General features: G+C 43.0%; 51 protein-coding genes and 2 riboswitches (2 of these 53 cut by a window edge). Of the genes, 14 read left to right on the plus strand and 37 right to left on the minus strand.

Going from position 1 to position 57,671, the window contains the following annotated elements:
• From NSU15_RS29585 to NSU15_RS29595, 3 genes are all read right to left on the minus strand, one after another.
• Positions 1-43: the 5' portion of a nucleobase:cation symporter-2 family protein gene (locus NSU15_RS29585; RefSeq protein WP_339288536.1), read on the minus strand. 1,277 nt of this gene lie to the left of the window's left edge; the window shows 43 of its 1,320 coding nt (coding positions 1-43); it begins with the start codon at positions 41-43; its stop codon lies off the left edge, out of view.
• The gene (locus tag NSU15_RS29590; RefSeq protein WP_339288537.1) at positions 37-651 is read right to left on the minus strand and encodes a xanthine phosphoribosyltransferase; all 615 of its coding nucleotides are present in this window, start codon (positions 649-651) and stop codon (positions 37-39) included. The genes NSU15_RS29585 and NSU15_RS29590 overlap by 7 nt, the downstream gene beginning before the upstream one ends.
• A gap of 171 nt (positions 652-822) precedes the next feature.
• Positions 823-926, minus strand: a riboswitch (purine riboswitch).
• Positions 927-1,042: 116 nt separating this feature from the next.
• A complete protein-coding gene (locus tag NSU15_RS29595) occupies positions 1,043-1,990 on the minus strand; it encodes a sugar-binding transcriptional regulator (RefSeq protein WP_339288538.1) in 948 nt (315 codons plus the stop codon).
• A gap of 141 nt (positions 1,991-2,131) precedes the next feature.
• Here NSU15_RS29595 and rpiA point away from each other — a divergent pair, with 141 nt between their 5' ends.
• The 4 genes from rpiA to NSU15_RS29615 all read left to right on the plus strand — a co-directional run bounded on the left by rpiA (position 2,132) and on the right by NSU15_RS29615 (position 6,149).
• Positions 2,132-2,800 carry a ribose 5-phosphate isomerase A gene (rpiA, locus tag NSU15_RS29600; protein WP_339291516.1) on the plus strand — a complete coding sequence of 223 codons (669 nt, stop codon included), beginning with the start codon at positions 2,132-2,134 and terminating at the stop codon, positions 2,798-2,800.
• A gap of 33 nt (positions 2,801-2,833) precedes the next feature.
• A complete protein-coding gene (locus tag NSU15_RS29605) occupies positions 2,834-3,802 on the plus strand; it encodes a Gfo/Idh/MocA family oxidoreductase (protein WP_339288539.1) in 969 nt (322 codons plus the stop codon).
• 237 nt (positions 3,803-4,039) lie between these two features.
• Positions 4,040-5,248 carry an MFS transporter gene (locus tag NSU15_RS29610; RefSeq protein ID WP_339288540.1) on the plus strand — a complete coding sequence of 403 codons (1,209 nt, stop codon included), beginning with the start codon at positions 4,040-4,042 and terminating at the stop codon, positions 5,246-5,248.
• A gap of 58 nt (positions 5,249-5,306) precedes the next feature.
• The gene (locus NSU15_RS29615) at positions 5,307-6,149 is read left to right on the plus strand and encodes an aldo/keto reductase (protein WP_339288542.1); all 843 of its coding nucleotides are present in this window, start codon (positions 5,307-5,309) and stop codon (positions 6,147-6,149) included.
• Positions 6,150-6,224: 75 nt separating this feature from the next.
• Here the strand turns inward: NSU15_RS29615 and NSU15_RS29620 are convergent, their stop codons facing one another.
• Positions 6,225-7,154 (minus strand): AEC family transporter, encoded by a 930-nt coding sequence (locus NSU15_RS29620; protein ID WP_339288543.1) that lies wholly within the window; start codon positions 7,152-7,154, stop codon positions 6,225-6,227.
• A 224-nt stretch (positions 7,155-7,378) separates the two neighbouring features.
• Here NSU15_RS29620 and NSU15_RS29625 point away from each other — a divergent pair.
• A protein-coding gene (locus NSU15_RS29625) for an IS3 family transposase (RefSeq protein WP_139328450.1) occupies positions 7,379-8,730 on the plus strand; the annotation gives its coding sequence in 2 pieces (ribosomal slippage) (positions 7,379-7,766 and positions 7,766-8,730; 1,353 coding nt in all).
• Positions 8,731-8,802: 72 nt separating this feature from the next.
• Here the strand turns inward: NSU15_RS29625 and greA are convergent.
• The 3 genes from greA to rlmN all read right to left on the minus strand — a co-directional run bounded on the left by greA (position 8,803) and on the right by rlmN (position 10,935).
• Positions 8,803-9,282 carry a transcription elongation factor GreA gene (gene greA / locus NSU15_RS29630; RefSeq protein ID WP_339288544.1) on the minus strand — a complete coding sequence of 160 codons (480 nt, stop codon included), beginning with the start codon at positions 9,280-9,282 and terminating at the stop codon, positions 8,803-8,805.
• 217 nt (positions 9,283-9,499) lie between these two features.
• On the minus strand, positions 9,500-9,787 hold the full coding sequence (locus NSU15_RS29635) for a DUF6509 family protein (protein ID WP_339288545.1): 288 nt from the start codon (positions 9,785-9,787) through the stop codon (positions 9,500-9,502).
• A 77-nt stretch (positions 9,788-9,864) separates the two neighbouring features.
• Positions 9,865-10,935, minus strand: coding sequence for a 23S rRNA (adenine(2503)-C(2))-methyltransferase RlmN (rlmN, locus tag NSU15_RS29640; protein ID WP_076121606.1), 1,071 nt, complete (start codon positions 10,933-10,935; stop codon positions 9,865-9,867).
• 156 nt (positions 10,936-11,091) lie between these two features.
• Between rlmN and NSU15_RS29645 the strand changes: the two genes are divergently transcribed.
• Complete coding sequence (locus tag NSU15_RS29645; protein ID WP_076121608.1) at positions 11,092-12,153, plus strand: endonuclease/exonuclease/phosphatase family protein; 1,062 nt, start codon at positions 11,092-11,094, stop codon at positions 12,151-12,153.
• 16 nt (positions 12,154-12,169) lie between these two features.
• Here the strand turns inward: NSU15_RS29645 and NSU15_RS29650 are convergent, their stop codons facing one another.
• The 4 genes from NSU15_RS29650 to NSU15_RS29665 form a co-directional block, all read right to left on the minus strand.
• On the minus strand, positions 12,170-13,462 hold the full coding sequence (locus tag NSU15_RS29650) for a polysaccharide deacetylase family protein (RefSeq protein ID WP_339288546.1): 1,293 nt from the start codon (positions 13,460-13,462) through the stop codon (positions 12,170-12,172).
• An 11-nt stretch (positions 13,463-13,473) separates the two neighbouring features.
• Positions 13,474-14,163, minus strand: a complete 690-nt coding sequence (locus NSU15_RS29655; RefSeq protein ID WP_339288547.1) for a hypothetical protein — start codon at positions 14,161-14,163, stop codon at positions 13,474-13,476.
• A 210-nt stretch (positions 14,164-14,373) separates the two neighbouring features.
• Complete coding sequence (locus tag NSU15_RS29660) at positions 14,374-14,973, minus strand: glycosyltransferase (protein WP_249923664.1); 600 nt, start codon at positions 14,971-14,973, stop codon at positions 14,374-14,376.
• Positions 14,974-15,162: 189 nt separating this feature from the next.
• A complete protein-coding gene (locus NSU15_RS29665) occupies positions 15,163-15,519 on the minus strand; it encodes a nucleotide excision repair endonuclease (protein WP_042131559.1) in 357 nt (118 codons plus the stop codon).
• 367 nt (positions 15,520-15,886) lie between these two features.
• Here NSU15_RS29665 and NSU15_RS29670 point away from each other — a divergent pair, with 367 nt between their 5' ends.
• Positions 15,887-17,377, plus strand: a complete 1,491-nt coding sequence (locus tag NSU15_RS29670) for a peptide MFS transporter (RefSeq protein WP_042131563.1) — start codon at positions 15,887-15,889, stop codon at positions 17,375-17,377.
• Between the two features lie 54 nt (positions 17,378-17,431).
• Here the strand turns inward: NSU15_RS29670 and NSU15_RS29675 are convergent, their stop codons facing one another.
• Both NSU15_RS29675 and NSU15_RS29680 read right to left on the minus strand, forming a co-directional pair.
• Entirely contained in the window at positions 17,432-18,847 is a 1,416-nt protein-coding gene (locus tag NSU15_RS29675) for a hypothetical protein (protein WP_076121614.1), read from the minus strand.
• A 157-nt stretch (positions 18,848-19,004) separates the two neighbouring features.
• Entirely contained in the window at positions 19,005-19,757 is a 753-nt protein-coding gene (locus NSU15_RS29680; RefSeq protein WP_339288549.1) for an SDR family NAD(P)-dependent oxidoreductase, read from the minus strand.
• Between the two features lie 187 nt (positions 19,758-19,944).
• Between NSU15_RS29680 and NSU15_RS29685 the strand changes: the two genes are divergently transcribed.
• The gene (locus tag NSU15_RS29685) at positions 19,945-20,586 is read left to right on the plus strand and encodes a helix-turn-helix domain-containing protein (RefSeq protein WP_339288550.1); all 642 of its coding nucleotides are present in this window, start codon (positions 19,945-19,947) and stop codon (positions 20,584-20,586) included.
• 15 nt (positions 20,587-20,601) lie between these two features.
• Here the strand turns inward: NSU15_RS29685 and NSU15_RS29690 are convergent, their stop codons facing one another.
• From NSU15_RS29690 to NSU15_RS29715, 6 genes are all read right to left on the minus strand, one after another.
• Entirely contained in the window at positions 20,602-21,138 is a 537-nt protein-coding gene (locus NSU15_RS29690) for a hypothetical protein (protein WP_339288551.1), read from the minus strand.
• A 132-nt stretch (positions 21,139-21,270) separates the two neighbouring features.
• The gene (locus tag NSU15_RS29695) at positions 21,271-21,795 is read right to left on the minus strand and encodes a hypothetical protein (RefSeq protein WP_339288553.1); all 525 of its coding nucleotides are present in this window, start codon (positions 21,793-21,795) and stop codon (positions 21,271-21,273) included.
• 11 nt (positions 21,796-21,806) lie between these two features.
• Entirely contained in the window at positions 21,807-23,945 is a 2,139-nt protein-coding gene (locus tag NSU15_RS29700) for an ABC transporter transmembrane domain-containing protein (RefSeq protein ID WP_339288554.1), read from the minus strand.
• Positions 23,946-24,038: 93 nt separating this feature from the next.
• A complete protein-coding gene (locus tag NSU15_RS29705; RefSeq protein WP_339288555.1) occupies positions 24,039-25,160 on the minus strand; it encodes a nitric oxide synthase oxygenase in 1,122 nt (373 codons plus the stop codon).
• A gap of 150 nt (positions 25,161-25,310) precedes the next feature.
• Positions 25,311-25,589 (minus strand): hypothetical protein, encoded by a 279-nt coding sequence (locus NSU15_RS29710; protein ID WP_042131567.1) that lies wholly within the window; start codon positions 25,587-25,589, stop codon positions 25,311-25,313.
• A 79-nt stretch (positions 25,590-25,668) separates the two neighbouring features.
• Complete coding sequence (locus NSU15_RS29715; RefSeq protein ID WP_339288556.1) at positions 25,669-26,490, minus strand: methyl-accepting chemotaxis protein; 822 nt, start codon at positions 26,488-26,490, stop codon at positions 25,669-25,671.
• 106 nt (positions 26,491-26,596) lie between these two features.
• On the opposite strand from NSU15_RS29715, the gene NSU15_RS29720 reads away from it, so the two are divergent.
• Together NSU15_RS29720 and NSU15_RS29725 are read left to right on the plus strand one after the other, a co-directional pair.
• Positions 26,597-27,463, plus strand: coding sequence for a metallophosphoesterase (locus NSU15_RS29720; RefSeq protein ID WP_339288557.1), 867 nt, complete (start codon positions 26,597-26,599; stop codon positions 27,461-27,463).
• Positions 27,464-27,665: 202 nt separating this feature from the next.
• Positions 27,666-28,772 (plus strand): DUF4163 domain-containing protein, encoded by a 1,107-nt coding sequence (locus tag NSU15_RS29725; RefSeq protein ID WP_042131571.1) that lies wholly within the window; start codon positions 27,666-27,668, stop codon positions 28,770-28,772.
• Positions 28,773-28,837: 65 nt separating this feature from the next.
• Here NSU15_RS29725 and hmpA read toward each other — a convergent pair whose 3' ends face one another.
• From hmpA to NSU15_RS29775, 10 genes are all read right to left on the minus strand, one after another.
• A complete protein-coding gene (gene hmpA, locus NSU15_RS29730) occupies positions 28,838-30,043 on the minus strand; it encodes an NO-inducible flavohemoprotein (RefSeq protein WP_339288558.1) in 1,206 nt (401 codons plus the stop codon).
• Positions 30,044-30,255: 212 nt separating this feature from the next.
• Entirely contained in the window at positions 30,256-31,092 is an 837-nt protein-coding gene (locus NSU15_RS29735; protein WP_076120334.1) for a YitT family protein, read from the minus strand.
• Positions 31,093-31,137: 45 nt separating this feature from the next.
• Positions 31,138-31,638: a VanZ family protein gene (locus tag NSU15_RS29740; RefSeq protein WP_170880336.1), complete on the minus strand. Its 501-nt coding sequence runs from the start codon at positions 31,636-31,638 to the stop codon at positions 31,138-31,140.
• Positions 31,639-31,655: 17 nt separating this feature from the next.
• Positions 31,656-32,513 carry a M15 family metallopeptidase gene (locus NSU15_RS29745; protein ID WP_339288559.1) on the minus strand — a complete coding sequence of 286 codons (858 nt, stop codon included), beginning with the start codon at positions 32,511-32,513 and terminating at the stop codon, positions 31,656-31,658.
• 106 nt (positions 32,514-32,619) lie between these two features.
• The gene (locus NSU15_RS29750) at positions 32,620-33,315 is read right to left on the minus strand and encodes a response regulator transcription factor (RefSeq protein WP_339288560.1); all 696 of its coding nucleotides are present in this window, start codon (positions 33,313-33,315) and stop codon (positions 32,620-32,622) included.
• Positions 33,316-33,441: 126 nt separating this feature from the next.
• Positions 33,442-34,449 (minus strand): sigma-70 family RNA polymerase sigma factor, encoded by a 1,008-nt coding sequence (locus NSU15_RS29755; RefSeq protein WP_339288561.1) that lies wholly within the window; start codon positions 34,447-34,449, stop codon positions 33,442-33,444.
• Between the two features lie 102 nt (positions 34,450-34,551).
• On the minus strand, positions 34,552-35,232 hold the full coding sequence (locus NSU15_RS29760) for a YdeI/OmpD-associated family protein (protein WP_339291519.1): 681 nt from the start codon (positions 35,230-35,232) through the stop codon (positions 34,552-34,554).
• Between the two features lie 67 nt (positions 35,233-35,299).
• Positions 35,300-36,334 (minus strand): stalk domain-containing protein, encoded by a 1,035-nt coding sequence (locus NSU15_RS29765; protein WP_042131579.1) that lies wholly within the window; start codon positions 36,332-36,334, stop codon positions 35,300-35,302.
• A gap of 154 nt (positions 36,335-36,488) precedes the next feature.
• On the minus strand, positions 36,489-36,944 hold the full coding sequence (locus NSU15_RS29770) for a RidA family protein (protein ID WP_231573978.1): 456 nt from the start codon (positions 36,942-36,944) through the stop codon (positions 36,489-36,491).
• 70 nt (positions 36,945-37,014) lie between these two features.
• Positions 37,015-38,079 (minus strand): LLM class flavin-dependent oxidoreductase, encoded by a 1,065-nt coding sequence (locus tag NSU15_RS29775; RefSeq protein WP_042131580.1) that lies wholly within the window; start codon positions 38,077-38,079, stop codon positions 37,015-37,017.
• A gap of 513 nt (positions 38,080-38,592) precedes the next feature.
• Here NSU15_RS29775 and NSU15_RS29780 point away from each other — a divergent pair.
• Positions 38,593-40,020, plus strand: a complete 1,428-nt coding sequence (locus tag NSU15_RS29780) for a bifunctional diguanylate cyclase/phosphodiesterase (RefSeq protein WP_339288563.1) — start codon at positions 38,593-38,595, stop codon at positions 40,018-40,020.
• A gap of 48 nt (positions 40,021-40,068) precedes the next feature.
• Positions 40,069-41,724 carry a diguanylate cyclase gene (locus NSU15_RS29785; protein ID WP_339288564.1) on the plus strand — a complete coding sequence of 552 codons (1,656 nt, stop codon included), beginning with the start codon at positions 40,069-40,071 and terminating at the stop codon, positions 41,722-41,724.
• 70 nt (positions 41,725-41,794) lie between these two features.
• Here the strand turns inward: NSU15_RS29785 and NSU15_RS29790 are convergent, their stop codons facing one another.
• Positions 41,795-42,136: a zinc ribbon domain-containing protein YjdM gene (locus NSU15_RS29790; protein WP_042131582.1), complete on the minus strand. Its 342-nt coding sequence runs from the start codon at positions 42,134-42,136 to the stop codon at positions 41,795-41,797.
• A gap of 232 nt (positions 42,137-42,368) precedes the next feature.
• On the opposite strand from NSU15_RS29790, the gene NSU15_RS29795 reads away from it, so the two are divergent.
• A complete protein-coding gene (locus NSU15_RS29795; RefSeq protein WP_052414773.1) occupies positions 42,369-42,707 on the plus strand; it encodes a DUF4234 domain-containing protein in 339 nt (112 codons plus the stop codon).
• Positions 42,708-42,807: 100 nt separating this feature from the next.
• On the plus strand, positions 42,808-43,098 hold the full coding sequence (locus NSU15_RS29800; RefSeq protein ID WP_231574313.1) for a DUF2752 domain-containing protein: 291 nt from the start codon (positions 42,808-42,810) through the stop codon (positions 43,096-43,098).
• A 3-nt stretch (positions 43,099-43,101) separates the two neighbouring features.
• Here NSU15_RS29800 and NSU15_RS29805 read toward each other — a convergent pair whose 3' ends face one another.
• The 7 genes from NSU15_RS29805 to NSU15_RS29835 form a co-directional block, all read right to left on the minus strand.
• Positions 43,102-43,764: a response regulator transcription factor gene (locus tag NSU15_RS29805; RefSeq protein ID WP_042131584.1), complete on the minus strand. Its 663-nt coding sequence runs from the start codon at positions 43,762-43,764 to the stop codon at positions 43,102-43,104.
• Positions 43,761-48,839 (minus strand): AAA family ATPase, encoded by a 5,079-nt coding sequence (locus NSU15_RS29810; RefSeq protein WP_339288565.1) that lies wholly within the window; start codon positions 48,837-48,839, stop codon positions 43,761-43,763. Before NSU15_RS29810 ends, NSU15_RS29805 begins: the two co-directional genes overlap by 4 nt.
• 217 nt (positions 48,840-49,056) lie before the next feature.
• Positions 49,057-49,692 (minus strand): response regulator transcription factor, encoded by a 636-nt coding sequence (locus NSU15_RS29815; protein WP_076120344.1) that lies wholly within the window; start codon positions 49,690-49,692, stop codon positions 49,057-49,059.
• Between the two features lie 55 nt (positions 49,693-49,747).
• Entirely contained in the window at positions 49,748-50,356 is a 609-nt protein-coding gene (locus NSU15_RS29820) for a LemA family protein (protein ID WP_339288566.1), read from the minus strand.
• A gap of 242 nt (positions 50,357-50,598) precedes the next feature.
• The gene (locus tag NSU15_RS29825) at positions 50,599-56,412 is read right to left on the minus strand and encodes an NPCBM/NEW2 domain-containing protein (protein WP_339288567.1); all 5,814 of its coding nucleotides are present in this window, start codon (positions 56,410-56,412) and stop codon (positions 50,599-50,601) included.
• Between the two features lie 258 nt (positions 56,413-56,670).
• Positions 56,671-56,757, minus strand: a riboswitch (cyclic di-GMP riboswitch).
• A 157-nt stretch (positions 56,758-56,914) separates the two neighbouring features.
• Positions 56,915-57,487 carry a hypothetical protein gene (locus NSU15_RS29830; RefSeq protein ID WP_339288568.1) on the minus strand — a complete coding sequence of 191 codons (573 nt, stop codon included), beginning with the start codon at positions 57,485-57,487 and terminating at the stop codon, positions 56,915-56,917.
• 109 nt (positions 57,488-57,596) lie between these two features.
• A protein-coding gene (locus tag NSU15_RS29835) for an EAL domain-containing protein (RefSeq protein WP_339288569.1) crosses the window boundary here: on the minus strand, positions 57,597-57,671 show its end. 909 nt of this gene lie beyond the right edge of the window; the window shows 75 of its 984 coding nt (coding positions 910-984); the start codon falls outside the window, past its right edge; its stop codon occupies positions 57,597-57,599.

Genomic DNA, 57,671 nt, shown 5'->3' on the forward strand with positions numbered 1-57,671 from the left:
CATGCTGAAGGCCTAACGTAAATACCTTTTGCTTGCTTAACATCCCGCACTCTCCTTGATTTTCTCTAATGAGCTTTCATTATCAATGAAGTGAATTTCACCTGGTGACATAGATGCAATACGGGCCAAGGCATGAACTTCTATGCCTCTCTTCTCCAGAAGGCTCCGACCTTCTTGGAAGCTCTTTTCAATGACACATCCGACGCCAAGGAGCTCTGCTCCTGCCTCTTTCACGATATCAACCAGTCCTACAAGTGCAGCACCAGTAGCGAGGAAATCATCCACAATAAGCACTTTGTCATCGGGTCCAAGATATTTCTGGGAGACGCTAACCAGATAATCCTCTTGGCGAGTAAAGGAATGTACAGGTGCTGAGTAGACCGCCTCTGAGAGCGTTACTGCTTTCTTTTTCTTCGCATAAATAAACGGTACACCTAATGCAATCGCAGTAGCCATGGCGAACTGAATTCCACTAGCTTCAATGGTAATCACTTTGGTAATCGGTTGATGACCGAACAATTTTTTGAACTCCTGACCGATTTGCAGCGCTAGCTCCGTATCGACCTGATGATTCAGAAATGAATCTACCTTCAGTACCGTATCTGATAAAATGAGACCCTCTTGTCTAATGCGCTCTTGAAGTACTTTCATCGTGAACTAATCTCTCCTCTTCATTAAAAAAACAAAAAAAGGACAAATCCCTTGAGTCGTTTCTCTCAAGTGAATCTGTCCTTCTGGGCTTTTGTCCCTTAGTGGTGTAACACTGCATAGTGTCCGCATCGCTCGGTCCAGACCTTTCCTCCAAAGAAGAAAGCGGAACCCTAGATGCGCTATTTCACTCATAGTCGGATAATTGCGATGGTTATCCGGTAGAAACTTATGGGCCATATCCCCAAGATTATATGAGTTTTATTAATGTTCGATATGAATACCTTGTATATCTTACACGCTCTGTCTGGTGCTTACAAGCAAAATTTTTAGTATTTTGCATACCATTTTCAGGTTATTTTCACTAAATTCAATTGTTTACATTTAGTAGTGGTTACTCCAAGATCTTCTGCGCCGTTTCCTCAGTTGTTACGAGGACATTCATGTACCCGCCGTTTAGCGCTCCTAAGATCCCCGAAACCTTCTCCAGCGATTCCGCTACACCAATCGAGTACCTCGCTCGCTTGATCTGCTCCAGCTCAATGGTCAGCGTTCGGTCCGATATTGCTGTGCGTACAGGCACTCCATTGCCATCATAAAAACGTGAGCAAATATCGCCTGCTACTTTCCCGTCCTCCAGCTCATCAATCACAGCATCGCCATAAAACCCACGCCATGCCTCTTCGCCTTTAATTTCCGGTGATCCAATGCCGAATATAGCGATATCCAGCTGATCCCATGCCTTGGCAATGGTCTGGTAATACTGCGAACGCATTAGCTGATCTCTGGTTTCCTTTTGCTCCGTGATCGCTGGCACGTCAATCATTAATGAGCGCGCACCCCACTTTAAGGCAGCTTGGTAGCAGATATTATTGACATGGTATCCGCTCTCCATCTTTCCAGATGGACCACCCACCGTAGGAACACAAGTTACAAAAGGCCTCTGTGCGACGGTCAGATTGTCTACAACAGCAGCTAAGCTGCTTCCCCAAGAGAACCCAATCGTATCTTTCGGCTGAACCACTTGCTCCAGCCATTTCGCGCAAGCTTGTCCAATAGCTTTACGTTTGACCACTCCGGACTGAGCCGGATCTACCTCTACAACAATAGCTTCCTTCAGCCCGAACCGTTCTTTCAGCTCCTGCTCCAGTGTACAATGATCTCCAATATCGTAATTGATGGTGATCGTAACGATGCCTTCTTCACGGACTCTCTTCAGCATCCTGCTAATGGTTGTGCGATATATACCAAGTTCATTCGAAATTTCATTTTGCGTTAAATTCTGCTCATAATACATTTGTGCAATCTTAATGAGCAACTTCTTGTCTTCTTTTCGATCCATGATGAACTCCTCGCTTTTTTCAAGGATTTGACGGATTCAGAACCCCTCGTTATACTGTAGACGATTATTTTGCACATTTTTTATTATATTGCACAAATGTGCTTACTATCAATTTTTTAACGGAGATGATCGGCTTTGAATATGGACTTTAGGAAGAAAAGTTGCGCCGCAGAAGCTCTGAAGTATATTAAGAACGACACAACCATTGGTCTTGGCGGGGGTAGTACGATTTCCTATTTAATCGGGAATATTAAAGAAGCAGATCTTCGGGTAAAGGTAGTTACCCCCTCCTTCACTACAGCTTCACTCTGTGTCCAGAATGGATTACAGGTCGTCCCAACTTGGTCTGTTGAGCGAATAGCTGTTGCTTTTGACGGCTGTGATGAGGTGGATGAGCAACTGCATGCGCTTAAGAGCGGCGGCGGCATTCATACGAAAGAAAAACTGATTGCCAGTATGGCCGATCAATATATATTGCTGGTAGATGAAACAAAGCTTGTGAATAAGCTAACCTACAAGCATCCCGTAGTCTTGGAAGTTCTTAAGGATGCTCTTAGTTATGTTCAACATTCTGTGAAATCGCTGGGCGGCAAGCCTGAGATCCGAACAAGCACAAGTAAAGATGGGTATACGGTCAGTGATCACGGCAATGTGCTGCTGGATGTCTTTTTTGACAAGGTAGAGGATAGCACTGCCCTTCAAACTAAACTCAAAGCCATTAACGGGGTCATTGAGACCTCCCTATTCACAAAAGAAGTTACCGCAGCACTTGTAGCTGGTTCAGATGGAATCAAAATTATCTCTAAGTAGAATCAAACAATCTAAACAGGCGAGGTGCTAACAATGAGCAATCTAAAGTGGGCAATCATCGGCCCGGGAAGTATCGCTACTGAATTTGCGGCTGCCCTTAATGACATCGGCGGGACCTTATATGCAATAGGATCACGGACCTTAGCGAAAGCCCAGGCGTTCGCGAGTCAATATGGAGCGGAAAAGGCCTATGGGAATTACAGCGAAATGCTGCAAGACCCGGAAATCGATGTCGTCTATATCTCTACACCACATAGCAATCATTACGAATACATCATGGAGAGCTTGCAGAATAACAAACATGTCCTCTGTGAAAAAGCAATCACCGTAAATAGCAGACAGCTACAGGAAATCGCCGAGCTTGCTAAGCAAAAAAGCTTAGTCGTCGCAGAAGCTATGACCATCTACCATATGCCACTGTACAAAAAGCTACGGCAGATCGTGGAGAAAGGACAGATCGGGCGCCTAAAAATGGTGCAGGTCTCCTTCGGCAGCCATAAGGAATATGATGTGAACAACCGCTTCTTCAACAAAGATCTGGCGGGTGGAGCACTGCTGGATATCGGAACGTATGCCTTATCCTTCACAAGATTTTTCCTGTCCAAACAACCACATGAAATTCTAACGACGGTGAAACGTTTTGAGACAGGCGTTGATGAACAATCCGGAATCATTCTGAACAACGATGCGGATGAAATGGCGGTCATTTCCCTTACAATGCGCTCCAAAATGCCTAAACGCGGCGTCGTTGCTGGAGAACTTGGCTTTATTACTGTTGATAATTTTCCGCGGGCCTCTAAAGCTACAATTCAATATTTAGATGGCACCTTAGAAACGATTGAAATCGGCGATTCTTCTAAAGCGCTGCAATACGAAATAGAGGATATCCAGCGCTATATCGCGGAAAAAGGCAACCAGGAAACCCTTAATCTTTCCTTAGATGTTATGGACATTATGAGTAATGTTAGGGAACAATGGGGAATCAAATACAGCTTCGAATAACATCCTGAACACAATAGATCAATCATCAAAGCGTTGGCATTCCCATGAGTTCATGGGGCCCAACGTTTTTTTTGGCGGATAATATTCTAGAAATGGCTGACAATATCCTTAGGCGATAACTAATAGGTACTTTTTAGTACCTATAGCACTTTAAAGTACGTACTATACTTAATGGATACATGGCTTCATAATTGCACTTACCGGCCGGTGAATTAACAGAGTGTAGGAGTGAAAGACATGTTGCTAGACCAAAAAAGAAGTACCCTGGCCCTCTTGGCTTTAGCCATTAGTGCCTTTGCGATCGGAACCACCGAGTTTATCAGCGTGGGGCTACTGCCACTTATCGCCGATGACCTGCATATACCGCTAACCACAGCTGGATTAACTGTTACTTTGTACGCCTTAGGGGTTACTTTTGGCGCCCCTATCTTAACATCCCTGACTACGGCAATATCGCGCAAAGCATTATTGCTGATCATCATGATTGTTTTTATCATTGGCAATAGCCTTGCCGCGGCTGCGGACGGTATTACTATTCTGCTAATAGCAAGAATAATATCCGCCCTTTCACACGGTCTGTTCATGTCGATTGCTTCGACCATTGCCGCCGACCTCGTGCCTGAGAATCGTAAAGCCAGTGCTATTGCGATTATGTTCACAGGACTAACCGTAGCTACCGTAACCGGTGTTCCACTGGGTACCTTTCTAGGGCAACAGTTAGGCTGGCGAGCGGCATTCATCGCCATTATTGTTATCGGGCTTATAGCGCTCATCAGTAATCTCATCTTGGTCCCTGCTACAGGGCTGCGCAAAGGTACCCGAACACCGCTTCGTGAACAAGTCAAGCTCGTGACGAACGGACGGCTACTGCTGGCGTTTGCAATCACCGCTTTAGGGTATGGAGGTACCTTTGTAGTCTTTACTTATTTATCTCCACTTCTTCATGAAATCAGCGGCTTCAAAGAGAGCACCGTTGCCATTATCCTTCTTGTATATGGCATAGCTATTGCCATTGGCAATGTCATTGGAGGCAAAGTAGCTAACCGTAAACCTATGAATGCCCTGTTCTACATGTTTGCTGTACAAGCTGTTGTACTGTTCGTCTTAACCTTTACTGCACCCTATAAAGTGGCTGCATTACTCACGATCTTCTTTATGGGATTGTTAGCCTTCATGAACGTACCCGGTCTACAGGTACATGTAGTTACACTTGCAGATCGATATGCTCCGAGTGCGAGAGACGTCGCTTCTGCGCTAAATATTGCTGCTTTTAACGCTGGTATCGCCATTGGCGCCTATCTTGGCGGTATTGTGACGGATCATATGGGACTGATTCATACCACTTGGGTGGGTGCTATAATGGTTCTCTTCGCAGTATTCTTAACCGCCTGGAGTCGTGCGCTGGAGAAGAAAGACGAGACTCTTCTCCAGTCCGAAGCTGCTTAATCAGCTGTGCATTTACAAACCAATCAAACTTTTAAATATCTTAGGAGGTAATTTTATTATGGCTCAACATTTACAAGATACAACTGCATTACACAACGGGGTAAACATGCCTTGGCTTGGGCTCGGTGTATTTCAAGTCGAAGAAGGCTCTGAGCTGATCCAAGCGATCAAATCTGCTATTGCACACGGCTACCGCAGCATCGACACAGCAGCCATTTATCAGAATGAGACGGGTGTAGGTCAAGCAATCAAAGAAGCTTTGCAGGACAACAACCTGTCCAGAGAAGAGCTCTTCGTAACTTCAAAGGTCTGGACTGCAGATATGGGCTACGAAGAAACCATTGCCGCCTACAAGACTAGCTTGGCTAAGCTTGGACTTGAATACCTTGATCTATATCTCATCCACTGGCCTGTAAAAGGAAAATATAAAGAGACTTGGAGAGCACTTGAAACCTTGTATAAAGAGGGACGCGTAAAAGCGATTGGGGTCAGCAATTTCCAGATCCATCATCTTGAAGATGTGATGAAGGATGCGGAAATTAAGCCGATGGTAAACCAAGTTGAACTTCATCCTTATTTAAGCCAGCAACCACTGCTTAGTTTCTGTAAGGAACAAGGAATCCAATTGGAGGCTTGGTCACCATTAATGCAAGGGCAACTGTTGGATCAGCCAGTACTGAAACAAATTGCAGCTAAATACGGCAAATCCGTAGCTCAAGTGATTATCCGTTGGGACCTGCAGCGTGGAATTATTACCATTCCGAAATCTACTAAAGAGCACCGGATCATCGAAAACGTAGATGTGTTTGATTTTCAGTTAACAGAAGAGGATATGACTCTAATTAACGACCTGAATCAAGATCAACGGGTTGGCCCTGACCCTGATAATTTCGACTTCTAAGAAATTAACCACTAGGTTAAGTAACAGTAAAAAAAGACCCTATCTTTCAGAAATGAAAGAGGGTCCTTTTTGTCTTTACGCACCTTGTACTAGCACAATAAGGATCGGCAACACAAGAAAGGAAGCAAGCGTCGTCCATAAAATACATTTGGAGACCAGCTCTGGAGAGGCGTCAAATCGCTCCGCTAATACCACCGCATTGACGGCAACTGGCATGGAGGCCAGAATCAGCAGCACAGAGAATAAAATACCATCAATATGCAGAATAGATAATCCGAGGTATGCCACTAGTGGAGCTAAAATTAATCGAATGATCATCCCTGTCCAAAAAGTAGATTGGCCCTTGCGTTCGGATGGTTTGGTTCGTACTTTGACCATCTGTGCACCCAGAATCGCCAGTACGACTGGTGAATAACCTCCGGCAACCATGGAGACCCCTGTAGCAAGCTCAGAAGGTAAATGCAGGTCAAATATTCTAAGAAAAAGTGCTAGCATAGCTGCATAGATGGCAGGAAGAGAGAACACGGACTTTACCGCATTTTTCACCGAGAACTGCGATCTAGCCGCAAAATAAACGCCCACAGTGTTCACGATAATCATCTGGCCAATCACATACACAGAAGCCTTATCGAGCCCAAGCTGTCCGAAAGCCAGCAACACCAAGGGAAGTCCATAATTCACACTATTCGTAAATGTCGAGACCAGAGTCAATCCCGATATTTCAGAGGGGCCGAGCTTCAATAACTTTCCGATGATATTTGCAATCGCCCATAAAAAGCACAGATTTAGCAGCGAAAAAGCGAGCGTCTTGTAAATATCATCCATAGAAATCTCGGCCGTAGCCAGTGTATTAAGAATAATAGCGGGCGTTAAAAAGTATAAATAGAGCGTCAATAACGGCTTGGTATCCAAATTCTTAAACCGTCCAAGCAGTGCACCGACGATCACCGGAATGGATAATGGCACGATGACTTGATACAACGTTGATAACACGCTCTGGATCATGAACAGTACTCCTCTGCTCTAAGTTACTCTAAACTATAAGCGCAACAGAGCAAGACGTCTAAGATATGAAATCAATATACACAATAGCCATTACCTATAATTAAAAAAGGTCTCAACCCCTATAATGAACTGTGACCCGTAAGATGGAAACTTTGAAAAAAGTGACCCTCTTACGGGTCATTTTGTGTTTTAATCGAAATATCGAAATAACGGAGGAAGCCTTCATGAATAACAAAACAAGAGGAAGCTCAAGGATATTCAACGAAAATGAGATCAAACAACTAGAGAACAATCCAAATGTAGAGAACGTGACGGAAAAGAGTATTACCTATTCACCAACGTTTAAGTTGGCTGCGGTTAAGGCCTATAAGGAAGGCCAAGCCCCAATGGAGATCTTCCTTAGCGCGGGATTTAACCTAGATATTATCGGTCGCAAGAAGCCTAAGCATTGCCTAACCCGTTGGCGTAATACGTATAATGCTCTGGGAGAGGCTGGACTACTAGAGGAACAACGAGGAAAAGGATCCCCGGGCAGACGACCGGCAGGGGAACTTTCTACCGAGGAAAAGTTAAAACGTGCAGAAGCACGAATCAAGCTTCTGGAGATGGAGAACGACTTCTTAAAAAAGCTGGAGGCGCTCGAAAAGCAGAAGATGCAGAGGAAACGTTGACCCCCTCCGAGCGCTACGAAATTATTAACCAAACGATACGTAAGCACGGTCTGCAGCGAATGACGCGTTATTTGTGTAAGCTAGCTTGTGTGAGCTTAAGCGGATATTACCGTTGGCAAGTCGCTGAGGAAGCAAGACAGTTGCGAGAGAAGGCAGACGAACGAGACGCTTTCCTTATCAAGAAACACTATGACGCTTTGAATGGTAAAGCTGGAGCATTGGTCGTGAAGATGTGGCTGGAACGGGAGAATGGTATCATCATGAATCATAAAAAGATTCGAAGATTAATGCGAAAATATAAGCTTGTTGCTACGATCCGGCAAGCAAATCCCTATCGCAAGATGGCAAAAGCCACACAAGAGCACCAAACGTGTCCCAACCTACTCAAGCGCCAGTTTGACCAAGGAGAGCCTGAGAAAGTTCTGCTGACGGATATTACCTATATGCATTATGGTAATGGACAATGTGCTTATTTATCCGTGGTGAAAGACGGGGCTACGAGACAAATTTTAGCTCACTACCTCTCTTCTTCATTGGCTATGCCAATTGTAGAACGAACACTGGAGAAACTACTTGAACGACTGGATGGCAATATTCATCCAGAAGCCCTTTTACATTCGGATCAAGGAATGCACTATACTCACCCTAGATTCCGCCTTCTCGTACGCGAAGCTGGGTTTACACAGTCCATGTCACGGAAAGGGAACTGCTGGGATAACGCCGCCATGGAGAGCTTTTTTGGCCATATGAAGGATGATTTGGAGTACAAGACATGTATGACTCTCTTGGAATTACGAACAAAGGTTGATGACTATATCGCCTACTATAACTCCGAGCGATATCAATGGACATTAAAAAAGATGACTCCCGATGAATTCAGGAGTCACCTATTAATTGCTTCTTAAAGGTCTTCTTTTTTCAACTTTCCACAAATACGGTCACAGTTCATAACGGGGTTGAGACCTTTTTATCATGTATTACATCATTTTGATTTCAAGCAATTCATATTTGATGATACCCATTGGTGCGTTTACGCTAACGATATCCCCGATTTTTTTACCCAACAATTCCTTGCCCAGCGGGCTTTCATAGGAAATCTTGTTGTTCAGGACATCTGCTTCAGCAGCCCCTACAATTCTATATTCAATCTTCTCGGAGTATTCGATATCATTCAGAGTAACGATACAACCCATACTAACCTTCGAAAGATCCATCTGGCTCTCATCTACGATCTTCGCTTTGGTCAGCATTTTCTCCAAAATCATAATACGAGTCTCCATGAACGATTGATCGTCCTTGGCCGAATGGTACTCACTATTTTCCTTCAAGTCTCCATAGCTAATCGCCAATTTAAGCCGAGCTGCCAACTCCTTGCGCCCTGGACCCTTCAATTCCTTCAGTTCTTCCTCTAATTGAGCTAATCCTTCTTTGGTCAAGAACACTTCTTCATTAGACATGTATACAACTCCTATTTTGGATGCTTTATAATATTTTAACCTATATTTCACATTCGTGCGACAAGCATAAACGCCTTCGGCGTCCTTGTAAGGACGGCAAGCGTTTATGCGAGAAATATAAAAATTAAAGTATAGGTGCAAAACCTATACTTTCTTATATTTAAAGAAAAATCCCTGCCACAATTGAACCTTGGGCAAGGATGTCAATGCTGCATCATTATTCTGGCAAATGCTCTTTACAGAAAAGGAGCAATGCTGCTTCCTCGTCATCTTCCATATCGAAATCAAGCAATTGGCCTGTTGTTGTTTCTTGTAGGTCATAACTTACGATGCTAACCTGATCTTCATCCACTTTAATAATCGCTCTAGCGGAAACTCCGTTTTCTACATAGAGCTCATCATCTTCTGGAACATCCAGTTGAACCACGAATTCATACCGTTTACCGGTTAGTATACCAAAAGGATCTTTAACATTCTCCACGCTGTAGCTAGTAAATGTCAACATTGCTCAATCAACCTCTTTTCCTAATACCTGCCACGTCATTGTATCACAAAAAGCTGCATGAAGGGGTCAGCCCGTCCTCAAGCCATAGCTTTAGATTTCTTGATCTGTTTGCTTCGCAATTGTCCGCATGCAGCATCAATATCTACACCATGCTCCAGCCGAGTACTTACACTCACGCCCTGCTTCTTCAAAGTATCAAAAAAGGCCCGCACGGTCTCCCGCTCGCTTCTTTGATATTGGCTGTGCTCATCGACCGGATTATAAGGAATCAAGTTCACATTGACGAGCTGACGCCGATCGCCGATTAGTTCAGTCAGCTCAAGCGCATGCTCCTTGCCGTCATTTACATCCTTCATCAGAATGTACTCCAGCGTAATTCTGCGATTTGTTTTTTCCAAATAATAATCTATGGACTCCATTAGCTTCTCTATTGGAATTGCCTTGTTAATCTTCATAATCTTCGTCCGCAGCTCATTATTAGGCGCGTGAAGTGAAACTGCCAAGTTGACTTGTGTATTCGCATCAGCAAATTCAACGATCTTGTTAGCAAGCCCACTCGTCGATACAGTAATCCCTCTTCCTGCGATGGCTAGTCCCTTGTGATCCTTGATAATCGATAAGAAATCGAGCAAGTTATTAAAGTTGTCGAACGGTTCGCCAATCCCCATGACTACAACGTGACTAACCTTTTGTTCGAGATTTGCTGCATCCAAATGCTGTTGAACCTTCATAATTTGCTCTACAATCTCACCGCTGGAAAGATCGCGACTCTTCGCTAACAATCCGCTTGCGCAAAAGCTGCAGCCGATATTACATCCAACCTGCGTAGTGACACATACGGACAAGCCGTATTTCTGTCTCATGAGCACCGTCTCGATCAGGTTGCCATCCTTCAAACGGAACAGGAACTTAATCGTCCCATCCGCAGACTCCTGCTTCACATGTTCCTCCAACGTATGGATCACATAGTGCTGCTCCAATAATTCTACACAATCTTTATTTACATCGAGCATTTCTGAGAATTCTGTAATCCGCTTACGATAAAGCCAATCCCAGACCTGCGTAGCTCGAAATTTTTTATGTCCTCGTTCTAACAGCCATGCCGCCAGTTGATCAAAAGTTAATCCATAAATGGATTCCATATTCATTCGTTATCCTCTTTTCAAAACATTAAAGTTCAGTCCATCACTACTCATTGTCTCAAATTTTTTTTATTTAAACAAGGGGAGTTATAGCGTAGCGTCGAAGTTTACACCATTAGAAGTCCGTTCTATGAAATTACATCTGAGGAGAGATCGAATCAAATGAGCTCAACCACAATAAAAATCATCGGTTTTACCCTTCTAGCTGCCGTTCTAATCTTTGGCGGTTTTTTACTGTATATTACCATTACTGATTATAAGCCAAAGGAGACTACTCCGCTAACGGTAAACCATAATCAGGAACAAATGATGAAGCAGGGAGAACCTTTTGCGATAACCACCTTTAATATTGGCTATGCTGGACTGGATAAGGATCAGGACTTCTTTATGGATGGCGGCACCAAATCACGTTCAAGCAGCGAGGAACAAACGAAGACAAATTTGGAGGCAATAGCTTCTGTAATGACCACTTCAGGCTCGGATCTATTCATGTTGCAGGAGGTAGACATCGATTCTTCTCGTAGCAACCATATCGATGAGGTCTCCTTGCTATCTAATATTTTCTCTAATTACAGCAACGTATTCGCAACGAACTACAAGGTACCTTGGGTACCGATTCCTGTTCTTGATCCGATGGGCTCAGTGAATAGCGGTTTATTAACCTTATCTAAATTCGGCAGCACAAGTAACGTTAGATATGATCTTCCGGGAAAAGAAAGCTGGCCTCGTCAACTGTTTGAACTTGACCGCGCCTTTATGGAGAGCAGATTCCCCGTCGATAACGGGAAAGAACTGATCCTAATCAATCTTCATTTATCAGCCTTTGACCAAGGCGGAACGATTCGTAAGCAGCAGCTAGAATATCTTTCTACTTATATTCAGAGAGAGAATGATAAAGGCAATTACCTCATCTTAGGCGGGGACTGGAATCATTCTTTACCGGGCACAACCCCTGATGTTTTTGAGACCACACAAGCTTGGCCAGAATGGCTGCAGCAGTTCCCTGAAGATTTCAAACCGGAGGGCTTTCAGTGGGCTGTCGATGCTAAAATCCCGTCCGTCCGGACACTGGATGTAGCTTATTCAGAAGGTGTCAATTTCCGTGCTGTCATTGATGGCTTTCTAGTCTCTCCGAATATCACAATAAGTGGCGTACAGGGCCATGATCTATCCTTTGAACACAGCGATCATAATCCTGTAACAGCCACTCTTATTCTGCAGTAAGATTACAGCAATGATGTTATTTAAAAATGACGAACTTCATGTTCTTCCCTTTTAGATATTCTATGATAGCGGGCAACGCTTCTACGGTAATCTTCTTTTCGTGAAAAAGATATACGCCACCGGACGGATCAGTATGATGAACAAATTGAAGGACGTCTTCTGGGGTTTTGCGTCTCCAATCCTCAGAATCACGATTCCATAACAATACCTTCATCTGCTGTTCTGTTACTTTGGCTGCTAACTTATCATTAATCGCACCATATGGCGGCCGAAAAACAGTAATCGACATTTGCGTGATTTGCTCCAATGCCTTATTAGTATTCGCCAAATTATTCTGATTCCGCTTATCCCCATTGTCAGTCATCTTGCTGTGATCCCACGAATGACTTCCAATTGACATCTGATGCTCACTCGCATACTTAACCGCTTCCACATTATGAGCGACCTTATTCCCTATAAAAAAAAAGGTGGCTGCCACCTCATGCTCCACTAAGATATCTACGATTTCTTTCGTATACTTTGACGGGCCGTCATCAAATGACAAAGCCACGTAACCCTTTGGCAAACTATATGCATATTTATTCCCGGTTATTTCAATCTCCTCATATTGCTTTATTTGTTCTCGAGGAGGTTCCAAAGGTTCTGGCGTAGTCTCGGAAGGTTCAGAGGTAGGCTTATCTTGCTGATTGGGGGTCGCCTCTGTCTTACCAACACCAACAGGAGGGGTGAACGGTAGAGAGACAATTTGCTCGATCTTCTCAGCCCCGGCACCTAAAGCAGGTCCTTCCAACCCTTCTGCACGGTCCATATCTTGACCACCCATTCGAAGAGACAACAATACAAATACTAAACAAGCGAACAGGATACTCTGCAGTACCAGTCTTCCAATCCGTTTTTTGCTCTTCCTTCTTCTTGGCCTACGGGCTGGAGGTATAGAGGGTTGCGTCGTTTCAACAGCAATCTCTTCATGTACATGGGGATTGTCTACTTCCTTTAATTGAAGAAGCTGTGACACATAATATTCAGAACAAGCAAAATACAGGGTTTCGCTGAAGGTCTGGTTTATAATGACCAGTGTGCTGTAATAACTATTTCGAAAGGGATCCCATTTCGGATACAATGACAATCTCATTCTTTCCCCGAAATAGGGAGCCAGCGCGTTTAATTGTTCATATGTAAATTCATCTATGGTTAGCCTGCGTCTGGCATACCCGATATCACGGGTTAAACCTATCTCGATCTGATAACCGGTCTGTTCATGCTCAAGCGACAGCAACTCAATCATTAGAACAGCGCTCGGTTCATTCATTGCCATGAATCTTATGTATCTCCGTTGTCGTCATTTCTTCCCGCCAGCGTGCTTCCATTCCCAAAAGGGACGGTCATACGATTGGTAAAATCGCTGATCATACCGGAGAGATAGGCTTTTTCTTGGCGGATCGTATCGTATTTCTGTCTTAAATGCGCGTTCTCAGTTTCAATCCGTCCGAGTTTCTCTTCCAGATCATTCATCTTTTTAAGCTTCTCCGCATGAGCTTCGTTATGTTTTTGGATCAGATTTACATACTTTTGATGCTCTAAGTCGATAGTACTCTTTAATTCTTCAATCTCTGCAGTGAGGGTAGTCTGAAGCTCCCGATAATCCTCCAGCACTTGATCGACCTTCAAATTCTTCTCAATCAATTTATGCTCAAGCTCTCGTACGTTCTTCTCTCTTTCCTCAATCACTTTATTGAGGTTCTTCATGTCCCGGTTCAAACGTTCAACATGGCTGCTGGAATGCGTTAACCGATCCTGAAGTTCATTAATATTCGTCTCGGCATGCTGTCTGGCCTGAATAATCTGCTCCACGGAGAAGATCAAATCAAGTGATTTTTTATCAAGCGGAGCTTTTCCCGTAGTAACCACTCCTGCTAAAGTCTCGCCAGTGATCTGGTCCTCTACTTCCTCACCCTGCTCTTCTGATAATTGCACCTTTTGAACCATACCCGGTTTGGACTGCTTATCCACTGAGTCTTTCTTTTTAAAAAAGGGAGAAATCATTGATCTTATCACCTCAATTATAAAAAAATGTCAAAAAATGTCGAGTGCCCACGAGTCTATTATAGTTTACTTATCTTGTCTGTAAGTGAGCCTTTATATCTAACTTTTTGAATTGGATCAAAAGACCTAAATTGTTGCCATTAACAAGAAAAAAGCACCCTTGCGGGTGCTCTGGTTTCAATTAAATTTATCAGGGAATTGTTTAACAATCCCTTCGGTTAGTATATCTCCAAACATAATCATATGCTCCAGCCCTTTATCGAAAGCAACGATTTCGGCATCCCAATCCTTTTTAACCCTAGCTGTCACATCATCTGTAATTAGCTCCAGATGCTCATGAAGCATCTCTTTCAATTGTTCATACGAATATTTGGGATTCTGTGCGCTAAGAAACTTAGCAATGTCGTCGGCGTTGTTATACCATTCTTTATTGTATTTTTCCAAATCTGCCTGATTACCTGCCAGTACAGCGGCAACTACCTTTCCGGCAATCAGGATATGCTCCCTCAATAATTGGGCTAGCTTATCTCCTACCGCCTCACCGTAATACGGCTTATACACATTCCCTATCTCCTGCTGATTCTGCAGCAGCCTTGCCAGTACCTTCTCTTTGTCCTCGGAATTTGCAAAGGCGCTAACTATGTAATTTTTCGTCCAAATCACATGGTCACTCCATAATTTCCTAAGGTTATCTTTAAGCTCTATTACGGAGGGTGTAAAGCATTGCTTATGTGAGCTCTTTTTTTCTTTGGCTGCAGCATCGGCAGTTGCGGGCATTACACTCACAACAAGGAACATACACAACAAAGTTAGCTTCGCAATCAAAAACTTAGACTTCAATATGACCTATCTCCTTTAAATATCTATTAACTATCTTGTATAGTGTGTACCGATGTTCTTATTTCATTCCTATCTTCTTTTACATAAAAAAAAGCACCGTCATTGGACGGCGCCTCTTCTTTATGTTTATCTAAACATCACTTTATCTACATTGTATTTAGACTTAAATTCATTAATGATATACGTTTCATAAATTTCTCTATGAACAGGGCTTTCGATCAAACATACATCAATTCTGGTGACCTCGTCCCGGTGCAGCTTGATATCAGATACGGTATCTTCGAAATGTTTTTTGATTCTTGGTCTTAGCTTTCTCGCTTTACCTACAAACAACAACTCATCTTGGTCATTGTAGAACATAAAGATACCGCCGTAGTCTCTTGGAATCAGGTGAAAATCAGTGAATCCGTAAATGTTGCTTAACTGCGGGTTAATTTGTTTAGTAATACTAACATCCACATTGGGCATAGTTATGTTGATCATTTTAGCTCACGTCCTCTTTCTATATAGGAGTAAATAGTATCATAAGTTAGCCTTTTATTCTATCTTTCACAATGAACCTTGCTCAAAAGGAGTAGTGGGAATTGGACCCATTAACACACTCGTATTTTACCACTGCTTGAAACCACAAGTTCTTTGGTTAAATTCAACATTTCATTCTGGATGAAAAATACAATATAAGTTAATTATAAAGTTCTGCTGGAAATATTACTAAAAAATATGACATTATTCAGAACCTTCTCATCAAAGGGTTGTGATTTTCCTCATGAGGGTATTATAAATATTAAGGTAGTGTAGTGTGGTATTAGCATCATGAAAAGAGCAATTAGCATCTAGGAGGATTTGATTCATGTCAGCAACAGACAGGCAAAAAATTGTAGATAGTGTCCCGCAAACCGGATTTTTTGGACATCCAAAGGGACTGTTCACGCTTTTCTTTACTGAATTTTGGGAACGTTTTTCTTATTATGGCATGAGAGCAATCCTTGTTTACTACATGTATTATGAAGTAAGCAAAGGCGGACTCGGATTTCCAGAGGATATGGCCCTTTCGATTATGTCTATCTACGGCTCACTCGTATATATGTCCGGAATTATAGGCGGATGGCTTGCCGATCGGATTTTCGGTACTTCGAAGGCTGTCTTTTACGGTGGCGTTCTAATTATGTTCGGGCATATTTTACTGGCGATACCGGGAAATGCCACGTTATTCTTTGCTTCGATGATTATGATCGTGCTTGGAACCGGACTTCTTAAGCCCAATGTATCAAGTATTGTAGGGGAGATCTATAGCGAACAAGATAACCGCCGCGACGCTGCTTTCAGCATTTTTTATATGGGTATTAACCTTGGCGGATTCCTCTCTCCACTGATTGTAGGCGCTGTGGGTATGAATAATTTCCATCTAGGCTTCTCGATTGCCGCAGTCGGGATGTTTATCGGGTTAGTTGTTTACGTATTGACTCGCACCAAAAACCTAGGTCTGGCGGGTACGATTGTACAAAACCCGATTCCAGCCGAACAAAAGAAAAAATTATTTACTTGGATCGGTATTGGATTAGTTGTGCTTGCTGTAGTAGTTACGGTCGGCATACTTACTGGAATACTCACCTTTGAGACATTTATTAAGATCGTAGGGGTGTTAGGGCTTCTTATTCCTACAATGTACTTCATTGTGATGTACCGTAGTCCCAAGACAACCGCTGTAGAGCGATCACGGATTCTCGCGTACATCCCTTTGTTTATCGCCTCGATTATGTTCTGGGCCATTCAGGAACAAACTTCAACAGTTCTAGCAAGCTTTGCGGATAAGCGCACCCAATTGGACTTTGCGGGTATACACATTTCTCCGGCTTGGTTCCAGTCGCTTAACCCGCTGTTTATTATCGCCCTTGCACCTGTATTTGCCTGGATTTGGTTAAAGCTCGGTAACCGTCAACCAACGATTCCTCAAAAGTTCTCGCTTGGATTATTGTTTGCCGGTCTGTCTTTCCTGGTCATTCTGGTACCTGCATATTTCGGTGGAACTAATTCACTTGTAAATCCATTATGGCTAGTGCTAAGCTATTTCATCGTCGTCATTGGGGAGCTATGCTTGTCACCCGTTGGCCTCTCGGCAACGACCAAACTGGCACCCGCTGCTTTTACTGCTCAGATGATGAGCATGTGGTTCTTGTCCAATGCTGCTGCGCAAGCTATTAATGCTCAGATTGTGAAGTTCTATACTCCGGATACCGAAATGCTGTACTTTGGAGTTATTGGTGGAGTTGCCATTGTGCTCGCGGTAATTCTCTTCCTGTTCTCTTCTAAGATTCAGAATTTCATGAAGGGGATAAGATAAACATATAAGGCTGCCGAGATATCTCGGCAGCCTTTTTTGAATCAATATCCAGGTCTACACCAGAAACATAGCAACGATCGTTGTAACTATCAGCCCAATCAGTACTGGTTTAACGTTACGTCTGGCAAGCTCAAATGGACTTACGCCACAGATGGCGGCGGCTGGAATCAATGCCCATGGGATTAACGTCCCTCCACCAACCCAAATGGCAGATACTTGACCGAGGGCAGTTAAAGTAGCTGCGTCGGAGTGTGTAGCAACAGCGAATAATTTTCCGATGGACCCCGCCAGTGAAATTCCCGAGAACCCTGAACCATCAAGACCCGTAATGGCTCCTGTTATGGTGGCAGTCACAGCACCTACAGCACCATTTAGAGGAACATTATGCGCGAGAGCAACTCCTAGATCATTTACAATCCCCTGCGATGCAGCAGGTAAAACTTTGCCGAACAATTCAGCAAAGGCCGAATCCCCCAGATAGAAGAATGCAGCAATCGGAATCACCGGACCGAATACTTTGAAACCGAATGTAAGCCCATCGATCAAATATGAGGTGACTTGCTCCAGTCCTTTATTACGATGTGCAAGCAATGTTACTACGACCAAGATGAACACAGCAGTCCCACCCACTAAGGCAGTTGCGTCTCCACCCTGTAAATCCAGTAGAAACATACCTGCTACATCAGCTAAAAATAGAAGAGGGATAACGATAGCCAGCCATTTCTTCAGTGTGGGAGAAATCACCGTCTGACCTTCTACTTTATCATTCTCCGCAGCTAGCGCACTCGCGGCATTCTTCCCGGATATCAGTCCGTCTCGCCAAGTACCGTTCTTCTGATCTCTTCGCATCATCCAATAAGCTGTTACCGTAGTGACAACACCCATCACTATGACAAGTGGGATACTTGCTTCCATGACACTACTTACCGGAAGTCCTGCCGCATCTGCCGTTAATTTGGGTGCACCTTGAATGATATAGTCTCCCGATAGCGCAATTCCGTGACCGAATAAGTTCATCGCCATCGCTGCTCCGAGTGCAGGCAGTCCTACACGAATCGCTACGGGCAGCAGCACAACCCCAATCAAAGCCACAGCTGGCGAAGGCCAGAAGAACCAAGATGTCACCATCATAATGAGGCCAATTCCCCAAAAGGCTATAAACGGTGTACGTAAAAACCGGGTAAGCGGCGCTACCATCGTCTCGTTAATTCCGGTTTGGGTTAATACTCGGCTCATGGCTACAATGATGGAAATAATCATAATCGTACCCATTAGCTCCTTGGTTGCATATACAAAAGAGTTGAATACGCCTGTGACCGAGCCACTAATCGTTTCTGTTGCGAGCCAGCCAAGTACAAAGATGCCTGCAATACAGATCATCGTTGTATCCCGCCGCCTAATCAGAAGTGCCATAATGAACACGATGAATGCCAGATATACATAATGTAGCGCTGTTAATTGGATGCCCATCTCTGAACCACACCCTTCTCCTGCTTACAAGTGCTATATGTTATGCAGGGAAGTAGGCTAATGTTCGGTAGAGATGGACGCTTAAAAAAACCGCCCTACGTGTAGAGAGAATCTACGCATGAGACGGCTTTCTTAGTATTTCTTATTTAGAAATTTATTATTTAGCCACGACTCCGCCATCAACTGGCAGCTCAACGCCTGTAATGTATGAAGCTTCATCAGAAGCCAAGAACAATACAGCTTTAGCTACTTCAGAAGCACGTCCAACGCGTGGCAATGCAGTCTGGGACATAAAGAAGCTATGCATTTTTTCGTTATTTACAAATTCAGCACTCATTGGGGTTTCGATAAATCCAGGGTGAACAGAGTTCACGCGAATGTTGTCTTTACCAAAATCTACAGCCGCTGCTTTACTCAGCATACGAACGGCACCTTTTGAAGCTGTATAAGCGCCGGCACCGCTGCTGCCAGTCAAACCTGCGATGGAGGAGATATTGACGATGGAACCACCTTTATTGTTCTTCATTTGAGGAACAACATGTTTCATGCCAAGAAATACACTGCTCACGTTAATGTTCATTACTTTGTTCCATTGATCAACAGTGGATTCAAGCAATTGAACTGGGAACGAGATCCCTGCGTTATTTACTAGGATGTCAATTTTCCCAAATTTGCTAATCACATCTTCTACAACTTTGATCCAGTCTTCTTCAGAAGCTACATTATGTGCATAAGCTGCTGCTTGTCCACCATTGGCTTCGATTTCTTTTACAACTGCTTGTACAGCAGCTTCGTTAATATCAGTTGCTACAACTGTAGCACCTTCTTTGGACAATAAAAGGGCTTCTTCACGACCCATGCCACTGCCTGCACCTGTAATTATTGCTACTTTATTAGTTAGACGATTCATAATTAAGTCTCCTCTATAATCGTATTGTGATATAATAATTCGAGTGATGATAGTCACACTATCACTGTGATATTTATCATATCATTTTTACGAAATAACTACAACCTCTCCTTGCTTAATCCAATAAACGGTGGATATAATACTAATAATTAAAAAACCTAATCAAAAATGGAAGGGTCTATCCCTCATGAATCCTAAAGCACGCTATGAAAAAGAACGATCCGACGGTAAACAGCAGCGATTATGTACAATTCTTGAATCCGCAGAACGAATATTTTCGCAAAAAGGAATCGAAAAGTCGACGATGCAAGATGTCGCAACTGAAGCGAATATCGGTATTGCGACTCTCTTTCGATATTTTCCTAGAAAAGAAAAACTCATCGTGGCTGTGGCCACCCGAATGCTCGAGCCGATGCTCGATTATTTTAAGTACGTAGCTGACTTGCCACTTAACTGTCTTGAAAAGATCGAGATGTTGTTTGATTTCTTTATTCAGGATCAAAATCATTTAAGCATTATCTTTATGGTCAATTTTGAAAGCTACGCCTCTCACTTAAATGAGCCTGTTGAGGATGTTCTTGATTTCAATGCATTGAACCGCAAGATTTGGCATGAGTACTCCAGAATCATTCAAAACGGGGTAGAAGACGGTTCTATTCGAGCTGATCTCCCCGTGAAAGAGACCTTAATCACGCTGATGAACAGCTTTGCTCTCTTTTCCAGAAAGCTGACGATGAAGAAGAACATCCTCCTGTTGGAATCGGATTTAGACTCCGACAAGCAGCTTGAGCTTCTTAAACAAATCTTTCTGGATCATTTAAAAGCCTAAAAAGCGCCAGTTTCCTTATGAGGGAAACTTGGCGCTTTTTAAGTTGAATCGTTCGCCATACCTCACCAGTTCTTCGAAAGGGAGCGTATATAAAACGAGATGATTCACGATGGACTTCGATGCACCCGGCAAAGAAGCGAATTTAGAGAATAAGCGATCCAGATCCGCTTGATCCGAAGGTGCCCAGAACTGAATCTGCAGCACATCAGGATTATTTTCTTTGATCAGGTGGTTGAGCGCCCTTAACCCCTTGATAAACAAGGTGGTTGCTCTATATTCTTGCTGGATAAAGGCCACTTCAATCTGACAAATATGCTTATCTTCATAATCAGCAGCCCCTGTTCCATAAACAAAACCAACAGCGGCAGCGATTTCATAAGAATCTTCATCAATAATGACCATAGCCTTACCCAATACAAGCGGACTACTTATAAAACTAAGCTTCATAGCAAATGAATAAGGCAGGTTTAGTTCATCATGGTGCCTAATCAGAAACGTAATATACGTTTCATAATCCATTTCAAGATTACAGGTACGAAATAGAAAGGGCATAATTACGCTCCAGCTCTTACTGCATCATTAACTGCGACGATTTTGACAATTTTACCGCCACTTTTTTCAATTCCAGTTTTTGGAGGGATCATTGTATAAACCTCCTTTCTTACAAATAATGTGATTATTTTCCTAGTATACCCTTCCAAATTGTGCTAGTAAAGCTCTAATTGATGAGATTTCGGTGCTGTAAATATTCTCTTTGCCGAGTTCTCCTTCACGCGTGTAGCTTAGCTTTGCGAATTTAGAATACAACTTTTGCAAGTAGGCATTATCGTTGAGAGCCGCGAAGCGAAACTCCTCTGTTTCTGGATGATCCTGAATAATTTGCTCAATCAAACCGTTAAAGCCTCGAATAAAGACTCGAGTGTTGCGATGAGCTCTATCGAGAATAACATTATCCACATAGGCCACATGCTTATCCTCGAAATGAAGATCAGGTGTACCCTGATAATAGGCAGCAATAGCAATAACTTGTCCGTTTATATCCATTATATTAAGAATTTGTCCCTCAGATAGGTAAGAGTAGATCAATGCAATCATATCAACTGTCGTAAATCCGGGATGCAAATCACGCCTGTTGTTCAGAATAAAAAGACTTGCCTTGGCGTAATCCGCATCATTCTCACAGCGTTTAGTAACTATAGACACTTGCATCCCTCATCCCCTCATATTCGATTTACTAGCGTCTGTCCAACCGTTTCTAGAATATGCGGGTACCTCGTGGTCAATTCCAAGAAGGCCTCTCTGCGTAAGGATAGTAAAAGCGAGGGCTCTAAGGCCTGTACACTCGCTGTTCGCAGAACGTCTGCTAATAAAGCAATTTCGCCAAAATGATCTCCATCCTCCAAAACGGCTACTCGATGATTCTCTGCACCCGAGATTTGCTTCAAGATCTCAAATCTACCACGAATGATAATATAGAACTTATCTCCATGATCTCCTTCTTGTACGATGGTATCCCCTTCTTTGCAGGTCTCACTGGAGAAAAGCTTCGCGATACTTTCCAGTTCAGAAAACTCAACTCCCGCAAAGAATGGAAACTTAGCCAAACGATTGACATCAATCGTTGCATGAAGCCCATCTGGTGATAGCCTAAACCCATGCTGCTTCTCCCACATTTCAAGATAAAGGCCCTCTCGTTGCATAAGCTCTTGGTGTGTACCTGTATCTAGGATCTTACCGTCCTTAAAGACGAAAATAACATCTGCATCAACAATCGACGATAATCTGTGGGTCACAGATATAATAGTTTTCTGCTTTCTGAGCTGCTCAATGGACTGATTGATATCCGCTTCAGTCGAAGGATCTAAGGCTGAGGTGATCTCATCGAGCAGCAGAATCTTTGGATTTCTTAATAAAGCTCGTGCTATCGAGATGCGCTGACGTTGACCTCCCGATAAGGAGGAGCCTTCGCTATGTATGAGCGTATCGTAGCCTTCCGGCCAGCTAACAATGGTCTCGTGAATTCTTGCCAACTGAGCGGCTTCAAACAACTCTTCTTCTGTAGCCTCACGATTATCCAGTAAAAGATTATCTCGTACGCTTGCCTCAAATAAATATGTATTCTGTGAAACAATACCCACTTGTTCTCTTAGAGAGGCTTCGCTTACCAGACGCAAATCGGTGTGATCAATCGTCACATAGCCACTCTTCGGATCATAAAAACGAGATAACAGCTGTAAGGCCGTACTCTTACCCGATCCACTTGGTCCTACGAAGGCGGCAAAGCTCCCAGCTGTAATACTCAAGGTTATCTCTGTTAACTGATTTGTCTCTTCGGTATACCCGAAGGTCACCTTGTTCATCTGGATCTCTTGTTCAAAGGGGCCGAGGGCTATCGGTGAAGCGGCCTCCGGAACATCCGGCTGATAATCAAACAATTCGCTAATCCGTTTGATGCTTATACTGGATTCTATAATATCCGGAATGATAAATGATAGATTCGCACCTGACTGCCCGACACTCATAAACAGAGTAAAGAAAGCAATGAAACCACCCACGCTCATCTCACCTTGAAAGATCAGATAGCCTCCAAAGCCAATCATAGTCCCGTTTAAGATCAACAAAGCTGTCAAAGGCAGTCTTTCCATTAAAGAACCCGTAACATCCACTTTTAATCCAAACGTAAATAATTGACTGATCTGCTTCTCGGCACGTTGACGAAACCGATTCTGTTGATGAAGCGCTCTTATCGTCTGATGCCCTTTCACGGCTTCATCCATTGTGTTCGCAAATTGCTCCTGTGCTTCTTTATAACGAGTATTTGCCGCTTCCGCACGCCCTTGCAAAAGTTTGGGGCCGACAAACATTAAGACTGAGCCGAGCAGCATTGCAAAAGCAAGCTTCCATTGGATGGAGAATAGTACGATTAGACCGAGCAGTGTGCTGAGACCTTCTTTGAGGCTATAGGGGACAGAGCTGTAAATGATTTTTTCAATAGAGGACATATCGGATGAGAATCGAGTGACTAGATCGCCTACCCGATAACGTTGAAAGAAAGGAAAGGTTTGTTTCTGAATATGGTTGAATAGTTGACTACGAAGTCTCTGCACCACTCGCCCACTTAGCTTGGAAAGCGCATAATCGCCTCCCAATCCTGCAGCAATACTAAGCGAGCCCCCCATCACCAAAATACCTAATATGATAAAAAAAACTTGAACATCTCTAGGTGTGAAAGCTAAGTCGACCAAATATTGTAGACTAAGCGGTGCAGCTACTGCATAGGCAACTTCAATGAATAAGCCGAGTAAAAAAACTGTAGCTAAAGTCTTGTATGAGCTGAAATACCGCCAAATTGTACGCACAAACTGCAATCCTACCCCCCGCCTTTCAGTAGGTCTAGATTACAATAGATGGTACATACTGTAAACGAATTTCGACTTAAAATTCAAATTATGCTAGTGAAAAGGACAGATAGCCACAGGTGATCGCTGATAAAGGAAACGAGGGCTGTAATCATATTCTTTCAGCTTACTGTCATGCCAAATCGGTGTGGACGACGGAGACATAGGGGGAATCAGCCATGACCAGCGTCCCGAAACCTGACGTCCATGTCCCTGCTCCTGCTCTTGAAATCTCACAAATTGATCAGCTGCTGTATGGTGATCAACGATACTGACCCCAGCTTGCTTAAAGGAATACAGTACTGCACGATTCAACTCAAGAAGCGCCCGATCCTTCCAAAGCGTAGTGTTACTGGAACGGTCCAGTCCCATCAGATCAGCTACAGCCGGCAAAGCGTTATATCGTCCAGTATCGCCCAGATTACGCGAGCCAATTTCGGTTTCCATATACCAGCCGTTAAAAGGAGCCGCGGGGTATAGAATCCCGCCAATCTCCAACTGCATGTCTGAAATGATCGGTACAGAATACCAGCGAAGCTGAAGCTCTGCAAAACGTTCAATTTCGGGATGAGTTAACGGCACCTCCTGAATGAGCTGTTGAGGAATAGGAAATACATGGGGATGCCCATTGCCTATGCTGATTACTAGCGGCAATACATCATAATTGCCCCTTGTTCCCTGCCAGCCTAGTTGTTGGCACACTTTCGTAAATTCATCCGATGCCGGATCACCAGCGCGTTCATGTTCAGCATCACCAGGATATCCCGCGTAACGAATCAATTGATGGTTCCAAATCCGGATTCTCCGATCAGGAGCTTCCCCGCTGCGGAAGACCGTGATAAGCGAACGAATACGTCCTCCATTATTCGCCTTTTCCAGATGTCGCAGCAAAGCTTCAGCAACATCCTCCTCGGTCTCTGCCAGACGTTCATCCATCAGCTCAATGGATTGCCAAAAGAGGCGGCCGATGCAGCGGCTATTATGTCGCCAAGCCATTCTTGCCCCATGAGCCAGCTCTTCCGTTGTATGTGTGTAACTCCCGGATTGATTAATTTCTTCTCGTACGGCTTGGATGCGTTGATCCATCTCAGCTTCAGTCTTATCAAGTTCAGCGTAACATTGTCGAATGAAAGCCTCCGCCTGCCGGGTTAACTCTTCAATGTCCTTACCATTCATATCGTTTATCTCCCATCCAAGCTCTTGCCAGAACCTTCAATCCAGTATACCATCCTCAATCCTAAGCTACATCCTTAAGGAGATAGTACATGAGAGTGCATGAGAACAACCCGTGAAGCTTAGTCGCTTCACGGGTTGTAGCAGGAACATCTAGCGTTCTGAAAGTTTCCCTTGCGTCTTCAATGCAGCAAGCCTGCTCTTATCCTCGGCCAGCAGTTCTTCAGCCAACTCCACACCTTGGGGGCCTAATGAGGCCTGAGCTTGTTCTACCGCCTGTTCGGTATGCGCCAAACGGTTCTCAGCCTGTGCCAAAGTCTGTTCTGTTGGATGACTAAGCGCCTGAGAGACAGAGAAATGAAGCTTGCCTAAAGCATTTTTGGCTTGAGTTACATTGTCGTTCGCTTGCAGACTGGAATCGGGTTGTTTCATAAATGAAATTCGCTCCCTTCTGAAATGCGCCTGTTCCCTTCTAGCATGGTTTAGGATAAGTAACTTTATGCATTACACCTTATTGGATAATGGATTGCATGAAAGTAGTCATTTCTTTGCTGGCCTTATTTAAGCGTTCAATCACCCCGCTGAATTCAGTGACCAGCTCTGCTTGTGCGTGTGAAGATGCGGAGATCGATTCAATTTCCAGCTCCATCTGTTTAATGGACTTTTGAACATCACTGAGTGATTTTTCAATATTATGGGTTGCTTCTTTGGTATTTACGGATAGTTTTCGTACTTCCTTAGCCACAACGCCAAAGCCCGCCCCCTGCTCTCCTACACGCGCAGCTTCAATGGCAGCATTTAGTCCTAGCAGGTTCGTCTGCTCAGAAATCTCACGAATGAAGCTGGTAACCTTATTCACTTCTTGAGACTCTGTTACCGCTCTACGTGTATTATCTAATATTTGCTGCGAGGTGGCCGATAATTCTTGAGATTGTGCGGCTACGCTCTGAACCATATCCATTAGGTGATTGCTTATCCCATTAATCTCATTTGTAAATACTTCAAGCTTATTCTCGTTCTCCAGTGTGTAGGCAATTGCGAACACGCCTACTACCTCGTTGTCTGTTCCATATATAGGCACACATGTTGAAATTACAGGAGATCCATAAATTTCTGCTGGAATCCGGTTAAAGCTAACCTCACCTTTCAATCCATTTGAAAGCGTTAGGTCTTCAGGCGGAATAGGACTTCCTTTGGCCAGTCCAAAATCAATGGCATTACTGGGAGTATAATACTGGAAGATTTCCCTGTCCGTAATACCGATCATAATATCTTGCGAGTGAATCTTTTTGAAATAAGGTGCTGCGAGGACTAAGGCATCGATAATACTCATCTGTTCATCTCCCATTAAGTAAATGTATATGTAAGTTTATCGACACAATGAGTGACATAATGAATATTGTCATATTAAAGTAACAATCCTATCGTAGGATGGATTCATGAACACTAAACCTATTAGCAGACGTCAATTTTTAAAGAAAAGTGCTCAAATCTCGCTGGGGTTACTTGGAACAGCCAGTGCATCCGGCATTTATTCACACTGGGTTGAGCCGTACTGGCTTGAAGTAAAATCTATAGATATAACAATTCCTATACTCCCTCCTACATTCGATAGATTTCGTATCGTTCATTTCAGTGATTTACATTTAGGCGTATACTCGAGGCCAGAAGCTTTAACAGAGTTAGTGCAGCAAATTCAACAGGTCAGTCCGGATCTGATTTGCTTCACTGGGGATCTGTTAGATCATTCTGTGGATTATATTTCAGAGGCTGTAGACTTCTGTTCGGAGTTGCGGGCTCCTTTTGGGCAATATGCAGTGTTAGGTAACCATGACGCTTTTGGCACTCGGAGAGCTGTAACGAAAGGGTTAGCGCAAGCTGGCTTTCATGTACTTCACAATGAACATGCTGTCTTAAAAAAAGATAGAAAAGAGCTCTATCTTGCTGGGGTGGATGATCCGTGGGTTGGCAAAGCAGATATCCAACAGGCGCTGCTCCATATCCCCGACAAGGCATGTACCCTGCTCCTTGCCCACGAGCCTGATTTCGCCGATGAATATAGTGATCTCCCCATAGACCTGCAATTGTCCGGCCATAGTCACGGAGGGCAAGTGCGCCTCCCACTCGTTGGCGCTTTGTATACCCCGCCTCACGGCAGTAAATATTCAAATGGATTATACCAGCTCCCGAACAGCCGACTTCAGGTCTACACGACACGTGGGATTGGAGTAACTCGTATGCCCATACGTTTTAATTGTCGTCCCGAGCTTACCGTAATTACTTTGAGATCACCTATTGATTCATAAATTCAATAATGGTTAAAGAAAATAGACCTGGAAGTTAAAAAATCGTTAGAATCTCTGTGATTTTTCGTATTCAATGCAACAACACTGTAACCCCAGATGTAACCAAATCTATTAGAGGCTTAAGTATAATCGTAAGAGTGATAGCGGAAAACAACACCTATCGAACTACATAAGCCCATTAATGGGAAGGAGAAATATAACCATGAATAAAACAATGAAATGGACGTCTGCTGTATTAGCTGCTGGAGTATTACTTGGAGGATCGGGACTAGTAGGAGGAACTTTTGTTAATGCCGCAGCTACCGGAGGAAATACCGTAAAACAAGCCACTCAACAGCCTTCTGTAGTGCTTAAATATAAAGGCCAAGTCTTAACACAGCAAGGGAAAATCGTAGACGGAAATACCATGATTCCTTTAACTGTATTGCGTGATGCCTTTGGTCTTGCCATTGATTATAATTCAACCACTAGAACTTACAGTGTGGGCAGCGACTCGATGAAGCTTAACCTAGAGGTTTCTGACTATGGCGTCAGCACAGATTTGAACGGATACTATATTTATAGTATGACCGGAAATCATGAAGCGAAGATGATCAATGACCGCCTATATGTCCCATTCAAGCTGTTAAATGATTATTTAGGGATTCAAGGCGTATATAATCCAGTCCAGAAATCACTAGAACTTAGCAAGCTGGTGATGAATGATATCAAGATTACCTCTGTTACCTTGGATAAGAGCAATAAAAATGCTACTATTCAGATTCAGTATCCAAAAATCAGTGGTCTAACAGATGAAGTGCAAAACACGATTAACACAGCCTTCAAAAAAGAAGCTGAACGATTCGCTTCAGAGGCTGAGAAAGAAGCCAGCCGTAGAGATGGCACGATAGAGCATAAATATGACTACTCTCAAACTTATGTAGTCACCTTTAATCGTGAAGGCGTACTTAGTATTGTAGTCGATCAATATGGATATAGCGGTGGAGCACACGGCGGTACTATTCGCGAGGGACATACCTACTCACTGAAGGATGGTAAGAAGATAGAACTTAAAGACCTGTTAAAGGCAGAACCAAACTACAAACAAAAACTAGATAAAATGTTGAAGCAAAGCACTAAGGATGTAGCTTTTCCGGAGTCAACTGGTGGTCTAACAGAGAAGCCTGCCTTCTTCGTCAGTGAAAGTGGCTTAGCTATCTTCTATCAACAATATGAAATCGCACCTTATGCAGCTGGAATCCCTACCTATACCTTTAATTTTAGTTCAATACTGCCTAAAGGCACTAATCCATTTGCTTCTTTCAAATAAATCACCACTAACGCAAAGCAAAAAGCACCTCAGCCAATCAGCTGCGGTGCTTTTTGTTATCTTTATTATTCTTCTAAACTGCCAGCTGGTCCAAAGAATTCAAAATGAATTCTCTCCTCCGGTACCTGCCATTCCTTGAGAGCCTTATAAATGGCCTTCATAAAAGGAGTCGGCCCACAGAAATAGAATTCAGCGTTCACGTCTGCTATTTCTTGAAGCCAAGAAAGATCAATATAACCAGATCTATTGCACTTGTCTCCTTCTCCTGGAGATTCATAACATACATAAGAACTTAGAGCAGGATGAGATTGCGCTAAATCTGCCACCCTATCCTTCATAGCATGCAAGCTTCCATTGATGGCTGCATGAATATAGGTTACCTCGCGTTCTGGCTGTGCAGCAATGATTGTCTCCAGCATACTTACCATTGGAGTTAGCCCCACACCCCCGCTGATTAGAACCACCGGAGTGTCACTAGTCTGATCCAGTACGAAATCGCCCGCTGGAGAGCCCACTTCTAATATAGATCCCACTTGGACGACATCATGGAGATAAGTAGATACGACGCCAGCAGGTTTATCTAGCCCTTCGCTCTCCCGTTTAACAGTGATACGGTAATACGCCTGATCCGGAGCACTGGACAAACTATAGTGGCGAACATGGGTATATTCCTCACCCTCTGGCTGAACACGAACCGTGATATACTGACCCGGGGAATAAGAGGCGATCGCCCCTCCGTCCTCAGGAGACAGGTAAAAGGAAGTAATAAGCTCACTTTCTCTAACCTTCCGAGTGACGATAAAGTTTCTGAATCCACTCCAGCCCCCCAGCGCTTCGGCAGCTTCACGATATTTTTCTGCTTCCACTCCTATGAAAGCATCTGCGATTACCCCATAAGCCTTAGCCCATGCATCTATAATTTCCGGTGTTGCCGCATCACCAAGCACTTTCCCAATCGCAGCTAACAAGGTCTCACCCACGATCGGATAATGCTCAGGCAATACACCCAGTGCTCGATGCTTCTCTGCAATCTGTTTTACCACCGGCAAGATATTTTCTAGCTGATCAATATTCATGGCCGCTGCAAGAACTGCATTAGCAAGTGCTGTCTGCTGTCTGCCTTGCCGCTGATTGGCATGATTAAATATATTCAATAGCTCTGGATGATTTTCAAATAACATGCCATAAAAGGTCGTAGTAATGGTTGTTCCATGAACCTGTAATACAGGAACTGTTGATTTTATAATAGCAATCGTTTGTTGATCTAACATATGAATACCCCTCTCTCCTGCAATACAATAAGATAATTCCTCTATAAAAAGCATATAGAAGCTGCAAATGAGCGAGTGTGCGTTGAATCACTTTAGAATTTAATAAAATGTGAACAAACAAAAAATGCAATGATATCCATCACAATCGAATGCCCAATCCAAAAAAAAGCTGCCCAAGCAGCTCACGTAGCTACCGGACAGCACTTTATCTCTTATTTTGCCAGCTCCACAAAACCTTCTCCGAACACATCTCTTACATCGTGAATGGCGATAAAAGCCTCTTTATCAATCGATCTTACGATCTTCTTAAGCATGGTCACTTCCTGCTTGCTAATGACAATATAGAGCAGCTCTTTGGGTTCTTTAGTATAATACCCTCGGCCATAAATAACTGTGACCCCTCTATCCATGATTCGATTAACTTGTTCAGCAATTTTATCCTGCTCCTTGGATACAATTGTAACGGCCTTCTTAGGATTCACTCCCTCAATAATGAAGTCCATCACCTTAGTCGCTATATAGAGCATCACGATCGTAAACATCAGACTTTGCACACCAATGATGAAATACGAAGCAAATACCACAACTAAATCGACCAAGAGAAGAGCGTAGCTAACGTTCCAATCCAAAAATTTATGCAGAATTCTGGCGATAATGGTTGACCCTGCGGTCGTCCCACCCACGCGTATGATCATTCCGATACCCACACCAGACAAGATGCCTCCAAATATTGCATTGATGATCAACTCATCGCTGGCGATATGCCAATTCTTTGTAAGAATCAAGAATAACGAATTAAAAAACACCGCAATAATTGTATATACCGTCGTCGTTTTGTCTAAAAATTTATAACCCACAATCAATAATAAAGCATTAAGAATCAAGCTAACAATACCTGGCGACCACTGATACAAATAGTATGTAATCATAGTCAATCCCGTTACCCCGCCTTCACCGAACTCGTTCGGAATCACAAACAAGTTAACGGCCAAAGAGAACAACAATGCTCCTACAATGATGGAAACAATATCCGAAATACGCTTTTTCATACCATGCCCCTTCTATCCTCTGTCTATATCTACCATCCACAAATACTAACACCGCTTCGATATAGTTGTAAACAATCCAGAAGAAACCAGCATTCTATATAAGGCGTAACCGACTACCCCACCGCAAGTGTTTAAGATCAGATCATCCACATCAAAGGTGCCGATATACAATACCAATTGTGTAACTTCAAAGCTCAGACTCAGCGCAAAAGAGAGCATGAGGACTTTTCGGAATAACTTTTCTTTTTGTGAAAATAGCATAGGGACCATGCTCCCAAACGGAATAAATGCCAGAAGATTGCCCACCAAATTAAGCGATGAAAACGGATCTGAAAATGACAGTTGCTCTATCCCTCGCGAGATCTCTTTAAAGGGTATATAGTTGCCCTGTCGATGAAAAATTCTGTCAGGATGCTCAAGCATACGCCCCGCCTGTTCCCAAAGTGATTGCAAGCTAAAAGGTGCCCCTTTAAATAAAATGATTCGGATCAAGAAATACATATAGACGATAAATATGGCTGCCAGCAATAATTTCATAGTAGACATGCTTTTAGGCTCTGTACTCATTGAACTGTAGTCACAATTACGCCATCCATATTGTCACCCGACGTTTTATATTGCCCTTTCTTTGGAATCTTAATACTTGTATATCCCGATATTGGATAATAGCTTACTGTATATGTTTTACCATCTACAACCGTTGAAATTTCACTATTCTCCTTCAAAAGATCTAAATATTGTTCCAGCACAATCCCCTTCTCATGAATGATTGCACTGTGCGGCAACCCGACATAACGGAAATGCCAAGGTTCATATTTAATCCCCGTAATCTCCGTTTTGTCTTTAGGATAGCGTAGAATAAAGCCATATTTCCAAGCATTGTTTTGCAGCCATTTGCCCTCAGGCGCTTTGCTCATTTCTGCTTGAGACGATCCGATGTCCAGCGATAAGCCTAAATTATGTTCACTATATTGTGCCGGTAAAGCATAATCTGAACCTTTTTCCTCATACAATTTCTCTTGCTCATCAAAGTCCCTGTACCCACTGCTAATCAAAAAATGATTCACGCCGTCTTTCTCCGCAGCCTTGATCATCTTATTGAATTTAAGTGCTACACTTTCAGACAAACGAATAGAGGTATCTAGTAAACCATACCCTTGAACCAGATCCTTCTGATCATATAAGGTCACAATATCAGACTTCACGCTGTCCTCATGTACCGGATATTGTTTGTTCACCAGCAATAAATCTCCTTGATATACCTGATCTTGCGTAACCACCTCTATACTATCGCTATCTCTAATCGATCCTTTCCCGATCTTATCATTCTTATCAGCCAGATTACCCGTATCCGGTAAATAACGAGCGGCCGCATAACCAAGCAACAACACAATGATCATCAAAAAGCCCCACTTTTTCATCCGTAATGTCCTCCCATTTCCTCGATAGGAATAGAATAACGAAGACACTTTAAAGAAAAAGCAGGGCAATTATAAAGTTTTTCTTAAAATATACAAATCTCACTGCCTATCCAGTAAAGGTATATCCTACGCCCCAGATTGTCTTAATAAATTTATTCTTATTCATGTCTTCTCCAAGTTTTTTGCGCAAAGTACGGATATGCACCATGACCGTGTTGCCACTCTCATAATAAGCTTCTCCCCACACCTGTTGAAAAATGCTCTCTGCGCTAAACACCTGCTTGGGATGACTGGCTAATAAATGCAGAATATCAAACTCTTTCGGAGTTAAATCTATCACCTCGCCGTAAAGGGTGACGGTATGCTCCTCCGGTGAGATCATCAAGCCACCTACTTCAAGCACCGATTTTGGAATGGCTGCGGGCTGACTGAATTGTATAGAGCGCCGAAGTTGAGAATTAACGCGGGCGACTAACTCCATTGGATTGAATGGTTTGGTCATATAATCATCTGCGCCCATGACAAGTCCCGTAATCTTATCGAGATCAGAAGTCTTCGCACTTAAAAAAATAATCGGCAGATGATACTGCTCCCGAATGTGACGGGTTACCTCATAGCCATCCAGACCTGGCATCATAATATCCAGAATTGCCAAATCTACCGTTTGAGACTCAATGGCTTGTACCGCTGCCCGCCCATCGGATACCTTAATGATATGATACCCCTCTTTTTGCAAATGTAAGGCCACCAAATCCGCAATCTCTGCCTCATCATCCGCAATTAAAATCGTGATGCGCTTCATCTATATTTCACCCCTGTAGGTTTGTGCTATATGATCTACATCCATTATACCCCAAACTTAAAAACCACTCCTAGGATGAAGTGGTTTTGATGAAATCTATGATGAATAAATAGTAATGTTGCAATATTATTTATTTTTATGATAACTCTCTAGCAGAGCCTCTAATGAAATGCCATTAACTGTGACGCCTGAAAGATTGCAATCTTTTATCTCTACATTCGAAAGATCACACTCTACAAAAGATGTGCCGTTAAGCTGGCATCGTTCAAACTTATTGCCTTTACCATACAAGTGAATATCATGGAAATAGGCTTCTCCTAATTCACTATCGCTAACCTCGATTTCCCACAATCCGACTTCATTAAACTTAACAAGATGCATATTGATATCGTTAAAAGTAGTACTGCTCATATTAATATTGTCAAACTTGGTACCCGCCATATTTACATTAGAAAAGTTCGTCTTAGGCATATCAATATCATCGAATTCACTTTGGCCCATGGCCACACGACGAAAGTTGGTTTCAGGCATTCTTTCATCCTGAAAAACTCTCTTTTTAAATTCGTCCTGCAATTTGTTTTTACTTAGATTGTTATTCACTGTACGCAACATCTCCCTTTTTAAGATCGTTCTTGATCTGCGGAGTCTACTCTCGACAGCTTCAATAGATAAATCAAGGAAATCAGCGATTTCCCTAACCTTGTAGTTGTCGATATAGAATAGAATGGTGACTATACGGTTAGCTTCGGATAAGGTGTTTAATGCCTTCCACACATCTTGCTGGAGTTCTTTTCGGAGGAGCTGATCTTCAGTAGTCTCCAGCTGAGAAACCTCGATTTGCTCCATGAATTCATATACAGCTTTCTTCTTATTCGCCCTAAACCAATCCATACATTCCCGTGAAGTAACTGCATATAACCAACTGGCGAGTTTCTCTGGCTCCTTTAAATTGGATAAATTACGATAGGTCTTAACAAAAACCTCTTGTGTAATGTCTTGCGCAGTGTGGAAATCACCCAATTTACCGTAAGCTACTCCGTATACTGCATTGGAATATTTGCCGATAAGCCCACTGAATGCATCCATATCCCCTTTACACACCTTATCTACCAGTTCTGCATCCGTACAAGTCACTATCTGCCTCCTTAACAATCAAGTTCATAACATAAGACGGAAAAGGAGTTCAAAAACCGTCTTTATGCCTGCAAATGATCTTTTTAATAAAGAAAGGTCGATTTAAGATTCAGTACTACTGGCTTGTCGATACAGCTCACGGCTCTTATAACCCGCCCGTAGAATCATCTTCATTTCCTCTTTACGCTTAGCTCTTGTTGCCTCTTGTTTGGCACTATAGACATATCGAGCCCAATCTTTACGATAGCCCGGGGTAAGCGATTGATAGATGGTAAGAAGCTCCAGTGTACCTTTCAGATCTTCTTCCACATTTGGAATAAAAGAAATATAGTCATCCACAGATTGACTTGGGGTATTGGAAAGCTGACCTTTACCCTTAACATCCTCTTTTAACCCCACAACTGTAAAGACATCGTCTAATCCAACCATGCGTGCAAATTTAATATTACTGGTCCCGATATAGCCGTTCTCATCACTGCCCAGACCCTCTAGCAAGTCGTCACGATGAATAAAGGTCGGATACACTTTGTTTCCCTTTTTAGGATATGCCACAAAGAGATAGCCATTCTTATGAAGATGCGGATGTTCTATCACACGGTTCACTAGTTCTTGTAAAGACGACATATCTAGTACAAAAGCAAATATAAGATCATATGCTTCATTTAGCGAAGTATCATAATCGGACAATTCAGCTAAATAATCAGAGCCCTCCGGTTTATTCAATATCGCTACTTGGTTGTATTTTTGTAAGTTCAGCTTTTCTACGATTGTTTTAGTCACTATGCTTCATCCCCCAAATATATTCGGACGCTTCTTCATCGTGATCATTATAGCCTAACCGCTACCTAATCTAAAACATTCTACGCGCCGTCACAAAACGCTTCTTCCACTTCTCACTCAGGGCTTCATAATGAACGCCTTTCTCTTTGGAATACGTATGCAATATCTGATTATTTCCCGCATACATGGCAACATGACCAATTTCGAGACCACGTGCACTAAAGAACAATAAATCTCCTTTACGCAGCTCGTTGATCCCAACTTCCTTCCCTTCTTTGGCTTGATTATAGGAGGTGCGCGGCAGATCCACCGACAATACATCCTCAAATAAATGCCCTACGAAAGAAGAGCAGTCGAATGTAGAAGTCTGGTTCGTTGCTGCACCAAATTCATAAGGGGTTCCCAGATACTTCTCGCCGTAAGCAAGCAGTGCGCTTCCCTGTTTCTCAGCGAGCGACTCACTAGTATAATTGCTATATTTGGGTTTAGCAGATATGTATCCCGTCTTGTTGTCTTGCGTTCGCACTTCTAACCAGAAAGCATCCACTTCCCTAATCACATGTACCTTCTCACCTGCAGACAACATTTGCTGAACACCTGATTGGTCCGATGAATTTGGCGAACTGCGCAGGTTAACCCCATAAAGAATCGTTGTATCGTAATTCATCGCTGAGTAGATGCGGACTGTCCGAGTACTAGCCTCCCATTTCACGGTGCTACCTAGAGCCTCGCTGACAAAACGCAGCGGCATCATCGTATTACCACCGACGACCTGACCCGGAACGGTTAAGCTTAAGGCTTGTCCATTTTTGTTCGCGGTTAAATCTCCTATTTGATAAGTCAGTACCAGCGTTCCCTTAGTGGCCTTCACTGTTTTGGTATCGTTGTTCCATGAGATTGTTGCTCCCTGTTCTTCAAACAGCTTGCGCATGGGAACCAGCGTTGTACCGTTTATGAGCAAGGGCTGAACCTCTAATTCAAGCTGTCGATCGTCCAGAAAAACACCCGTAACCTGATTCTGAGGCGTTACCGCCGCATGGGCTGGAGCTGTATAGAGTATAGATGTGAGTAGTACAAGTAGTGTGGCTTTCTTATGAATCTTCATGATGTCATCACCTCGTTGATTGATACGTTCATATACTATTACTAAAATTAGGATCATTAGTTTTGTTACAATTTTTGGGGTTGGCGTCTAACTACAGTTCAAACCATGTAAAAAAAGAGGACTGCGGTCACCTTTCGGTGCCACAGCCCTCTTGTTAATCCACTTCAAAAATGGAATCAATGATGATCGGAAGATTATCTCTTACAGAAACAGCGCCCAATACCGAACGTGCATGACTGCCTTTGTCTCCGAATACCTCCAGCATTAAATCAGAACAACCATTGAGTACTTTATGATGTTCTTCGAATAAGGGATCGGCATTCACAAATCCTTGAATTTTGATCACTCGCTTCACTTTATCCAAGGAGCCTAAAGCTGACTCAAGGACGGCAAGAATCTCAACCCCTGTCTGACGTGCATAATGATAGCCTTCTTCGGTAGTGAAATCTTGGCCCAGCTTCCCTTTGGGATCTCCGGCTGGTCCTTTGCCCGATACAAAACATAATCCATTAACAATGACGTAGTTAGCATACTTTGCCGCCGGTTCACTAGCACTTGGCAGGACAATACCTAATTCTTCAAGTCTGTCCGCTATGATTCGATCCGTCACTTCAGTACCCCCTCCAATTCACAACAGCTTCAATAAATTGGTAAGATCATACTAGTTAATCTAAATGGGGTCAATCCTCTTTTGCTTCAACCTCTGCTTCCCATCTCGATATCTCAGCTCGAACAATGGGTGCTACTTCAGTACCCAATAGCTCAATAGCTTTCATTACATCCTTATGAGGCATCGTACCTAGCGGTACATGCAGCATAAAGCGTGTAATCCCTACGTGTTTGCGTAGGTGAATGATTTTTTCAGCAACAGTATCTGGATCTCCCACATATAAAGCGCCTTCGAATCTGCGAGCCGCATCATAGCTCGCCCGACTATAATGACCCCAGCCGCGTTCCCGGCCAATCACGTTCATGCTGGCCTGTGTAGAAGGAAAGAACATATCGGCAGCAAGCTGATTATCTTCTGCGATAAAGCCGTGTGAGTGTGAGGCAACCGGGAGCTTCGATACATCATGTCCTGCTTGGGCTGCCGCTTTCTTATAGAGCTTCACCAGTGGAGCAAACTGCAGCGGACTGCCTCCGATAATCGCGAGCACAAGTGGTAACCCGAGCAGGCCAGCACGAATCACAGATTCTGTATTGCCTCCACTGCCAATCCATACGGGCAGAGGATTCTGAACGGGGCGCGGATAAATCCCCAGATTATTAATGGATGGACGATGATTTCCACTCCAGGTTACTTTTTCGGATGCCGTTAACTTTAACAACAGGTCCAGCTTCTCATCGAATAACTCATCGTAGTCATTTAAATCGTATCCAAAGAGCGGGAAAGATTCGATAAAGGAACCCCGGCCTGCCATGATTTCCGCTCGTCCATTTGAGATTCCATCGAGTGTTGCGAAATCCTGAAATACACGTACTGGATCAGCAGAGGACAGCACGGTTACCGCACTGGTCAACCGAATTCGTGTCGTCTGTGAGGCAGCCGCAGCCAGCAAAACTGCTGGAGAAGATGCGGCATAATCTTTTCGATGATGCTCACCCACACCAAATATATCTAAGCCCACCTTATCCGCAAGAACAATCTCCTCTACTACCTCGCGCAATCGCTCCGCATGACTTATTAATTCACCCGTTTGAACATCCGGTGTTGTTTCTACGAACGTACTGATTCCTATTTCCACTTACAAATCCCCCTTAACTATAATTTTCTCTTCGAGTTGTTTGTTTGATTATAACACAAGTTACGGTCAAGTATAGCTAGGCATTAATGCCTAGCTCCAGCTTGTCCAAAAACCTATTCTTAAAATTTGCAGAACATCACTGACAAATAGAGGATTTTGATGAAATATGTTGAAATGATCTAAAACAAGTAGCTTTCATGCTTGATATAGGAGGGACATATGCTTCAAAGAAACAAACACAAAAATTCCATAACGAAACAAACCTTCAACCCTGTTCGGGGCTCCTTAAAAATCGCCGTAATATATTTTATTGTAGGGTGCTTATGGATCCCCCTAACAGATAAGGCCGTTTCCGCTTTTACGCGAGATCCGGAGTGGATAAGACTTATTAATATAATTAAAGGCTGGTTCTTTGTCCTCATAACAGCTTTGCTTATCTTTGCATTAATTCTAGGTACTCTGAAGCGGATTAAAAGGATCGAGAAGAAACTGGATCTTGCCTATAGGGATAGGGTGAGCGCCCACGAAAATTTAGAAGCCGCCTATGAGGAAATCACAGCTACGGAAGAAGAACTCAGACAGCAATATGATCAGCTTATTGAGAATCAAGAGAAGCTAACCCTGAATGAAGAAAGAATGCATTACCTGGCGTATCATGATCTATTAACCGGCCTGCCTAATAAATTAGCTTTTTATGAGAATGGGCCTCGCATTTTGAAACTGAACAACATTGCAGCCTTAATGTTCATCGACATTGATTACTTCAAATATGTTAATGATACGATGGGCCATGAATTTGGCGATAGGCTAATTGTTAAGGTTAGTAAGAGGTTGGTGTCCCTGGTTGGGAGCAGTGGTGAAGTGTATCGTTTCGCCGGGGATGAATTTATCGTTCTTTTATATTCTATTGAGAACAGTCAGTGCATAACTAGCGTAGCCTCCCACATTATTGCCGGTTTTAAAGATGCGATTGAGATGGACGACAGTCTGTTGCATGTTAGCCTAAGCATCGGAATCAGTACTCACCCTGATCATGGCAGTAATATTATGGAGCTCCTTAAATCCGCAGACATTGCTATGTATAAAGCTAAAGACGCCGGCAAGGGCCAAATTATTGTGTTCGATCAACCGTTGAATGATACCTTCACTGAGCGAATGAACATTGAGAAGCAGTTATACAGTGCTTTAGAGAACAATGAGCTGGAAGTTTTCTATCAACCCCAGATTGATCTGACTCAGAATAGGGTGACCGGACTAGAGGCTCTTATGCGCTGGAACAATCCTATACTAGGCATGGTACCTCCAGACAAGTTTATCAAAATAGCAGAGGATTCCCATCTCATCATTCCTCTTGGAGCGTGGGTGCTCAGAACAGCCTGTACCTTTTTGAAAAACCTTCATGAACAAGGATTATCACATCTAACGATGTCTGTTAACATTTCAATGCTGCAGCTACTGCAAAGCGACTTCAATGAGCTAGTTCTTGACACCTTGCAAGCTTCCGGGCTAGAGCCTGAATACTTAGAGCTAGAGATTACAGAGAGTGTTCTGGTTGAATCCTACGAATATGTGAGCAGTAAGCTGACTGAACTCAGAGCCCACAATATCAAAATTGCATTGGACGACTTTGGTACCGGGTATTCCTCCTTAAGTTATCTTACACACATGCCGATCTCTACTTTGAAAATAGACAAGTCCTTTATTGATTCCATTCGAACAGGGACACATCAAGCCGTTCTCGTTGAACAAATTATTATGATTGGTAAACGCATGAATATGTGTGTGATTGCAGAAGGTGTGGAGCAAACCGTACAACTCGATTATCTACAAGAGCAAGGCTGCGATAAAATTCAAGGTTACTTGTTCAGTAAGCCACAGTCCGCACAGAGTGTAAAAGAGCTGCTAACCGAGTGGGAGAAGGTTTCGAGCTTAAATGAATAAAGATGAACCTATTTTTTTATATAAGAAGGTGTTACCTAATTGAATGTCATGACATGGATTGACCTATCATTATTCTTCGTTCTGTTCGCTCTATTCATCTACATATTTATTTCCGTAACAATCACTAACTTACATAAGGTGTACTTGATTTTTCATTTTACTATGATGCTATGGCCTTTCTGTCAATTTGCTCTCAAAACTACAGCGGATCCCGATGTTCAATTATTTTATGTGAAGCTCGCTTTTATTGACTCGATCCTGTTAACGATTGGATGGCTTCTTTTTACGATATTCCTCACTGGTAAATCATACCTCCTTCGAAAAAAGAAAACTCTGATCCTATACATTGTGGCAGCATTCATCTTAATAGGCGTGATCGTCAATCCGAAGCAAAGCTTTGTACTGCCTATGCATGGTGGATATGTTGAAAGATCCTATGGACCGCTTTTTTGGCTGTTTATTCTCTTTTTAATCACCACCATTATTTTTTCTCTGTATATCATCTATTCAGCGCTTATATCAAACGCCACCCAGCGGATCAAAAAACAGGTTACTCATGTACTCAAGGGTGTACTAGTGTTGACTGTATTTGTATTACTGGATGTCTTTCTTAATGTGGTGCTGTTTAAATCTCAGCCGGTGATTCCAGGGATGACCTCACTAGGGATACTAATTTCTGCTATCTTTTTCGTCATTGCCATTCATCGTGATAAAATATTTGATCTCGTAACCATCGCCCATCAGGATATCATTGACACACTCACACAAGGAATTCTTGTACTGGATGATAATGAAACTGTGGTAGAGATTAATCGATCACTTTTGCCAAAAATCAACCTACAGATTGGTGATCCCTTCGACTTATCGACGCTAACACCTATGGAGCAGACTGCCAGCGCTTTCCGATTGTTTCAACATACATATTTTAAACAGCCCATGGAGAGAACCGAAGTTGAAGTATTCTACACCTCGCTCCAAGCATACATCAATATTACAGCGGCACCCATTGTCGTAGGCGAGATCATGGTTGGACGGATTCTCACTTTTCAGGATAGAAGCGAGCTGCATCGCCTCATTGCTGAGACTAATCATCAGAACGAGATCTTGCAAGAGCGCAATCTGGCATTAATTCAAATCCAAAATGAGCTTTCTCAGACCAACCAAAAACTCAAGCAGATGGCCATAACCGACAGCTTAACAGGTTGTTATAACCGTCATTACTTAACACAGCACTTAGAGCATGAGATCATAGAAAACATGATATTGAAGCAGCCTTTTGCCATCATTCTACTGGATATCGACTTTTTCAAAACGGTGAATGACAATTACGGCCATTTAGTCGGCGATGTTGTAATTTGCAGTACGGTAGAGGTCATTAAGCAATCGCTGAGGGAGACGGATATCCTGGCACGGTATGGCGGAGAAGAGTTTATCGTTTATTTACCAAATACGAACCATACACAAGCAAACCGCTGGGCAGAGCATATTAAGTTTATGATAGAGGCCAATAAAGTACATGTGGATGAGGTAGCTCATTCTGTATCCATTACTGTAAGCATGGGGCTATTGTCTATTAATAATTTTGCGGAGCAGTATACAGAAAGCCCGACCAATCAACTAAATGATTTATTCGAATCTGTGGACAAAGCCTTATATCAAGCCAAAAATGCAGGACGAAACCAAATTGTTGAGATCATAAGATGACGCGTGTTCAAATACTGTCACAAAAAAAGAATCAGCCTACTTCTATCGAAGGTAAGCTGATTCTTTCTTTTTATATCTTTTTAACAAATTCAGATTTTAATTTCATAGCTCCAAATCCGTCAATTTTGCAATCAATATCATGATCTCCGTCCACTAAACGGATATTTTTAACTTTGGTACCAATCTTCAGAACGGATGAGCTTCCTTTTACCTTAAGGTCTTTGATTACAGTTACTGAGTCACCGTCGTTTAATACATTGCCGTTGGCATCTTTGATAACCTTTTGATCTTCACTATTCTCAGACTCTGATTCTAATGTCCACTCATGTGCACATTCCGGGCAAACTAGTAGACTTCCATCTTCATAAGTGTACTCAGAATTACATTTCGGGCAGTTTGGTAAATTAGACATCGTTTCATTTTCTCCAATCGTAGTTCAAATTCTAGCTGTCTTACGGCTAACCTATAAAAGTATATTTCATATCCAGTAAGGATTCCACTATTTCGAAACAGTAATGTAATTTTGCTCTACACTTCCTAATTCCCGCATACAATAGACTACTAAATATTATCTTGTATATATTTTCGCAATTGACTATGATAATAATGTCAAATTTTCATGTAAATACATAGGAGAGTGAACAATGATTAGTCAAAGAAGTGTCGCATTTTCCATTATATTGTCATTAATTACATGTGGAATATACGGAATATTTTGGTTTATTGCTCTAACCAATGACGTAGGGAAGCTAAGCGGAGACTACACATTTACAGGAGGAAAGCATTTCCTTCTGACATTGATTACTTGCGGGATATGGAGCCTTGTTTGGGCCTATCAGATCGGTAAACATGTTGCAGAAGCTCAAAGACAACGTGGCCAACTCGTATCCGATAATTCAGCTCTTTATGTGATCCTTACAATCTTTAGTTTTGGTATTGTAACATACGCTTTGGTGCAATCAGATGTTAATAAATTGGTCTAATTTAACTAATTATAAGAGGACACACCCTAAACTATTTTGGAGTGTGTCCTTAAGTCTCCTAGGCTTACTATATTTCACCGTATGGATGCCCTTAACCAATATGGGTATACCTTGTTTATTTCATGAGTGGACTGGATTTTATTGTCCGGGATGTGGAATCACAAGAGTTATTCTATCGTTGTTGAGATTCGACTTCGTTCAAGCGTTCAGATTTAACCCGTTGCTATTTGTTCTAGCACCTCTGTATATGCTGTACTTGTTCACTGAGAAAAAGCGTATCCAGCCTCTTAGCCATGTAATTATGGCTGCGATGTTGATCCTGACTGTTACATTTGGAGTACTGAGAAATTTCCCGCTATTTGATTATTTGGCCCCTACAGTAATTCGTTAGCATCTACAACGGATACATCATAGCTTGAAGCCGCACAATCGCCTGAGCCCGGTCAACCACCTCTAATTTGCTATAAAGATTGCTAATATAATTACGCGCTGTTCCCTCCGCGATATGCAGTGTATCGGCAATTTCGCGGTTATTGAGTCCCCGGATAATGAGCTGCGCCAGCTCCTCTTCTCGTTCTGTCAGACTCATACCACCCACATTGGATCTTTGCCGGTGTTCATACTCTTCCGTCAATCTATTCATCCTCGTCGCCAATTTGGCCGCTACCGGGGCTGGCAGAATAAATTGCCCTGATATCGTATCACGGATCGAGGCAATCATTTTGTCTGCATCCATATCCTTCAGCATATAGCCGCTTGCTCCGAATGCCATGCCCTCAACAATATAATCGGTCTCTATAAAAGTGGTCAAAATCAGAATGAATATATCCGGACGAATCTGCTTGATTCGTTTTAATGCACTGATCCCGTTCATAATTGGCATTTGAACATCAAGCAGTACCAGGTCGGGCTGGAATACTTCCACCATCTCACAGGCCTCTTCCCCGTTCTTGGCAGCACCGACTACCTCCATATCATCCTCCAGATCCAGAATGGTGCGGAGTCCTTCACGCGTCAACAATTGATCATCGGCAATTACAATCTTTATCTTATTCATTTTCTATTCCCAACCCTTCGCATGGGCAGATCAATCTCCAGTAGACAGCCCTCATTCATTTCTGAATCGATGGATAAGCTGCCTCCCAGTTGCTCAACCCGTTCTTTCATCGTCCTTAGTCCAAAACCCATCACTATTTGACTATCTCCTGACCCACGATCTTTGAGCCTAAACTGTAAATTCGCTCCGACAGATTCCAGACTAAAATGGAACTCTGTACTCTTACCATGTCTGATTCCATTCGTTAGGCCCTCCTGCAAAGCATGATAAATGGCCTTTTTATAGGCTGTTGACATGGCGTCCGGCAGATCATAAATAATGGCATGAATGACAACGCCTGCATTACGCTCTGTATCACGGATCAGTTGCTTCAACATGACCGTTAGATCGGAATACTTGTCCTCCTTCAGCATATGGACAGATCCGCGGATTTCATTCAAGCTATGACGGACAAGATCCTGTGCCTCAACCAGTCGCTGAACGCCGCTATCTATATCTTTCTTCTGGAGCAGACGCTTTCCAGCCTCAATTTGAAGAATCGTTGATGTGAGTGTATGCCCAACAATGTCATGAATCTCCTGAGCGATACGATTTCGTTCCTCATAGACTGTGGCTTCAGCCAAAGCTGCGGACGTCTCACGCATCGAACGCTCCAGGTCACGGGTTCTTTCTGTCACTTGATCCTCTAAATTTTTCTTAAGATATTGAATCCCCGAATATAGCTTGGCATTGGCAATAGAGATGGCACATTGAGAGCCAAGCAGCTTGAGCACGTCAAGCCTACTCGGTGTAAATACACCTGGTGATAGGTTATTCTCCAAATAGAGCAAGCACACTAATTTATTCTGATTCATGATAGGAAGACAAAGAACCGATTTCAGTCTATTCTTCCTAACGTAAGCGTTACGTGCAAATATTCCCTCACTGAGCGCATCATGTAATACAACCTGCTCCTGTGTTCTTGCCGCGTAGGCTATAATCGCTGCCGGAACAAGATCTGACTCTTCCCCGAGAGGAACGGATTCGATATGCAGGGCTTCCGATGTCCCGTGGGCCTCAACCATCCATCTTCCTTCATGATCAAAAATAACCGCCCCATATTCGGCTCCAGCATTGTGGAGCATAATCCGCATCAGCGTGCCCAATAATCGGCTCATTTCCATCTCACCCGACAAAGCTTGTGCAGACATCACCACAGAAAGGGAATCGACCCGGTCGAGTCCGGGCTCACGTTTAATATGCAGCAGATTGCTGTGCTGCTGCTCAAGGTCAGCCGCTTTAGCCTTTGCGCCCCATTGCAGATAAGCCTCGTAGGCTTCAGTCATATAGATTCTTGCTAGATGCAATTTGCCATGACGAAGTCCATACTTGCCGTAGCACTCCGCCGCCATAGCTAAATCGTGAATATGGCCGTTGATACGAGCAACCTCAATAGATTGCTCATACAAGGCTTCAGCTTGTCGTGGATCTCGCGATAGGCGAATCAGCTCAGCCTTCATCAACAGATATTTATGCTCATAATTTACCGGGCAACGCTTAGCAAGCTTTTTCATTTTCTTCAGGCAACTGCGCATTTTTGCCCGATATATACGTTGCTCTTCAGCGTTATATTCCTCATACAACTGAGCCCAGACTAAACATTCATACATGATCTGCATGGGACTGTCTAAACCATCTTCACGTGATTTTATAATGGCAGCTGATTTCGCTAATGCCTCACTAGCTTCGCGGTAATCCCCAAATATATAACCTGTTAAATATTGATATATCCAGACCATTTCTTGTATAAAATTAAAGGTATCTCCATGAACCGACTGTGCAAAATCAGGTTCGCTAATCTCTGCAATGTTAAATGGATCATCTACAGAGCGATAACCTGTCAATCGAACTAGAGTAGCTACAGCTATGATAGCCTGCTTACAATGAAGACTGTTGTTATGGCGCAACAAATCTCCGGAATGCGCAATTAATCGATCATAGATATCGTCTAACGGATGTCCAAATTGTAAGAGGGAGGCACAGTTGATTAACACACTTTGGTTACCCTTCCATAAGTCACCTGATTCCAGTCCCACTTTTCCTGCTTTCTCGGTAAACGTACGGAGCATAGCTGGATCATAATGCCGCCAGCTATCGTAGCACATAGCGAACGCAGCTAAGGTTGTCATATGCACTTTCGGATAGGGTTCTGAAAAGCTGCACGCCAACATGGCCCATTTAAATGTTTCTTCATCATTCCGGAAGTAATAGTATTGAAACATTGCATAGCCTATGAATCCAATGGAAGCCTGCGGAGTCATCCCATAATCGAGTGTCAATTCAATCATGGTGAAGGAAGAAGCGAGCCACCCATCCCGGTTGACATAGAAACAGGCATTGCTCGTATGTTCTAAAGTGGACATTGCGACTCTACGAGCCTCGTCCGTCATCGGCGGTAAGAGGTTCAGCGATTCGAGTGAGACCTTCTGTAGTCTGCGACGCAATCTTAACCATTGAAGCGTCAATTGAACATAGCTAGGATCAAATTGATGGCTCACTTTCAATAACGATAATGTATGTCGACCTAAGGAGATAACTTCTTCATGGTTATCATTACTTGCTTCCAATTGAACCTTCATCGCGTAGATGTAAGCCTTATCTGTATTTGTCGCAGCTTTATGGATTAACAGATGAAATAATTCATTCGCCTTATCAAAATGTGAACATAAGTATTCAAGCTCGGCCCTCTCCCGAAATACCCGGAAGGTTAGTCCATAATGCTCCTCCCAGCTCTGCTCCTCTAACATCGCTGTCGCCTGAAGCATATATTGTAAGGCTGTCTCATGTGCGGTGGTTTGCTTTGCACTTATCCCTGCCCTTAAGTTCAGTTCTACCAGTTGAAGCCTCTGCTCCGGGCGATCTATCCACACAATCGCCTGATTCAAATGATGGACAGCTTCAAATAGGACTGTTCCTTCATTAAGAGAGCTGCGGTCTAGCAATAACATCCCAATCCTCCAATGCAGCTCTGGGCGCTCCTCTTCGGGAACAAGCGCATAAGCCGCCCGATGAATACGGTTGTGTTGGAATTTAAAATGCGTATGTGCCTCTCCGTTAACAGGTTGTAGCAAGCGTCCATTTACCGCAACTGCCAATGCTTCAGTCAATATCTCTATCGGAATCTCCATAATTTCGGCAAGCATTCCCACATCGAACAGGCTGCCCAGTAAAGCGGCTCTACTAAGTGCATGTACCGTCTGATCGGGAAATTGCTGTAATTTACTTGAAAGATAGGCTGCTGCATTATCGGGAACATTCAATTCAGTAATACGCTGGAGGTCCCATTTCCAGCTTCGAATATCCTCGTCAAATACCACTCGCTGATCATCAATCAAATCCTGAAGGAATTGCTTAATAAATAATGGATTCCCATCTGTCTTATGCAGAAGTACCCGCGCTAGCTCCTCCAAGTCAGCAGCCTCGTAACGCATAACATCCAATAGCAGTTGTTTTATATCGGTGAGTTCAAGCGCCTGTAGAGAAATTTTACTCATCACTACGTTGCGGTCTATCAAGTGCTTTTCCAGACTACTGAGTGGGTGCAGCCTCGTAATTTCCCGATCACGATAAGAAAGAACGATTAGCAGATGACTCGTGGCCGTGTCCTCTATAAGTGAAGTGAGATATTGCAGCGATGTTTCATCGGCCCATTGCATATTGTCCAATATCAAGATCAAAGGATGATCCTCATGAGGAAAGAGTTGAATAAATCGGCTCATGATTAATTGAAATCGATGCTGAGCTTCCAGCGGCGGCAACGGAGGCACGGAAGGTTGCGGGCCAATCAAAAGCTCAAGCTTAGGGACAAGTTCGATCAGCAGTTGCCCGTAACCATCTACAGCTTGTAAAATACGCAGCTTCCAAACCTCCACCTGCAGCTTCGTTTCCATCAGCAGTTGACTGACCAATTCTTCTATCACTTGATGCCAGATGCCATAAGGGAGTGAGGTATGTAGTGATTCGAATTTGCCTCTGGCGAAAAAACCATCCGAAGAAATCGAATTTCTAAGCGTTTCTTTTAAAAAGGTTGTTTTACCGATACCACTCTCACCACTAAGCCAGACCGTCTTTACAGCACCTTGTGATGCTCGTTTCAGTGCTTCTCGTAAGCTTAGTTTCTCAAAATGTCTCCCGTAGAATCGTTCTGGTACCATCCAGCGTTCCGGAATATCCCAGCTTCCTAACAGGAAGGGCTCGAGGTACCCGAATTGTTGTAGGTGGGATAGACATTCCTCAAGATCTGACTTGATTCCAAAAGCACTGGCATATCTCGCATCAGGCATTTTCTCCATGCATTTACCAACAATGTCAGAGACAGTTAGAGGGATAGTGGAAACCCTGCGATGTAAAGGCTCAGGTGTATCTGCAAGATGACGATATACAATATCAACAACATCATGAAGCTCAAAGGGGCGGCTGCCTGAGAGACACTCATACATAAGGACTCCAAGCGAATAAAAGTCAGATCGATAGTCCGGGTTCAACCCAGTTCGACCCGTTTGTTCTGGCGATATATAAGGAAGCAAGGCATCCGGTCGCCCGCTTAAGGGTGATAATGGACTGGTGTCACTTTCCGTGGAGCACATTCGTATATCGATAAATTTCACTTCAAAAGTAACAGGATTGACGATTAGATGAGCGGGGGTTAGTTCATTTAGTGTTATTTTCTCACGATGAATTTGCATAAGGCAATCAGCAACACCGATAGCGATCCGAAGCAGCACTGGAAGCTCCAGTGATTCAGGTGTACGTAGTATCTGATCCAGCATACGCCCCTCTATATCTTGTAAGAGAAGGACTGGTCGATCCGGCGTGATCTCCAGACTATACGCCTCGATTGCTCCACGACCGCTAAGTCGCTTAAGCATGTCATACTCATAACGAAAAGCATCGACCATAGCAGATCCTGGATACTCACCTGTAGTTGTCTTGGCGATAACCCTATGGCCATCTTCTTGACGTTGGAGTCTGTACAGCCTGATATCTGAGATAGTCTCTATCAGATCTAACGTTTGGTATCCTGGAAACTCAAACATGAACAGCACTCCCTAGTTACAATTAGGTAGACAGAATACACAATATCGCAAAGTATTTATACTCATTATATCATCTGATCTCGCCGTACTACTCTATGTTATATTTAGTTCTACCATTAGTTGTTTGATATAACCTCCTAGAACTTTAGGAGGTGTCCCAAGAGCTATGATCTGGCTGCTGGGACACCTCCTCGTATTTAAGACTATGGTTATATTTCTACTCATAAGACATTTCATATTTCGTCAGCCCTATCGCGTTTGCATACAGTGCTGCCTGTGTCCGGTCATTAACCTGTAGCTTCGCTAAAATCTGGCTGACATGCTTCTTTACTGTAAATTCACTGATAAAGAGATGTGTAGCAATCGTTCTGTTGCAAGCACCTTGTCCAAGTTCAATCAGTACTTCCTTCTCTTTCGGTGTCAATTCATCCGTCGGACTGCTGCCGCTAATACGCATCTTTTCTTCCATTAAGCCAGGATCGTAATACTTTCGCCCTTTATGCACCAACTGGATAGCAAAGAGTAATTCCTCCGGCAATGCCTCTTTTAGGACATATCCATCTACCAGCACTTCTTCAGCCCTCAAAAAATTCTCTCTGCTCGCAGAGGAAGTCAACAGAATGAACTTACTGACAATGCCACGGGCACGTGCTGTCTTGATGACATCCAATCCCGATTCATCAACAAGCTTAAGATCAATGAGAACAATATCCGGATTTGTCGCTTCAATCACATCAAATGCTTCTTGACCATTTGTAGCTTCACCAGCAAATTGCACATCTGGCTGCATTGAAATGACAGATGCCAGCCCTCTTCTAACTAAAGGATGATCATCTACAATAACGATTTTCATAGATACGCCTCCCTCTAAACCTCATGACATTCTTAATTCTCCGTATCAAATCTACTTAGGATACCGTCCAATTAACGTCTGCTCGTTTGGCCCCTTCCATCTTGAGCAAGATTTCCGGCTTAAATCCAATAGCCCCTGCAAGTAAAAGCGTAGGAAGGGTACTTATCATCGTGTTATAGCTTGTCACATTTTCGTTATAGATACGTCTGCTGGCAGATAGGTTTTCCTCTAAGATATAGATCCTTTGTTGCAATTTGATAAACGGATCGCTTTCCTTAAGCTCTGGATAATAGTCTGCCTGAACATTGATCGAATGAATATACTTTTCCATTTCCACATATCTAATCAGCTTCTCAACCGGAAGATGATCATCACTTAAACCAGCACGCATTCTATGTACAAGCGCCAATGTTTCGTGTTCATGTTTAGCATAAGAAATAACCATCTTCGCAACTTCTGTTAATGCCTCAACCCGATTTTGTAAATAACCTTCTATGGTAGCAAAAGATTCTCTCACACGATTACGCATGCTTAACAATCGAGTATACGCAGCCATTAAATAAGCCCCGATTATAACAACGATGGTCAATCCGATTCCTAACATCTGCATCACCTCTAGTATATTTGATTGAATGGGCTGGAAGAGTTGGACCATCGGATTCATTATAATTAAAAGACATGTTCGGTTATAGTGAGCGTTGTCATCACTTCTGTCATATTACAAAATGGATAATTTTATAATATAAGGATTTAAAAGGGGTTTCCAAATCTTGCCCACCCCACTTTTGCCACACAGCAGAGCAGAAGCTATAGCGTGAAACTTATACATTTTTATATCTCAATAAAAAACAGGCGAATCATGGTTGAACACACCACAATTCGCCTGTTTTCTTTTGCCTATGGGATTTATTTGTTATCAATAAAAGAAATCAATTGCACAAGATTACCTGCAACTTGGTAAGTTAACCCCAACATGTAAGTTCCCTTCTCCTCGTTCGATAGGTCTATAGTGAACACATCCGGATTAGCTGCCCATTCATTCACATCAAACATGATTTCTTTAAATGTTCCAGTGTTTCTGACACCAGCCGAACTAGGGATCACTTTGCTGCCATCGATCCCTTTCACCGGATTGATAAATTCAACTACAGGTCCCTTTAATTGTCCTACCTCTACCATTTGAGGATCGGCCAATAAGCTCGTAAGTTTAGTTAGTCCTTGTAGCGGGGAGAAATCAGTGATTTCATTTCCAGTGATATCTAGCGTCTCAAGATTCTTAGCATACTGTAGACCTTCCAAAGATCTGGCTCTTCTGGTTTCGCTGGTTAACGTCGTAAGGTTATACATGTCACCTAGCGTTAGGTCTCCAGATACGCCTAATGTGGTCTTGATCGAAGTACTTAGATAAGGATCTGCAATAGTAATGACTTGCGTAAGGTCTATTTCGGTCAGACCTTCTATTGCTAGTTGTAACGCCGCTACTGCTGCATCTACTTCACTTTGTGTGACAGCAGAATTAGCCAAAGCCACTTCTGCACCCGTGAGGCTGGCCGTAAATACCGCTATACTCTCAGCCGTGAAGCCATCTAGAGAGATTGCTTTAGCCGCTGCAATCGCTTGTTCCAGATCTCCAGTGAACAGGTGATCTCCATTCGCGAAATGTAGTTTGGTTCCCCCCCATGTGGCATGGTCAGATCCGTTTCCATTTCCGCCGTCCGTAACGACTAATTTCAGCTCCTTGGCTCCGTTAATATCCAACTCGATGAATTTCTGTGGATCTCTGGAGCCCATGACACCACTATCGAATTTCTTCTCTCCATCCACAAATACTTCAAAGCTCACCGAACCGACAGAACCGTACATTTGTCGATCTACACCCACATAGGAAGTGAAGTAGTCCGCGTTCTTATCGCTTAGATCGTATACAATCGTCGAGTTAGAGTGCGCTCCAATCCCTCTTTCGTAGGACACTATTTGATTGCCCTCGCCTGTTAATCTCAGTGCATTGGCACTAATTGATTTATCCTTCAAAGGTGCAGTATAGCTGTTCTGAGTAGAATTCCAATCATAATCCGTCAGATACGTAAAGTCCGTCATGTCTACTACGGCTATTGTTCTAGTCTTGGTAGTCGTATTTCCATCACTATCGGTTACTGTGTAAGTGATCGGATACTTTCCAGCTCTGCCCCATTTAACTTGATCTTCACCCGTAACCTTTACTTGAGCCGTCAAGTCACCATCTTCTGAATCCGTTGCCGAATAATCTGCACTTACTGCTATTTCCTGTCCTACTTTAGTGGATACAGATTTAGCTATGGTAAGCTCCGGCGTACTGTTCAGAATCATAAACTTCGCATCCGCGAAATCGCCGTGATCTGAAGCATTTCCGTTACCTGCATTATCTAACACCAATTTCAATTCACTTACACCCTTTACAGGGATTCGAGCTAATTTAGCTTCCGTGCCAAATTTCATCAGTCCGCTATTATACACTTCTACCCCATCAGCGAAGATTTTGAAGATCACACTAGAGTTGCTTTGCTCTGGGATATTTCGATCAACCCCTACATACGTTTCAAAATATTCGAAATTAGCACCCGCCAGATTATACACGATTTCAGAGTTAGCATGCGTTCCTAAGCCCTTCGCAAACTCTTTGGTTACACCATTTACAAGTAGCTTAATCGGGTTGTTAGTACTTGCCTTATCCTTACGAACTACATTATAATCCGTTCTTGCCGACTGCCAAGCTATATCACTCAGGTATTTATTAGCGCTGTACACAACAATTGTTCTAGTCTTTACAGCTGTATTCCCATCCCGATCTGTAACTGACAGTTCGACGTTGTAGGTGCCTGTTTTGCTTGAATTAAACCCGTTCGGTTTTACTTCAACCGCTCCAATCAAGTTACCATCTTCCGTATCAAAGGCAGTCACATCGGTCAAAACATCAAATTCACTGTTCAACTTCACGAAAGTTGTCTCTTCCGGCACTGTGATAATCGGTTTGCTTGAAGTATTCGTAAACTTTGCATCCGCCCATACCGTATGATCTGAAGCATTACCGTCTGTAGCATCTGTGGTAACCAGCTTCACTTCGCGCGCGCCTGTCACTGGTATTTTCACGAATCCATGCTCCGTTCCTGCCCGGAAAACATCGCTCGCGAATTTCTTCTCACCATCTACATACACCTCAAAGGTTGCAGAAGATGGCTTTCCTTTCATCGCTTGATCGATTCCGATATAGCTTTCAAAGAAGTCATATCCTTTGCCCTCAATATCATAAACAACTTCAGAGTTGGCATGAACACCAATTCCTTTGGCATAAGTCGCAGCTAGCCCTTGTCGAACAAGGGTGATGATTCCACCAGAAACGGCTTTATCTTTCTTTAATTCACCCCAACCAACAACGACTGATTTGGCATTAAGGTCCGAGATATAAGCATAGTCACTCGTTACCGTAACCTGTGTAGTTTTAGTTTCTGTAACCCCTTCGTTCTTAACTTCATATACAACTTCGTAGTCACCTTTTTGTGTTACATCAACGGTATTTGATTTCAGGGTGACATCAGCAGTAATATCGTTCCCTTGATAGTTAGCCGCTTTTACATAGTTCATCGGATCAAAGGCTTGATTAAGCTTTAATGTAATTTGATCTTCAACAGACAGGGCTGGCTTGAAGGCTTTAACCTGTACCGGTTTCATTGCGTTCAGCTTCTTATCATAACCCACGATCTTGTACGTATAATTGATGCTGCTATCTACGTTCGTGTCCACGAACTGGTCAGTCCCGGTAAAACCAACCAACACATCATTTCGATACACCTCATAACCTAAGAAATCTTTCTTCAGATCCTTATTCATACTAAAGCTTAATGTGTTCGATTTAGCTGTAGCGTTAGGTGTGATATTAACCTTTATGGCAACATTCTTATCTGCTATTCCTGTGCCCTCATAATGAACCACCGAGTTATTTAAATACCATAGCTTTTTCGGTGCTGGATATTTAGCCAGCTTCTCTTTCGTTTCTGGATTCACAGTGAAGCCATGTCTGGCAAAATAGCTGCTTAAATCCAGCCCCAGCACTTCGGAGGAGAACTCTACTAAATACTGTTGCTTGGAATTGTCACCGTTAGGAAGGGATACCTTTCGCTCGCGGTACAGCTTGGTCAGTTCGGTCCAGTAACCCGGGTGCGCCAATTCCAACTGCCAGTAGGCACCGAGCTGTGCAAATAAGCCCTGCTGATTCATAACCACTTTATTTTCTTCGAGGACATATTTATAAATATCACTCTCAAAAGGAATACGAGTATCAATAGAATCCGCATAGACTGACATCAACATAGACACCATATTATTTGTTACTTCACCATATTCCCGTTCACCCATAGCCAAGCGATGCCCAATTTCATGATTCAATCCCCAACCTGGATAGACTTTGTTAAAATCACCTAACATCGTCGCTACGGTCCCAATTTGTATCCCAGTATGATCTCCCGCGGCATACATCGCCCCATAAGGCTGCATCAATCGAATATTCTCACGAATTAGCTTGGCATCATGAATCTCGCTGCTGCCATCCAAGCCATAGAAGTCAAAGATCGTCTTCATCCAAGTATCATAGCCGGTTACGGTATTCAGTGGATTGTTTTCTTGTGTAATAAACTTGTTATACGCTTCTGTAGCCGTTCCTGTAAAAATAACATGATCGCTGACCATTTCTACTACATCAATAAGTTTGCGATCTTGAACATTCGGATGTGCTGCCTTATCTTCATCTAATTTTTGTTTGTAGGTGGTTAGGAAAGCTTTGAATTGTTCTGGATCTGTGGTCTTTGTCATCATAGGGATCTTCGTAAGCCCCTCGAACCGGATCAAAGGTGCTTTCCCTTGTTCCTCAGCTGTATATGGATTGACGATATACACTGTACCGCCCTTAGTCACATCATGTGCATAATAACTATTCGTCGCGAACTCAGGAACGGTTATAGTGTTTTTACCAGGACGTAATTGCACGCTTCTAGCCCAAACATTCCAAGCAGCCTCTTGTTGCGAAAATACTATTGCAGGCAATTTATCAGTAGAAGCTGCGTCTACATAAACATTGATCGTATCTCCAGGCATTGCAACGAGTCCCGTAGGTTGGTTGTTCGTACCGAAACCAATTCTCAGGTTTTGCTGTGCATGCTTTTTCATATCTCCACGCTGTTCAGCCTCAATAATGGTGCCTTCGGTTTGAACTTCACCATTTACTAGCTTCTTAGCCAAATCCAATGAGTCTTTAAGGATTGGATAGAGCGGATGTACTTTTGCCGATTCTTCTAATTCATTGATTGCATTGGCGCTATTATAAGCAGGAACAACCGCACTCATCGTTCCATCTGTGAAAATACCATTCACAGCTTCGCTTACTTTATCCTCTGTATAAAATCTAAATTCAGCCGCAAAAGGTCTGTTAATATTGGCTTTTGTGAACTTGAATTTCAATCTTTTAAACTTCGTAGGCTCGAATTTAAACTCCAGAAAGTCGTTCGTACTAGTCGCGGTTCCGCTAGATACGAGCTGAAAGGTCTCTCCCTTACTCGTCTCTGATGCATAGATTTCAAAAGCTTCTGGGAACCCTTTGCGATTATCTCTAGCCAAGAAAGCCACTCTGTCTAATACTTTGGCCTGTGCTAATTCAAACACGACTTCATTCGTGAAGCTGTCGTCATTATTTTTGTTCGTTTCCCAATGTGTATTAGGCAGATCATCGAGCATGTATTCCGGTTTCGTACCTGGGTAGCTTCCACCATTCACCGTTACTTTTGATACGTTTGCGTTTGGCATTCTATAAGCTTCGCTATAGGCATTTTCGTATGCTGTACCATAGCCTTTTAGCTTCGAAACCTTAGCCGCTGTTGCCTCTATTTGATGATTCTCCAGAAGTACTTTTGCATTCTCTATATCTGCTTGAAACTGCGCGTACAGTGGATGTGTCTGCACTTCTTGTTCTAAAGCCGTTAATTTCTCCATCGTATTAAATGCTGCGCTAACTTGACTCAAGGTATCATCTGTAAATAAATTTTTCATTTTAGTGGATACGGTATCTTCTTTGTAAAAAGAAAACTCAGCCGCACTCGCCCAATCTTGGTTAGCTTTTTTGAAGACAAATTTAAGTCTCTTGAAGGCTGTAGGTGCAAACTGAATCTCTACTACGTCACCTGCTCCGCCTTTATATTCTCCAGAGGATACTAGCGTATAATCGCCTGCATCCGTAGTTGAGCCATAAATATCAAATTCCTGAGCAAACCCCTTCCCCTTTGCACTGGATTGTCTTGCAGCGTATACGATTCTATTTAATTCAGTGGACTCATTGAAAACAAAGACAACCTCATTCGTAAACGTTGAACTATTCGGTTTGCCCGTTTCCCAATGCGTACTCATATCGCCATCCATAGCCTTAGCTATAGGTGAACCTGAGTAGTTACCACCGTTATTGGTAATGGATTTAATATTCGCAGGATTCATTCTAAAAACATCATTATAAGCGCCTAGGATAGCCTTGCCGTACAGATCAAACGGAATAACTGACGCATTGCTGAATAGGTCAGCCTTGCTTTGTACTACAGTGTTCACTACACTTACCTTGCTTACATCACTTGCTAAAGCATAACCTGCCTCACTCGAAAAACTAGCTAACATGGCTGCCGATGTAGCGATCGCAATCATTTTTTTCATCTTTTCTACCCCCCAGATGTAATATGAATCTCTTCTATGCCTAAAAATGGGCACAAAAAAAACTACCCCAAAAGAGTAGCTTGATTGCATATAAAGTTGCATAAAAATTAAGACTTAATTTTTATTAAACCTTAACAAGCATAAACGCCTTCGGCGTCCTTATAAGGACGGTAAGCGTTTAAGCGAGAAATATAAGATATTAAGTATAGGAGTATAACTTATACTTTCTTATATTTTAACAAAAAGCGTAATACACTCTTTGGCAGCTGGCTGACAATAGTTATGATAACCTTAGTCCCTATAGCTTTGCGTCCCTACATTTCCATAGGTTTGCCTATGAAGTTTCGAATACATTACAAAGAGTAACATAACGCTACATCTGATCGCATGATTAAATGGTATGAAATACGAATAGGTAATTGCAATTAGTTTTTCTGTTCTGATAGATATTTTTTATTAACTATCCCAGACTATGAATGATACTTTAGAACTGCTTAGCGGCTTAATCCCCTAGCCCAAACAAACGCCGGAACCAATTCCACACATCACCCGTGATCGGAATTAACCCGAAACCATGCTCTCCAACAGCGATTACACCATATGCCCATTGTCCAATAGCTATCGCACCTCCAGCGATTCGCCCTATGGCTATCGCCCCAAACGCCGTATCGCCTATGGCTATCGCTCCCAATGCTTTTTCGGCTATCGCGATCGCTCCCACAGCCACTCCTGCAATTGCAATTGCTCCCGCGGCAAAGCCAAGCCAACTAAGTGCTATCGCTCCGAGCGCTAACCACATCCCCAGTGATATAGCACCTACGGATAGTACACCGACGCTTATTGCACCTATGGATATCAAGCCTATAGCTACATCTCCAATAGCAATTAAACCAACAGCCGTCTTCACTTGTGGCTTGCTTCCGTGACCATACCCCTGACCTGAGTATCGACCTAAATTGCTGCGGATACTTACCACCGGAAATGATGGAGACGGCCATTGATAATCAATTTCCCGTCCACCTAACCCTCTAGATTCCGCCCAGCGCGTGATGTACTTATGCCATTTCATATCCATCCCGTCCCCCTTCTCAATTACCTTAATTATACAACCCCGGGGTTTGCCTGTACTCAGACTCTGACCTGAAATCCATCTCATCCTCTAGACGGAGATATCCTCATTAGGATCACTGTTTGGGAATAGGATCAGGCTTTCCAAATAAACATCCCTGAAACAACTGATAACCACTCTGCTTAAGCCA

The organism is Paenibacillus sp. FSL E2-0201 (assembly GCF_037963325.1).
In the GTDB taxonomy this organism is placed as follows: domain Bacteria; phylum Bacillota; class Bacilli; order Paenibacillales; family Paenibacillaceae; genus Paenibacillus_AQ.

Excerpts from the sequence above, each read along its gene's own strand:
- NSU15_RS29590 (WP_339288537.1), bottom strand. The coding sequence starts at position 651 with ATGAAAGTACTTCAAGAGCGCATTAGACAAGAGGGTCTCATTTTATCA.
- NSU15_RS29595 (WP_339288538.1), bottom strand. The coding sequence starts at position 1,990 with ATGGATCGAAAAGAAGACAAGAAGTTGCTCATTAAGATTGCACAAATG.
- rpiA (WP_339291516.1), top strand. The coding sequence starts at position 2,132 with ATGGACTTTAGGAAGAAAAGTTGCGCCGCAGAAGCTCTGAAGTATATT.
- NSU15_RS29605 (WP_339288539.1), top strand. The coding sequence starts at position 2,834 with ATGAGCAATCTAAAGTGGGCAATCATCGGCCCGGGAAGTATCGCTACT.
- NSU15_RS29610 (WP_339288540.1), top strand. The coding sequence starts at position 4,040 with ATGTTGCTAGACCAAAAAAGAAGTACCCTGGCCCTCTTGGCTTTAGCC.
- NSU15_RS29615 (WP_339288542.1), top strand. The coding sequence starts at position 5,307 with ATGGCTCAACATTTACAAGATACAACTGCATTACACAACGGGGTAAAC.
- NSU15_RS29620 (WP_339288543.1), bottom strand. The coding sequence starts at position 7,154 with ATGATCCAGAGCGTGTTATCAACGTTGTATCAAGTCATCGTGCCATTA.
- greA (WP_339288544.1), bottom strand. The coding sequence starts at position 9,282 with ATGTCTAATGAAGAAGTGTTCTTGACCAAAGAAGGATTAGCTCAATTA.
- NSU15_RS29635 (WP_339288545.1), bottom strand. The coding sequence starts at position 9,787 with ATGTTGACATTTACTAGCTACAGCGTGGAGAATGTTAAAGATCCTTTT.
- rlmN (WP_076121606.1), bottom strand. The coding sequence starts at position 10,935 with ATGAATATGGAATCCATTTATGGATTAACTTTTGATCAACTGGCGGCA.
- NSU15_RS29645 (WP_076121608.1), top strand. The coding sequence starts at position 11,092 with ATGAGCTCAACCACAATAAAAATCATCGGTTTTACCCTTCTAGCTGCC.
- NSU15_RS29650 (WP_339288546.1), bottom strand. The coding sequence starts at position 13,462 with ATGAATGAACCGAGCGCTGTTCTAATGATTGAGTTGCTGTCGCTTGAG.
- NSU15_RS29660 (WP_249923664.1), bottom strand. The coding sequence starts at position 14,973 with ATGCCCGCAACTGCCGATGCTGCAGCCAAAGAAAAAAAGAGCTCACAT.
- NSU15_RS29665 (WP_042131559.1), bottom strand. The coding sequence starts at position 15,519 with ATGATCAACATAACTATGCCCAATGTGGATGTTAGTATTACTAAACAA.
- NSU15_RS29670 (WP_042131563.1), top strand. The coding sequence starts at position 15,887 with ATGTCAGCAACAGACAGGCAAAAAATTGTAGATAGTGTCCCGCAAACC.
- NSU15_RS29675 (WP_076121614.1), bottom strand. The coding sequence starts at position 18,847 with ATGGGCATCCAATTAACAGCGCTACATTATGTATATCTGGCATTCATC.
- NSU15_RS29680 (WP_339288549.1), bottom strand. The coding sequence starts at position 19,757 with ATGAATCGTCTAACTAATAAAGTAGCAATAATTACAGGTGCAGGCAGT.
- NSU15_RS29685 (WP_339288550.1), top strand. The coding sequence starts at position 19,945 with ATGAATCCTAAAGCACGCTATGAAAAAGAACGATCCGACGGTAAACAG.
- NSU15_RS29690 (WP_339288551.1), bottom strand. The coding sequence starts at position 21,138 with ATGCCCTTTCTATTTCGTACCTGTAATCTTGAAATGGATTATGAAACG.
- NSU15_RS29695 (WP_339288553.1), bottom strand. The coding sequence starts at position 21,795 with ATGCAAGTGTCTATAGTTACTAAACGCTGTGAGAATGATGCGGATTAC.
- NSU15_RS29705 (WP_339288555.1), bottom strand. The coding sequence starts at position 25,160 with ATGAATGGTAAGGACATTGAAGAGTTAACCCGGCAGGCGGAGGCTTTC.
- NSU15_RS29710 (WP_042131567.1), bottom strand. The coding sequence starts at position 25,589 with ATGAAACAACCCGATTCCAGTCTGCAAGCGAACGACAATGTAACTCAA.
- NSU15_RS29715 (WP_339288556.1), bottom strand. The coding sequence starts at position 26,490 with ATGAGTATTATCGATGCCTTAGTCCTCGCAGCACCTTATTTCAAAAAG.
- NSU15_RS29720 (WP_339288557.1), top strand. The coding sequence starts at position 26,597 with ATGAACACTAAACCTATTAGCAGACGTCAATTTTTAAAGAAAAGTGCT.
- NSU15_RS29725 (WP_042131571.1), top strand. The coding sequence starts at position 27,666 with ATGAATAAAACAATGAAATGGACGTCTGCTGTATTAGCTGCTGGAGTA.
- hmpA (WP_339288558.1), bottom strand. The coding sequence starts at position 30,043 with ATGTTAGATCAACAAACGATTGCTATTATAAAATCAACAGTTCCTGTA.
- NSU15_RS29735 (WP_076120334.1), bottom strand. The coding sequence starts at position 31,092 with ATGAAAAAGCGTATTTCGGATATTGTTTCCATCATTGTAGGAGCATTG.
- NSU15_RS29740 (WP_170880336.1), bottom strand. The coding sequence starts at position 31,638 with ATGTCTACTATGAAATTATTGCTGGCAGCCATATTTATCGTCTATATG.
- NSU15_RS29745 (WP_339288559.1), bottom strand. The coding sequence starts at position 32,513 with ATGAAAAAGTGGGGCTTTTTGATGATCATTGTGTTGTTGCTTGGTTAT.
- NSU15_RS29750 (WP_339288560.1), bottom strand. The coding sequence starts at position 33,315 with ATGAAGCGCATCACGATTTTAATTGCGGATGATGAGGCAGAGATTGCG.
- NSU15_RS29765 (WP_042131579.1), bottom strand. The coding sequence starts at position 36,334 with ATGAAGATTCATAAGAAAGCCACACTACTTGTACTACTCACATCTATA.
- NSU15_RS29785 (WP_339288564.1), top strand. The coding sequence starts at position 40,069 with ATGACATGGATTGACCTATCATTATTCTTCGTTCTGTTCGCTCTATTC.
- NSU15_RS29790 (WP_042131582.1), bottom strand. The coding sequence starts at position 42,136 with ATGTCTAATTTACCAAACTGCCCGAAATGTAATTCTGAGTACACTTAT.
- NSU15_RS29795 (WP_052414773.1), top strand. The coding sequence starts at position 42,369 with ATGATTAGTCAAAGAAGTGTCGCATTTTCCATTATATTGTCATTAATT.
- NSU15_RS29800 (WP_231574313.1), top strand. The coding sequence starts at position 42,808 with ATGGGTATACCTTGTTTATTTCATGAGTGGACTGGATTTTATTGTCCG.
- NSU15_RS29805 (WP_042131584.1), bottom strand. The coding sequence starts at position 43,764 with ATGAATAAGATAAAGATTGTAATTGCCGATGATCAATTGTTGACGCGT.
- NSU15_RS29810 (WP_339288565.1), bottom strand. The coding sequence starts at position 48,839 with ATGTTTGAGTTTCCAGGATACCAAACGTTAGATCTGATAGAGACTATC.
- NSU15_RS29815 (WP_076120344.1), bottom strand. The coding sequence starts at position 49,692 with ATGAAAATCGTTATTGTAGATGATCATCCTTTAGTTAGAAGAGGGCTG.
- NSU15_RS29820 (WP_339288566.1), bottom strand. The coding sequence starts at position 50,356 with ATGAATCCGATGGTCCAACTCTTCCAGCCCATTCAATCAAATATACTA.
- NSU15_RS29825 (WP_339288567.1), bottom strand. The coding sequence starts at position 56,412 with ATGAAAAAAATGATTGCGATCGCTACATCGGCAGCCATGTTAGCTAGT.
- NSU15_RS29830 (WP_339288568.1), bottom strand. The coding sequence starts at position 57,487 with ATGGATATGAAATGGCATAAGTACATCACGCGCTGGGCGGAATCTAGA.